At 61.8% G+C, this 56,074-nt stretch carries 56 protein-coding genes and 1 pseudogene (1 of these 57 cut by a window edge); 26 read left to right on the forward strand and 31 right to left on the reverse strand.

The window, feature by feature from the left end:
- Positions 1–330: 330 nt before the first annotated feature.
- The gene (locus NKI73_RS24735) at positions 331–777 is read left to right on the forward strand and encodes a hypothetical protein (protein ID WP_352633430.1); all 447 of its coding nucleotides are present in this window, start codon (positions 331–333) and stop codon (positions 775–777) included.
- 373 nt (positions 778–1,150) lie between these two features.
- Here NKI73_RS24735 and NKI73_RS24740 read toward each other — a convergent pair whose 3' ends face one another.
- The 3 genes from NKI73_RS24740 to NKI73_RS24750 all read right to left on the reverse strand — a co-directional run bounded on the left by NKI73_RS24740 (position 1,151) and on the right by NKI73_RS24750 (position 2,873).
- Complete coding sequence (locus NKI73_RS24740) at positions 1,151–1,432, reverse strand: hypothetical protein (RefSeq protein ID WP_352633432.1); 282 nt, start codon at positions 1,430–1,432, stop codon at positions 1,151–1,153.
- 133 nt (positions 1,433–1,565) lie between these two features.
- The gene (locus NKI73_RS24745) at positions 1,566–2,132 is read right to left on the reverse strand and encodes a DUF2569 family protein (protein ID WP_352633434.1); all 567 of its coding nucleotides are present in this window, start codon (positions 2,130–2,132) and stop codon (positions 1,566–1,568) included.
- 126 nt (positions 2,133–2,258) lie between these two features.
- On the reverse strand, positions 2,259–2,873 hold the full coding sequence (locus NKI73_RS24750; protein ID WP_352633436.1) for a TetR/AcrR family transcriptional regulator: 615 nt from the start codon (positions 2,871–2,873) through the stop codon (positions 2,259–2,261).
- Positions 2,874–2,964: 91 nt separating this feature from the next.
- Here NKI73_RS24750 and NKI73_RS24755 point away from each other — a divergent pair.
- The 5 genes and pseudogenes from NKI73_RS24755 to NKI73_RS24775 all read left to right on the forward strand — a co-directional run bounded on the left by NKI73_RS24755 (position 2,965) and on the right by NKI73_RS24775 (position 7,538).
- A pseudogene (locus tag NKI73_RS24755) lies at positions 2,965–4,055 on the forward strand (polyamine ABC transporter substrate-binding protein).
- Between the two features lie 13 nt (positions 4,056–4,068).
- Entirely contained in the window at positions 4,069–4,929 is an 861-nt protein-coding gene (locus NKI73_RS24760) for an ABC transporter permease (protein ID WP_352633438.1), read from the forward strand.
- A 1-nt stretch (position 4,930) separates the two neighbouring features.
- Positions 4,931–5,713 (forward strand): ABC transporter permease, encoded by a 783-nt coding sequence (locus tag NKI73_RS24765; protein ID WP_352633440.1) that lies wholly within the window; start codon positions 4,931–4,933, stop codon positions 5,711–5,713.
- Positions 5,710–6,774 (forward strand): ABC transporter ATP-binding protein, encoded by a 1,065-nt coding sequence (locus tag NKI73_RS24770; RefSeq protein WP_352633442.1) that lies wholly within the window; start codon positions 5,710–5,712, stop codon positions 6,772–6,774. The genes NKI73_RS24765 and NKI73_RS24770 overlap by 4 nt, the downstream gene beginning before the upstream one ends.
- 2 nt (positions 6,775–6,776) lie before the next feature.
- A complete protein-coding gene (locus NKI73_RS24775; RefSeq protein WP_352633444.1) occupies positions 6,777–7,538 on the forward strand; it encodes an MBL fold metallo-hydrolase in 762 nt (253 codons plus the stop codon).
- Between the two features lie 6 nt (positions 7,539–7,544).
- On the opposite strand, the gene NKI73_RS24780 is transcribed toward NKI73_RS24775, so the two are convergent.
- From NKI73_RS24780 to NKI73_RS24805, 6 genes are all read right to left on the reverse strand, one after another.
- On the reverse strand, positions 7,545–8,249 hold the full coding sequence (locus NKI73_RS24780) for a TetR/AcrR family transcriptional regulator (RefSeq protein ID WP_352633446.1): 705 nt from the start codon (positions 8,247–8,249) through the stop codon (positions 7,545–7,547).
- A gap of 136 nt (positions 8,250–8,385) precedes the next feature.
- A complete protein-coding gene (locus NKI73_RS24785) occupies positions 8,386–9,813 on the reverse strand; it encodes an amidase (RefSeq protein ID WP_352633449.1) in 1,428 nt (475 codons plus the stop codon).
- A gap of 84 nt (positions 9,814–9,897) precedes the next feature.
- Complete coding sequence (locus NKI73_RS24790; protein ID WP_352633451.1) at positions 9,898–10,932, reverse strand: extracellular solute-binding protein; 1,035 nt, start codon at positions 10,930–10,932, stop codon at positions 9,898–9,900.
- 40 nt (positions 10,933–10,972) lie between these two features.
- Complete coding sequence (locus NKI73_RS24795; protein ID WP_352633453.1) at positions 10,973–11,773, reverse strand: ABC transporter permease; 801 nt, start codon at positions 11,771–11,773, stop codon at positions 10,973–10,975.
- Positions 11,766–12,686: an ABC transporter permease gene (locus tag NKI73_RS24800; protein ID WP_352633455.1), complete on the reverse strand. Its 921-nt coding sequence runs from the start codon at positions 12,684–12,686 to the stop codon at positions 11,766–11,768. Before NKI73_RS24800 ends, NKI73_RS24795 begins: the two co-directional genes overlap by 8 nt.
- 4 nt (positions 12,687–12,690) lie before the next feature.
- Positions 12,691–13,773 carry an ABC transporter ATP-binding protein gene (locus tag NKI73_RS24805; RefSeq protein WP_352633570.1) on the reverse strand — a complete coding sequence of 361 codons (1,083 nt, stop codon included), beginning with the start codon at positions 13,771–13,773 and terminating at the stop codon, positions 12,691–12,693.
- A 780-nt stretch (positions 13,774–14,553) separates the two neighbouring features.
- On the opposite strand from NKI73_RS24805, the gene NKI73_RS24810 reads away from it, so the two are divergent.
- Together NKI73_RS24810 and NKI73_RS24815 are read left to right on the forward strand one after the other, a co-directional pair.
- Positions 14,554–15,327: an NAD kinase gene (locus NKI73_RS24810; protein ID WP_352633457.1), complete on the forward strand. Its 774-nt coding sequence runs from the start codon at positions 14,554–14,556 to the stop codon at positions 15,325–15,327.
- Between the two features lie 202 nt (positions 15,328–15,529).
- Positions 15,530–17,128 carry a DEAD/DEAH box helicase gene (locus NKI73_RS24815; protein WP_352633459.1) on the forward strand — a complete coding sequence of 533 codons (1,599 nt, stop codon included), beginning with the start codon at positions 15,530–15,532 and terminating at the stop codon, positions 17,126–17,128.
- Between the two features lie 68 nt (positions 17,129–17,196).
- Here NKI73_RS24815 and NKI73_RS24820 read toward each other — a convergent pair whose 3' ends face one another.
- Entirely contained in the window at positions 17,197–18,090 is an 894-nt protein-coding gene (locus NKI73_RS24820; RefSeq protein WP_352633461.1) for a LysR family transcriptional regulator, read from the reverse strand.
- Positions 18,091–18,207: 117 nt separating this feature from the next.
- Here NKI73_RS24820 and NKI73_RS24825 point away from each other — a divergent pair, with 117 nt between their 5' ends.
- Both NKI73_RS24825 and NKI73_RS24830 read left to right on the forward strand, forming a co-directional pair.
- Positions 18,208–19,092 carry an NmrA/HSCARG family protein gene (locus NKI73_RS24825; RefSeq protein WP_352633463.1) on the forward strand — a complete coding sequence of 295 codons (885 nt, stop codon included), beginning with the start codon at positions 18,208–18,210 and terminating at the stop codon, positions 19,090–19,092.
- A 48-nt stretch (positions 19,093–19,140) separates the two neighbouring features.
- Positions 19,141–19,407: a DUF2798 domain-containing protein gene (locus NKI73_RS24830; RefSeq protein WP_352633465.1), complete on the forward strand. Its 267-nt coding sequence runs from the start codon at positions 19,141–19,143 to the stop codon at positions 19,405–19,407.
- 103 nt (positions 19,408–19,510) lie between these two features.
- Here NKI73_RS24830 and NKI73_RS24835 read toward each other — a convergent pair whose 3' ends face one another.
- From NKI73_RS24835 to NKI73_RS24875, 9 genes are all read right to left on the reverse strand, one after another.
- Complete coding sequence (locus tag NKI73_RS24835; protein WP_352633467.1) at positions 19,511–20,416, reverse strand: ankyrin repeat domain-containing protein; 906 nt, start codon at positions 20,414–20,416, stop codon at positions 19,511–19,513.
- Positions 20,417–20,612: 196 nt separating this feature from the next.
- On the reverse strand, positions 20,613–21,218 hold the full coding sequence (locus NKI73_RS24840; protein ID WP_352633469.1) for a hypothetical protein: 606 nt from the start codon (positions 21,216–21,218) through the stop codon (positions 20,613–20,615).
- Between the two features lie 245 nt (positions 21,219–21,463).
- Entirely contained in the window at positions 21,464–22,114 is a 651-nt protein-coding gene (locus NKI73_RS24845) for a YiaD family glycine zipper/OmpA-like lipoprotein (protein ID WP_352633471.1), read from the reverse strand.
- A gap of 174 nt (positions 22,115–22,288) precedes the next feature.
- Positions 22,289–22,657, reverse strand: coding sequence for a GFA family protein (locus NKI73_RS24850; protein WP_352633473.1), 369 nt, complete (start codon positions 22,655–22,657; stop codon positions 22,289–22,291).
- 120 nt (positions 22,658–22,777) lie between these two features.
- On the reverse strand, positions 22,778–23,155 hold the full coding sequence (locus tag NKI73_RS24855; RefSeq protein WP_352633475.1) for a hypothetical protein: 378 nt from the start codon (positions 23,153–23,155) through the stop codon (positions 22,778–22,780).
- A 288-nt stretch (positions 23,156–23,443) separates the two neighbouring features.
- Positions 23,444–23,857 carry a GFA family protein gene (locus NKI73_RS24860; protein ID WP_352633477.1) on the reverse strand — a complete coding sequence of 138 codons (414 nt, stop codon included), beginning with the start codon at positions 23,855–23,857 and terminating at the stop codon, positions 23,444–23,446.
- A 169-nt stretch (positions 23,858–24,026) separates the two neighbouring features.
- A protein-coding gene (prfB, locus tag NKI73_RS24865; protein WP_352633479.1) for a peptide chain release factor 2 occupies positions 24,027–25,158 on the reverse strand; the annotation gives its coding sequence in 2 pieces (ribosomal slippage) (positions 24,027–25,091 and positions 25,093–25,158; 1,131 coding nt in all).
- 115 nt (positions 25,159–25,273) lie between these two features.
- Positions 25,274–27,730 carry a penicillin-binding protein 1A gene (locus NKI73_RS24870; protein WP_352633481.1) on the reverse strand — a complete coding sequence of 819 codons (2,457 nt, stop codon included), beginning with the start codon at positions 27,728–27,730 and terminating at the stop codon, positions 25,274–25,276.
- Between the two features lie 213 nt (positions 27,731–27,943).
- On the reverse strand, positions 27,944–29,206 hold the full coding sequence (locus tag NKI73_RS24875) for an N-acetylmuramoyl-L-alanine amidase (RefSeq protein ID WP_352633483.1): 1,263 nt from the start codon (positions 29,204–29,206) through the stop codon (positions 27,944–27,946).
- A gap of 655 nt (positions 29,207–29,861) precedes the next feature.
- On the opposite strand from NKI73_RS24875, the gene NKI73_RS24880 reads away from it, so the two are divergent.
- A complete protein-coding gene (locus tag NKI73_RS24880; RefSeq protein WP_352633485.1) occupies positions 29,862–32,801 on the forward strand; it encodes an Rne/Rng family ribonuclease in 2,940 nt (979 codons plus the stop codon).
- Positions 32,802–32,917: 116 nt separating this feature from the next.
- Here the strand turns inward: NKI73_RS24880 and NKI73_RS24885 are convergent, their stop codons facing one another.
- The 3 genes from NKI73_RS24885 to NKI73_RS24895 all read right to left on the reverse strand — a co-directional run bounded on the left by NKI73_RS24885 (position 32,918) and on the right by NKI73_RS24895 (position 35,662).
- Entirely contained in the window at positions 32,918–33,196 is a 279-nt protein-coding gene (locus NKI73_RS24885) for a hypothetical protein (protein ID WP_352633487.1), read from the reverse strand.
- Between the two features lie 383 nt (positions 33,197–33,579).
- Complete coding sequence (locus NKI73_RS24890) at positions 33,580–34,509, reverse strand: glutaminase (RefSeq protein ID WP_352633489.1); 930 nt, start codon at positions 34,507–34,509, stop codon at positions 33,580–33,582.
- A 4-nt stretch (positions 34,510–34,513) separates the two neighbouring features.
- A complete protein-coding gene (locus tag NKI73_RS24895) occupies positions 34,514–35,662 on the reverse strand; it encodes a pyridoxal phosphate-dependent aminotransferase (RefSeq protein WP_352633491.1) in 1,149 nt (382 codons plus the stop codon).
- 146 nt (positions 35,663–35,808) lie between these two features.
- Between NKI73_RS24895 and NKI73_RS24900 the strand changes: the two genes are divergently transcribed.
- From NKI73_RS24900 to aat, 6 genes are all read left to right on the forward strand, one after another.
- Entirely contained in the window at positions 35,809–37,203 is a 1,395-nt protein-coding gene (locus NKI73_RS24900) for a M48 family metalloprotease (protein ID WP_352633493.1), read from the forward strand.
- Positions 37,204–37,263: 60 nt separating this feature from the next.
- Positions 37,264–38,067: a DsbA family protein gene (locus NKI73_RS24905; protein ID WP_352633495.1), complete on the forward strand. Its 804-nt coding sequence runs from the start codon at positions 37,264–37,266 to the stop codon at positions 38,065–38,067.
- 150 nt (positions 38,068–38,217) lie between these two features.
- Positions 38,218–38,652: a type II 3-dehydroquinate dehydratase gene (gene aroQ, locus NKI73_RS24910; RefSeq protein WP_292186858.1), complete on the forward strand. Its 435-nt coding sequence runs from the start codon at positions 38,218–38,220 to the stop codon at positions 38,650–38,652.
- Positions 38,653–38,678: 26 nt separating this feature from the next.
- Positions 38,679–39,137 carry an acetyl-CoA carboxylase biotin carboxyl carrier protein gene (gene accB / locus NKI73_RS24915; RefSeq protein ID WP_352633499.1) on the forward strand — a complete coding sequence of 153 codons (459 nt, stop codon included), beginning with the start codon at positions 38,679–38,681 and terminating at the stop codon, positions 39,135–39,137.
- Positions 39,138–39,146: 9 nt separating this feature from the next.
- Positions 39,147–40,490, forward strand: coding sequence for an acetyl-CoA carboxylase biotin carboxylase subunit (gene accC, locus NKI73_RS24920; protein WP_352633501.1), 1,344 nt, complete (start codon positions 39,147–39,149; stop codon positions 40,488–40,490).
- 12 nt (positions 40,491–40,502) lie between these two features.
- A complete protein-coding gene (aat, locus tag NKI73_RS24925; protein ID WP_352633503.1) occupies positions 40,503–41,120 on the forward strand; it encodes a leucyl/phenylalanyl-tRNA--protein transferase in 618 nt (205 codons plus the stop codon).
- A gap of 12 nt (positions 41,121–41,132) precedes the next feature.
- On the opposite strand, the gene NKI73_RS24930 is transcribed toward aat, so the two are convergent.
- The 3 genes from NKI73_RS24930 to NKI73_RS24940 form a co-directional block, all read right to left on the reverse strand.
- Entirely contained in the window at positions 41,133–41,519 is a 387-nt protein-coding gene (locus tag NKI73_RS24930) for a hypothetical protein (protein WP_352633505.1), read from the reverse strand.
- A gap of 75 nt (positions 41,520–41,594) precedes the next feature.
- Positions 41,595–42,176: a DUF2155 domain-containing protein gene (locus tag NKI73_RS24935; RefSeq protein ID WP_352633507.1), complete on the reverse strand. Its 582-nt coding sequence runs from the start codon at positions 42,174–42,176 to the stop codon at positions 41,595–41,597.
- Positions 42,177–42,299: 123 nt separating this feature from the next.
- Complete coding sequence (locus NKI73_RS24940; RefSeq protein WP_352633509.1) at positions 42,300–42,698, reverse strand: NADH:ubiquinone oxidoreductase subunit NDUFA12; 399 nt, start codon at positions 42,696–42,698, stop codon at positions 42,300–42,302.
- Positions 42,699–42,928: 230 nt separating this feature from the next.
- Between NKI73_RS24940 and panB the strand changes: the two genes are divergently transcribed.
- Together panB and panC are read left to right on the forward strand one after the other, a co-directional pair.
- Entirely contained in the window at positions 42,929–43,771 is an 843-nt protein-coding gene (gene panB / locus NKI73_RS24945; protein WP_352633511.1) for a 3-methyl-2-oxobutanoate hydroxymethyltransferase, read from the forward strand.
- Positions 43,768–44,619 (forward strand): pantoate--beta-alanine ligase, encoded by an 852-nt coding sequence (gene panC, locus NKI73_RS24950; RefSeq protein WP_352633513.1) that lies wholly within the window; start codon positions 43,768–43,770, stop codon positions 44,617–44,619. The genes panB and panC overlap by 4 nt, the downstream gene beginning before the upstream one ends.
- Before the next feature lie 53 nt (positions 44,620–44,672).
- On the opposite strand, the gene NKI73_RS24955 is transcribed toward panC, so the two are convergent.
- From NKI73_RS24955 to gatB, 3 genes are all read right to left on the reverse strand, one after another.
- A complete protein-coding gene (locus tag NKI73_RS24955; protein ID WP_352633515.1) occupies positions 44,673–45,017 on the reverse strand; it encodes a VanZ family protein in 345 nt (114 codons plus the stop codon).
- A 96-nt stretch (positions 45,018–45,113) separates the two neighbouring features.
- Positions 45,114–45,602, reverse strand: a complete 489-nt coding sequence (locus NKI73_RS24960; protein WP_352633517.1) for a GNAT family N-acetyltransferase — start codon at positions 45,600–45,602, stop codon at positions 45,114–45,116.
- A gap of 4 nt (positions 45,603–45,606) precedes the next feature.
- Positions 45,607–47,106, reverse strand: coding sequence for an Asp-tRNA(Asn)/Glu-tRNA(Gln) amidotransferase subunit GatB (gatB, locus tag NKI73_RS24965; RefSeq protein ID WP_352633519.1), 1,500 nt, complete (start codon positions 47,104–47,106; stop codon positions 45,607–45,609).
- A gap of 279 nt (positions 47,107–47,385) precedes the next feature.
- Here gatB and NKI73_RS24970 point away from each other — a divergent pair, with 279 nt between their 5' ends.
- Positions 47,386–47,643: a YjhX family toxin gene (locus NKI73_RS24970; protein ID WP_023759402.1), complete on the forward strand. Its 258-nt coding sequence runs from the start codon at positions 47,386–47,388 to the stop codon at positions 47,641–47,643.
- A 48-nt stretch (positions 47,644–47,691) separates the two neighbouring features.
- Here NKI73_RS24970 and NKI73_RS24975 read toward each other — a convergent pair whose 3' ends face one another.
- Both NKI73_RS24975 and NKI73_RS24980 read right to left on the reverse strand, forming a co-directional pair.
- Entirely contained in the window at positions 47,692–48,123 is a 432-nt protein-coding gene (locus NKI73_RS24975) for a CBS domain-containing protein (protein ID WP_023759403.1), read from the reverse strand.
- An 88-nt stretch (positions 48,124–48,211) separates the two neighbouring features.
- On the reverse strand, positions 48,212–48,964 hold the full coding sequence (locus NKI73_RS24980; RefSeq protein ID WP_352633521.1) for a rhomboid family intramembrane serine protease: 753 nt from the start codon (positions 48,962–48,964) through the stop codon (positions 48,212–48,214).
- A gap of 229 nt (positions 48,965–49,193) precedes the next feature.
- Here NKI73_RS24980 and NKI73_RS24985 point away from each other — a divergent pair, with 229 nt between their 5' ends.
- The 4 genes from NKI73_RS24985 (at position 49,194) to NKI73_RS25000 (ending at position 54,247) form a co-directional block, all read left to right on the forward strand.
- Complete coding sequence (locus NKI73_RS24985) at positions 49,194–50,234, forward strand: substrate-binding domain-containing protein (RefSeq protein ID WP_352633524.1); 1,041 nt, start codon at positions 49,194–49,196, stop codon at positions 50,232–50,234.
- Positions 50,235–50,375: 141 nt separating this feature from the next.
- Positions 50,376–51,632: an LVIVD repeat-containing protein gene (locus NKI73_RS24990; protein ID WP_352633526.1), complete on the forward strand. Its 1,257-nt coding sequence runs from the start codon at positions 50,376–50,378 to the stop codon at positions 51,630–51,632.
- Between the two features lie 72 nt (positions 51,633–51,704).
- The gene (locus NKI73_RS24995; protein WP_352633528.1) at positions 51,705–53,234 is read left to right on the forward strand and encodes a sugar ABC transporter ATP-binding protein; all 1,530 of its coding nucleotides are present in this window, start codon (positions 51,705–51,707) and stop codon (positions 53,232–53,234) included.
- Positions 53,231–54,247 carry an ABC transporter permease gene (locus NKI73_RS25000; RefSeq protein WP_352633530.1) on the forward strand — a complete coding sequence of 339 codons (1,017 nt, stop codon included), beginning with the start codon at positions 53,231–53,233 and terminating at the stop codon, positions 54,245–54,247. Before NKI73_RS24995 ends, NKI73_RS25000 begins: the two co-directional genes overlap by 4 nt.
- 62 nt (positions 54,248–54,309) lie before the next feature.
- Here NKI73_RS25000 and NKI73_RS25005 read toward each other — a convergent pair whose 3' ends face one another.
- A complete protein-coding gene (locus tag NKI73_RS25005; protein WP_352633532.1) occupies positions 54,310–55,353 on the reverse strand; it encodes a substrate-binding domain-containing protein in 1,044 nt (347 codons plus the stop codon).
- Positions 55,354–55,504: 151 nt separating this feature from the next.
- On the opposite strand from NKI73_RS25005, the gene NKI73_RS25010 reads away from it, so the two are divergent.
- Together NKI73_RS25010 and NKI73_RS25015 are read left to right on the forward strand one after the other, a co-directional pair.
- Complete coding sequence (locus tag NKI73_RS25010) at positions 55,505–55,693, forward strand: hypothetical protein (RefSeq protein ID WP_352633534.1); 189 nt, start codon at positions 55,505–55,507, stop codon at positions 55,691–55,693.
- Positions 55,694–55,925: 232 nt separating this feature from the next.
- Positions 55,926–56,074 carry the beginning of a PAS domain-containing protein gene (locus NKI73_RS25015; protein WP_352633536.1) on the forward strand. 484 nt of this gene lie beyond the right edge of the window, so 149 of the gene's 633 nt are visible here — the first part of the coding sequence; the start codon lies at positions 55,926–55,928; its stop codon lies off the right edge, out of view.

Genomic DNA, 56,074 nt, shown 5'->3' on the forward strand with positions numbered 1-56,074 from the left:
AGCCGTGGCACGCTGATCAGCCCGGCCCCATGCCGGAGAGCGCGGCGACCAAGCCGTCAGCTACACCACGCAGCGGGACACGATCTCTCGAACGCAGCGTAGAAAAGGTACTTTGGATCGCTCTGCTGCAAGCAGCTTTCTGCTCGTTTGATATAAGCACAAGCCGACATCCCGTAGCTCATGGGAACTCCCCTTGTTTGGCACGCCCACTTGTAGCTGACCGTAATTAAAACGTCACCTTTTGCTGCGGACGCTTAAAGCATCATCGCTTGCGAATGCGGTTCTAGTCGTGACAAGTTGCCTTCCGGGGAAATCGGCGGGAGGCGACAGGTGCGAACCATTCTATCACTGATAACAGTGACGATAGCTACATCAGCCGTAGCGGGGCAGGCAGACCCTCGCGCGCTAGAAGCATGTCAGAAAACGTCTAAGGTATTTACCAAGATCGCCCAATGTCTTCCCGATGCGGATGTAGCCATCAAGACACTGGATGCTTTTTCAGCCATCTACCCAGCCGAAGCGTCTCCTCTCAAGGATAAATGCTTGGAACTGAACGGCGACAACCTTGCCGGTGCAGCAGCATGTGTGACCAACGCAATCAAAGATGGCATTAGTCTACGAAAGTCACTGCCTGCCGGAAGTGACTTGAGCGATCCGATTTTCGCCGCCGTGGCTGACGATAGCCGACGGTCAAAGCTTGAATCTGCAATAACGAGTGCGCGAGCAGCCTACCCGGACAACATCGGGGGATTAACGACGTACCAGCCTTATCGCTGACATTGCAAAATGCGGTCATTTGCGATCCGCTCGCTTTGGGGCCAGCATGCGAATTTCGGACGATGACTATTACACTTTGGGCCATTTTATCTCCGCAGTCCTAACAAGGGTGCGAGACGGCCACTGTTCTGCCGGCGAAGGTCGCTCCGCAATTATGCACACGTTGACAGCGTGGGATCGCGAGAACTGGCAAGAATTCGGGCCGTGGATGACGATGATGATGGAACAATGGAAATCCGACGATGCCAACCGGACCTAAAAGCCAGAAGCACCCAACGCCGTCGACAACTGTGGCCGCTGAGAGAAGCTTGCCTGAGACGGAAGTCTAGGGAAATCAGAGCCAGATCTGCATAGCTATTGATTCTTTGCTCCATCAAACCCCAATCGCCGCCACCAGTATCCGGTTCTGCCTGCGGATCGCCACGCGCACCTCCGGTATCCTCGCTGTGTCGCGCTTCACGAACTCGATGAACATCATGTTCATGTTGTTGAAGATCGGTTCGCCGAGTGCCGCCCCGTCTATGTCCTGCCGCACCAGGCCGAGCACCTGCAACCGGGCGATCGGCGCGCGGATTTGTTCGGTCAGTGAGCGGTCGAGCGCGGTGTAGGCCTGGCCGAACGGTGGCATCGCGCTCTGCGAAAACAGGACGGGCATCCTGTTATCCGGCGACATCATCTCTGACGGCCCGCTGATCATCGACGTCTATATCACTCGGACATCCCGACCAGATGGCGACACTCACGCGCCTGCGCGACCTTGATGTCCGACCGCCCCCGATATTCCCCTATCAGGCACTCGCAATTTGGGTAGATACGCTCGCCTTGGTGAACGTATTTCTCACCCTCACCGACTTATAGACGTAGGCGACCCAGAGCCCTGTCAGCACAAACGAGACTATGGGGGCCACCAGCGCATCGCCAGCGAGCAGCTGGCTCACCGGAACGCCCAGAACTGACGCAACCCAGATCGTGTCCAGCACAAAAACGACAGGAATCGCGAGCCACTGGAGCAGAAACAATTGCGGAAAGCGGCGGCTTCGCCGCAGCATCGAAACGAGCACAACCAGCTGAAGCGCCAGAAATGCCAGATTGAGAGCAACCTCGCCATACACCGCAAGGGGCCCATTCGAGAGGGTCATGAGTTGCTGGTAGCCGTCGGCCGAATTGGCGAAGTCGGCGAGTGTGCGCAGCGGTGACAATGCCTGGCCGATCGCCAGCAGCATCAGCCAGCCGCCGATGCCTACAAGAGCCGCAGGATTCTGTGACGGCTTCGTGGCTGATCGAACAGCAAAGAAAACAGGCACGCCGATCAACAGCAGCACGATCGCCCAATGCCAGATGGAAAACGCCCCCATATACCCCTCCCCCTTTTAATGCCCCTCTAAGTTGTACCAGATTTCAAATTCAACTCAAGAGGCGAGCCCTAATGTGAAATGACAATATGCCGAGCGGACGATTTCTCCTGTCTGCTTCTGACTCCCTCAAACCCCAATCGCCGCCACCAGGATCCTGTTCTGCCGGCGTATCGCCGCCCGCAGTTCCGGTATCCTCGCCGCGTCGCGCTTCACGAACTCGATGAACATCATGTTCATGTTGTTGAAGAGCAGTTCGCCGAGCGCTGCCCCGTCGATGTCCTGGCGCACCAGGCCGAGCGCCTGCAGCCGGGCGATCAGCGCGCGGATCTGTTCGGTCAGCGTGCGATCGAGCGCGGTGTAGGCTTGGCCGAACGGGCTGTCGGGCAGTTGCGTCGAGATCGCCATCGCCTGCCGCCACATCTCCTTGCTGAGATAGTGCAGCGAGTGCTCGATGTAGATGCCGATCAGCGTGTCCAGCGCATCGCCGACATTGGCCGGCGGCCTGGCGACGACGCCCTGCCCGGCATTGAGCACCTCGTTGACCTCCAGCGAGACGATAGCGCCGAGGATGTCGCCCTTGTTCTGGTAGTAGTTGTAGATCGTGCCGACCGAGACCTCGGCCTGGGCGGCGATCGCCTCGATCTTGGCGCCCTCGTAGCCGGCCTCGCGAAACAGTTCCGCCGCCGCCTCGATGATGCGCCTGTGCCGATCCGCCTTTTGCCGTGCCCGCAATCCGCTCATATCAGCCTCTTGCCATAAAAACAGAATTGACTCAATTTTAGAATTGGTTCAATTTTTTGCAAGAAGCCACAAAGGCAAGGGAGAACACTCGATGTCCGCTAAACCTACATCCAGGAATCCGCTTTCCATCCTGAAGAGCCATCTGCATGCGGCGTGCGCCGCCACCGCGCTGCTGCTCGGCGCCGGCAGTGCTGCCCAGGCCGCCGACCTCAACGCGCTGATCTGGTGCGATCATGCCGATCCGGCATTGCTGCAGCCCTTCGAGGAGGCCAACAACGTCAAGGTCAACATCAAGGAATTCGAGGGCACCGGCGCCGGCCTGGCCATCGTCGAACAGTCGCAGCCGGGCGACTGGGACGTGATGGTGATCGATAGCATCGACGTGCCGCGCGGCGTCGAAAAGGGTCTGTTCGAGCCGCTGCCGGAAGACAAGCTGCCGCTGGCCGACCTGTTCCCGCAGGTGAAGATGGACGGCTCCACGGTGGTCGGCGGCAAGCGCTACGGCATCACCGAAAAGTTCGGCTACAACACGATCGGCTACAACAAGACCAAGGTCGATCCGGCCGACATGCAGTCAATGGCGGCGCTGACCGGCGACAAATACAAGGGCAAGGTCGCCATCTACGACTATTATCTGCCGGTCATCGGCATGGCCGCACTCGCCATCGGCAAGAAGACGGCCGAGCTGACCGAAGCCGACCTGCCCGCCCTCAAGGACGAGCTTCTCAAGATGAAGGCGAACGCCAAGCTGGTCGGCGAAGTGACCGCCAGCCAGACGGCGCTGGCGACCGGCGAGGTCGACATATTGGTCGGCGGCGGCGAATGGGTGACGGCGGGGTGGCCAAGGAAAACCCGGCGCTGGACTTCTCAATCCCGAAGGAGGGCGCGGTTCTGTGGTCGCAGTCACTGGCCATGTTCAAGGATTCCAAGAACAAGGACATGGCGCTGAAATTCATCCAGTACATTATGAGCCCGGAGGGCCAGGCGCGCCTTGCCACCTCGTCCTGCTACTGGGGCATGCCGGCGAACACCAAGGCGACTTTGACCGACGACCAGAAGAAGGTCCTGCGCTTCGACGAGCAGCCGGGCTTCCTGGCGCGCGCCCAGGCCTATCCGGCGCCGAACGCCGATCTCGACAAGAAGATGCAGGACATGTGGACCGAAATGCTGCAGGCAAAATGAGCAGATACCGCTCATGAACCCGGCAGGAAACAACCGGCGTGCCCTGCCCCGGGCGGCCCTGCCCTGGGCGCTGGTCACGCCGGCGCTCGGCTGGACGCTGCTGTTCTTCGTGCTGCCCTTCATCGCCATGGGGTTTTCCAGCCTGACGGCGCATGAGGGCGGCGGCTTCACGCTGTCCAACTACAGCCAGTTCTTCACCAACCCCTCCTACTGGCAGGCGATGGTGAACTCGCTGCAGGTCACGGCGATCGTCACCGTGATCTCGGTCCTGCTCGCCTACCCCTTTGCCTGGATCCTGGCCGAACAGGTGCCGGAACGCTGGCAGCGGCTGGCGCTGATGCTGGCCGTGCTGCCGTTCTGGACCTCCTATGTCGTGCGCTCTTACTCCTGGCTGCTGGTGCTGGCGCAGAACGGCGTGGTCAACCGTGCGCTGACCGGCTCCGGCCTGTTCAGCGAGCCGCTGCAACTCGCCAACACCCGGTTCGCCACCGTGACCGGCTTCGTGCACTTCTTCGTCATGCTTCTGACGCTGACGATCTTCGCCAACCTGAAGCAGCTCAGCCCAAGCTACCGCAAGGCCGCCGCCGATCTCGGCGCCGGGCCGGTGCGCACCTTCCTGCATGTCGTGCTGCCGCTGACCTTGCCCGGCATCATGGTCGGCGCCTTCCTGACCTTCGTGCTGTGCATCGGCGACTACATCACGCCGCAAATCCTGGGCGGCAACAACGAGCTTCTGATGCCGCAGTTGGTGATGATGCAGATCGGCCGGCGCGGCGATTTTCCGCTGGCCTCGGCGCTGTCGATCATCCTGATGGCGGTGGTCACCGTAGCCTACCTCGCCTGCGCGCGCTGGCTGAAGATCGAGCGGGCCTGAGATGGGCAGGATCGTCCGCATCGCCTCGTGGCTCTACGCCGTCTTGATCTGCGGCTTCATCTTCCTGCCGGTCGTCGTGCTGGTGCTGTTTTCGCTGCAGGCGACGTCGTTCCCGATCCCGCCCTTCACCGGCCCGTCATTGCGCTGGTACGACGCGGTTCTCTCTGACGTCAGGCTGACCTCGGCGCTGTTCAATTCGCTGCTGGTCGCGTCCATCTCGTCGCTCGCCGCCGTCACGCTCGGCTTCCTCTCCGCCTGGGGCTTTGCCCGCTTCGTCCTGCCGGGCTCCGGCCTGCTGCGCGGGCTGATCACGCTGCCGCTGACGGTCAGCTATCTCATCATCGGCATGGGGCTGCTGGTGCTGTTCAACTGGGCCGGCGTGCCGAAATCGCTGCTTGCCGCCGGCATCGGCCATGTCGTGATCAACCTGCCGCTGTGCTTTGCCATCATCTACAGCCAGATGGGCGACCACCAGATCAACATCGAACGCGCCGCACGCGACCTCGGCGCGCCGGAATGGAAGGTGCTGCTGTTGATCACCGTGCCGGTCATGGCGCCTGCCATCTTCGCCGGCTTCTTCCTGTCGATGACCTTCTCCTGGGACGAGTTCGTGATCTCCTTCCTGCTGACCCGCTTCGACACCACGCTGCCGGTCGAAATCTGGAACCTCTTGCGTTCCGGCCTCAACCCGAAGACCAACGCCGTCGGCTCGCTGGTCTTCGCCGTCTCCATCGTGCTGGTCGTGCTGTTCGAACTGACGTTGTTGAGGAGGAGAAAGGCATGACCGCGCCGCTGGTCGATATAAGCTCCGTCTCGCACCGCTTCGGCCAGCACACGGTGCTGAAGAACGTTTCGCTTCAGATCGAGCCCGGCAGCTACACGATCCTGCTCGGACCCTCGGGATCCGGCAAGACGACGCTGCTGTCCATTCTGGGCGGCTTCGTCACGCCCAGCGAAGGCAAGGTGTTCATCCGTGGCGAGGACTGCACGTCGGTGCCGCCGGCCAAGCGGCCGACGACGACGGTGTTCCAGGATTATGCGCTGTTCCCGCATATGAGCGTCGGCGGCAATGTCGGCTTCGGCCTGCGCATGCAGGGCGTCGACGGTGCGACACGGGCAGCAAAGGCGCGCGAGGCACTGGCGCTTGTTGGACTGGCCGCAGCCTTCGACAAGAAGCCGCACCAGCTCTCCGGCGGCCAGCGGCAGCGCGTGGCGCTGGCGCGGGCTCTGGTGATCGAGCCGGCGGTGCTTTTGCTCGACGAGCCGCTCGGCGCGCTCGACCTCAAATTGCGCCGCCAGATGCAGGACGAATTGAAGGCAATCCAGAAGCGCGTCGGCACCGCCTTCATCCATGTCACCCACGACCAGGAAGAGGCGATGGCGCTCGCCGACCATTGCGTGGTGATGAATGACGGGCGCATCGAGGACGAAGGCCCGCCCGAGCGCGTCTATGCGCGGCCGGCGACGCGCTTTTCCGCCACCTTCATGGGCGAAAGCACGATCCTTGCCGGCACGGTCACGGAGGCCGGGAACCGGACAAGCACCGTCGCGACGCCGGTCGGGCCGGTTTCGCTGCCCGGCACGCTGCCGTTGGGCGCTGCCGTTGTGCTGGCCATACGGCCGGAGCATCTTGTCCTCGGCGCGGCCGCTGGCACCGTAAAGTTGGGAACGGCTGAGGTGAGCGACGTCGTCTTCCAGGGCAGTTTCAAGCGCGTGCTCGCCGTTTCCGCCCAAGACCCCTCGCTTCACTTCATCGCCAGGCTGCCGGCGACGGCCGCCGTCCGGCCGCGCGACACGGTCGCGATTTCCTGCGATACCGACCAGATCATCCTGCTGACGGACTGAGCATGGGCACGCTTGCGGTCATCGACGCTCCAGACTGGTACGAGACCATCCGCATGAGCGATGGCGTGACGCTGATCCATGAGCCGTGGATCAAGCCGTTCTTCCGCTGCAACATGTGGCATGTGCGCGGCCGCGACCGCGATCTTCTGTTCGACACCGGGCTTGGCCATTTCAGCCTCCGGCGTCACGTGCCGCTGGTGAGCGAGCGCAAGCTCATTTGCGTCGCCAGCCACACGCATTTCGACCATATCGGCTGCCACCACGAATTTCCCGACCGCTGCGTGCACGCGGCCGAGGCTCACATCCTCGCCGATCCGCGCAACGAATGGACGGCCGCCGGCACCTATGCGACGGACGAGATGTTCGATGGCATGCCGCAAGGCTGGGACACGGCGCGCTACGGCATTCTGCCCGCACCCGCCGGCCGCCTGCTCGCGCAGGGCGATGTCGTCGATCTCGGCGACCGCGCCTTCGAGGTGATCCACACGCCCGGCCACTCACCCGGCGGCATCGCACTCTACGAGAACAGGACGGGCATCCTGTTATCCGGCGACATCATCTATGACGGCCCGCTGATCGACGATGTCTACCACTCGGACATATCAGACTACATGGCGACCCTCATGCGCCTGCGCGACCTCGATGTCTCGGTCGTGCATGGCGGCCATTTTCCGAGCTTCGGCAAGGTGCGCTACCGCCAGCTTGTCGACGAGTATCTGGCGCAGAAGCGGCAGGCCGGCTGCCATCTGCGGCAAAGCCCTTAAGTGGGATCAAGGCATCAGTTCGAAATGCCGCGGAAACGCCTGATGCAGCAGGAGCAGCATGGTCTTGCGCAGCACGTTGGTATTACGGCCGCGAGGGTTCAGGTGATCCCAATACCAGGCGCCATGAACCAGATAATTCAAGCTCTCCGACAGGGTGTCTATGTCGACGTCGGTATAGCCGCCGCTGCGCGAAATCTCGATCAGCAGCTCGCGCGCCTCGGCGGTGTAGGCAAGGTCGCTCGGCAGGCCGATCTCGTTGTAGATCTGCATGCTCTTGCGGTCGCTGGAGAATACGACAAAGACCGAAACCCATTTCGGATGCTGCCGGGCGAAGTTTTGCGCGCAGTTGACCGCGCCGAGCAGGCGCTCAACCGGCGACAGGCCGGGCGCTCGCACCAGAGACACCCACAGTTCGTCATACTGGTCGCTGAGATACTGCAGGACGGCCCGGAACAAATTCTCCTTGCTGCCAAAATGGAAAACAACCAGCGCGTTGGAGGAACCGACATGCTGGGCGATGCGCTGCATGGTGACGCTCGCCAAGCCCTCCTCCGCGATCAGCTCGATGGTGGCGTCGATGATGCGCTGCACGCTCGCTTCGCCGCGCTCGCGGCGGCGGTCTTTGGGAGCCGTTTCTATGTTCGAGCCCCGACCCGCAGTGACGGCAACCTTGCGTGTCTCGGGTGCCACTATAGCCTTGCGTTGCGCCATCTTCGTCAGTTCCTTTCGAACCATGCGGCGGCGATCGCCAGCCCACCTGAGGTTCGGGCATCGAGTGTCCAGCGTCGGCTCACCACAACCGAAGCCGGAGATCAAGCACCATCGCGGCAAGGGCCTCATCGCCCGGTCAGAGCGACGGGCGTGTTTCGGTGTTCGTGTACCATTGGCCCTGCGCCGTTTCATAGGCCAGTGCGGCTCGGAAGACATCGGCGTCGCAATAGCTGCGTCCGACAATCTGGATGCCTGTCGGCACGCCGCTTGCCGCGCGGCCCGAAGGGATCGATAGAACCGGACAGCGGCTCATCATATTGAACGGCGTTGTCATCACCCAGCCAAGCGACGGGTTCACCTCTCTCCCTTTGATCTCGACCGTACCCTTGGTCTGATCGAACTCCGCCGGCACAGAGGGAAGCGCGTTGGTCGGGCAGATCAGCACATCGTACTTTTCCAGCAGCGGGCCCAGCGTCTGGTACATCCTGGCCGCCACGTCCAGGGTCGCGACAAAGTCCGTGGCCTTGGACTTTTGCCCGTCCTCGGCGAACTGCCGTGCATAGGTCGTCATGTCCTTGCCGTGCTCCTTGAGCAGTTGCGCAAGCGAGGCACCGAAGAGATGCTCCAGATAGGCCATGCCGGCTTTGAGCACGTCGTCGCCCCAGCCAAGGTCGACTTCCTCGACCATAGCGCCAAGCGAGCGGAACACCTCGCAGGCGGCAAGCGTGTTCTTGCGCACGTCCGGGTCGATTTCAAAGGAGCCAAGGTCCATCGAGAAAGCGATTTTCCAGCCCTTGATCGGCTTGTAGTCGAGCGGCAGGCGCAGTTTTGGGCGCAGCGTGGCGATGTCGAGCGGGCTCGGTCCAGCCATGACATTCTGCAGCACGATCGCATCCCTGACGTTTCGCGCCAGCGGTCCGGTGTGGCAGTAGAAGTCGAGGTTGAATGGCGGCTCGTCCGGATTGCGGCCGTAAGGCGGCTTGAAGCCGACGAGACCGCAGGCCGATGCGGGAATGCGGATCGATCCGGCAATGTCCGAACCGGTGGCGATCGACGATGTGCCGGAAGCCAGCGTCGCCGCCGCACCGCCGGACGAACCGCCCGGCGTAAAATCCGGATTCCACGGATTGCGCGTCACACCCCAGCGCCTCGACCAGGTATAGCCGGCGCAGCTGAATTCAGGAGTCGCCGTGCGGGCATGCACGATGCCGCCGGCCTTGATGATGCGTTCGTTCATCGTCGAGGTATGACCGCCGATGGCATCCTTGGACAGCAGCGAGCCATGCGATGTCGGCTTGCCCTTGATATAGCTCTCATCCTTGATGCCGATGGGCAGCCCCTCGAGCGCCCCGGTGCGGGCGCCCTTGGCGTATTTGGCCTCGGCCTTCCCAGCCAGATCCATCGCCTCGTCGAAATGCGTGAAGGTGAAGCAGTTGATCGTCGGCCTGGTGGCTTCGGCGCGTCGGATGGTGGCCTGCATCAGGTCGACAGGCGAAAGTTTCTTGGCCTTGAACAGCCGCAGCGCCTCGCTGGCCGGCATGTAGCAAAGGTCGAGATCGGTCATGGGAAGTCTCCTGCGATCGCCGGATCGCGTTTGGCAACGGGAGGTGGCCGCGCCGCGTGTCGCGGGGCGGAGAACCGGGTCAGGTTATTTCTGGAGGTCGGTCCAGATTTTCGTGTAGAGCGCCTGGACGTCCGGCGGGCAGGCCTGCATGAACTGGCCCTTGGCGGCGAATTGCGCGGGAACATCGACTTCCGGCGCACCTTTCATGTCCGCGGGCATGAAGGCTTCCGAGCCCTTGATGCCGTTGGCATAGCGGGCAAAAGCCGAGATCATCGCGGCATTTTGCGGATCCATGACGAAGTTCTGGAAGAGCTTGGCATTTTCGACGTTTTTGGCGTCCTTCAGCACCGCGACATTGTCCATCCAGATCGGGTAGCCTTCTTTGGGATAGCCGTAGACGATCTTGTCGTTCTGCATCCGCTGGCGTAGCGAAATGCCGTTCCAGTTGACGCCGGCCGCGATGTCGCCCTTGCCCAGGCCGTCGACGGCGCCATAGTCGAAGGACAGCCATTTCGCCTTGGCCTCGACCAGCTTGTCGCGCACCTTCTTCAGCAGCACCTTGTCGTCGGTGCAGTACTGGCCGCCTTCATAGGCGATGGCGAGGAACATGATGTCACCCATTTCGGGGACGACATTGATCTTGCCGACGAGTTCGGGCGGCGGGTCGAGGAAGATCGCGGACGTGTTGATGTCGCCGGAGTAGACCGACTTGTTGACCGACACGCCTGTCGTGCCCCACTGCCACGGAACGGTGTATTTGCGGCCCGGATCGAATGGTACGTCGACCCATTTCGGGTCCATATTCTTGAAATTCTCCATCTTGTTGGGATCGGTCTCCAGCAGCAGGTCTTCGCTGATCCAGATCGGAACGACGCTGGCCGAAGGCACGACGATGTCGAAACCGGCGCCGCCCTGGCGGATCTTGGCAAGTGCGGTGTCGTTGGAATCGAAGTCGGTGACGGTGACCTTGACCTTGTAGGTCTCCTCGAACTTCTTGATCAGATCGGGGCTGGTGTAGTTGCCCCAATTGTAGATGTTGAGTTCGCCGTCGGCGCGGGCCACGCCCGTAGCGGCCAGCATCGACAGCCCGATGGCCGTCGCGGTCAGTTTCCAGTTCATGCTGCTTTCTCCCATTGTTGGGACCGGCGGCAAAGCTGCCTCAGGTCCGTTTCCTGCTGACGAAAAAGAAGGCGGTGACGATGCCGATCGACAGCACCAGGAACGCCGTCGAGATTGCGTTGATCTCGGGCGTAACGCCGCGGCGAATCTGGCCGAGCATGTAGGTGGGCAGCGTGTCCTGGCCGCCGGATTTGACGAATTCGGTGATGACGACGTCATCCAGCGAGACGACAAAGGCGAGCATCAGCCCGGCCAGAATGCCCGGCCAAAGCAGCGGCAAGGTCACGTGCAGAAAAGTCTTCCACTTCGTCGCGTAGAGGTCGGCCGCCGCGGTCTCGAGCGACAGGTCCATGCTTTCGAGCCGCGCCCGGATCGGCAGATAGGCGAACGGAATGCAGAAAGCGGTGTGCGCGGCGATGAGGTAGCCGAGGCCGGAATAGCCGGTCCAGATCTTGATGCGCGAAAACACGATCAGCAACGCCACCGCGGTGACGATCTCCGGCACCATCAGCGGCTGGTTGATGAAGGCGTATTTGAAGGTCAATCCGCGATAGGGTTTGGTCCGGGTCGTCGCCAGCGCCGCCATGGTCGCCGAGACCGTCGCCAGCAACGCAGTGACGGCCGCGATCTGGAACGAGCGGAGCGACGATTCGATCACCAGCCCGTTGTTCCAGGCCACATGGAACCAGCGCAGCGAGAAGCCCTTCCAGATCGCCAGGGAATCGTTGTCGTTGAAGGCGTAGACCACCAGCGTGGCGATCGGCAGATAAAGCAGGAAGAAACACAGTATCGCCAAGCTGACGAAGCCGTTCTGCCGTCGGACGTCGAAGCGCTTAGGCATGGGCGCCATCCGATCTGGTCGTGTTGCTGACATAAAACAGCAGCGCCACCATGACGATCGCCATCAAGGTGATCGACAGCGCCGCGCCAAGCGGCCAGTTTCGGCCCTGGCCGAATTGCAGCTCGATCAGATTGCCGATCATCAGATTGGTGCCGCCGCCCAGCACGCGCGGCGTCACATAGGCGCCAAGCGAGGGAATGAAGACCAGGATCGAGCCGGCGACGATGCCCGGCGTGACCAGCGGGACGATGATGCGCCTCAACACCTCGAGCCGCGTCGCGTAGAGATCATAGCCGGCCTCGACAAGGCGGAAATCGATCTTCTCCATGCTGGCGTAGAGCGGCAGCACCATCAGCGGCAGGAAGACGTAGACCATGCCGGCCAGCACGGCGAAATTGGTGTACATGAGCTGGATCGGATGGTCGGTGATGCCAAGCGCTTGCAGCGCCGAATTCATGATGCCGTCATTGCGCAGCACTTCCTGCATGGCAAAGGTGCGGATCAGAAGGTTCGTCCAGAACGGTATGGTAATCAGGAACAGCCAGATGTCGCGCCGGTGATCCGGCCGCGTGGCGATGAAATAGGCGGTGGGAAAACCGAGGATCAGGGTCAGCACAGTGGTTGCCAGCGACAGCGACACCGAGCGCCAGAAGATCGACAGATAGGCGGTGGCGAAGGACAGCGTGTCGTCGAAGACATCGCGCTCGAACAGCACGCTCACCCAGGCGTCGGTCGAAAACTGCCACTTCACATCGCCGTAATTGCCCGGCGTCAGGAAGGAGTAGACGATCACGATCAGCAGCGGCCCAAGCGCCGCGAGGAAGACGATCAGCAGCGCCGGGGCGGAAAGCAGCCAGCGCGACCTGATATCGTCACGTTCGGCCTTTTCGGCGACCTCTCTCGCGGTTGCCATCGCCCTAGTCCTTCAGCAACTGGGCGGCGTCATTGCCGATGGAAATACCGACCCTGGTGCCGTTTTCGAAACCGCAGCCGGCGCTGCGCGAATTCTGCTGGCGCACCATGAAGACATCGCCTTCGTCCAGCCGGACATGGATATGCGTGTCGGTGCCGAAATAGACGATGTTCTCGATCGTGCCGCCGAGATCGCCGCGGCCTTTGACGAGCTTCGCATGTTCGGGCCGGACCATCAGCGTTGCGTTGCCGCCGGCGCGGAAGTCCACGGCGGCGGTCGCGCGAATCTTCGCACCCGAGCGCAAGGCGACCTGCGCCTGGCCATCGCCTGCACTTTCGACCATGCCGGTCAGGAAGTTCGTCTCGCCAATGAAGTCGGCGACGAACCGCTCCGCCGGATGGTCATAAATTTCCCAGGGCGAACCGACCTGCAGGATATTGCCCGACGACATGACGGCGATGCGGTCCGACATGGTCAGGGCCTCTTCCTGATCGTGGGTGACGAAGATGAAGGTGATGCCGGTTTCGTGCTGCAGCCGCTTCAGCTCGATCTGCATTTCCTTGCGCAGCTTGTAGTCGAGCGCCGACAGCGGCTCGTCGAGCAAAAGCACTTTCGGCTGCGGTGCGAGCGCCCGGGCGAGCGCCACGCGCTGCTGCTGGCCGCCGGAGATCTGGCTGGTGCGCCGGTTCTTCAATTCCTGCATGTGGACGAGTTTCAGCATCGCGTCGACACGTGCAGCGATTTCGGCCTTCGGCCTGCCCATCATCTTCAGGCCAAAGCCGATGTTGTCGGCAACCGTCATGTGCGGAAACAGCGCGTACGACTGGAAGACGGTGTTGACCGGCCGCTTGAACGGCGGCAGCGGCGCGATGTCCTGACCATAGAGCAGGATCTCGCCGTCGGTCGGAAAGTCGAAGCCGGCGATCAGCCGTAGCAGCGTCGTCTTTCCGCAGCCGGATGGCCCCAGCAGCGTGAAGAATTCATTTTCGCGGATCGCGACGGAGACATTGTCGAGCGCTCTGACCGCATCCTGGCCGGTTCCCCGGAAGACCCTGGTGACGCCCTTCGCCTCAACGGCGGGCCGCATGGCTGTCAAGATATTCCCCTCTCCTCCGTGACCATTCACCGGCACACCGGCTGGCCATCCTGGACGCCACGAATAACTATGACTAAACATACAGTCAATATCTTTTTGCCGAAACATACGGCACCGACCGGCGATGATATGGCCGATGCGCCGGTGAACCGTCATGATATGGTCAAGGCGAGACCGTTGATGAATCGGGACGAGTTGTGGCGTGAACCTGCAAATGGTTGGCGCAGTGAACAGGCGTCCGTCGCGTCAGATCCTCGACTGCGCAGAACCCGTGCCGCTGGTCACCAGGCCGACGATCCGTATGCCTTCGTGACTACAGCGCCCTTTGTGGGCATGGAGCCCCGGCGGCATCACCGCAGCGCGACGCTGTTGGCTGAGGTCGGAAGCTCGTCTCTTCGGACTGGCGCACCAGTTGGGCAAAGAGAAGCGCGAAGCTTCCCAGCATCAGAAAGACGATGATCAGGCGTGTTACCGGCAATATGTCGGCCTCGACTGGCTAGCCCCCACGCCACCCATCCACTGCCGGCTAACATGACCGGTCCGGCTTTACGAGAGTTTAAAGCCGATCTTAACCATCACATTCGGGTAGCCTTTGACATGATGCGCGAACGGCAAGGCCGCATCCCGCCTTTTTATGCCGCCTTGCAGCCCGGGACGGGCCTTGCCATCCGGGATGGTGCTGCCATGGCTCCCTTTGCAGACATGCCCTGCCCATGCTACCCCGGCGCTGGCGCGGCCCAGCCGCTGCCAACCGGTCGTCATTGGGGAGCCATGAGCAAAGCCGCCAGCCGCATCGCCTTCGTCTCGTCCGACACTGCTGACGCCAAGACGGCGCTGGAAAGCCTGTCGGCGCGCTATGGACAATCCTCCGTCGAGGAAGCCGAAACCGTCGTCGCGCTTGGGGGTGACGGTTTTCTGCTGCAGACCCTGCGCGACACGATGGGGACCGGCAAGAAGGTCTACGGCATGAACCGTGGCACCATCGGGTTCCTGATGAACGAGTACCGCTCCGGTGGGCTTACCGAGCGTCTCGCGGCCGCCGTTGCCGAAACGATACGCCCGCTGGAGATGCTGGCCATGACCTCGGAAGGCGAAACGCTTTCGGCGCTGGCGATCAACGAAGTGGCGCTGTGGCGGCAATCCTATCAGACGGCCAAGATACGGATCACCGTCGACGATCAGGTACGGCTCGAGGAACTGAGCTGCGACGGCGTCATGATCGCCACGCCGGCCGGCTCCACCGCCTACAATCTTTCCGCGCATGGGCCGATCCTGCCGCTCGACGCGCCACTGCTGGCGCTGACCCCGGTCAGCCCGTTTCGCCCGCGCCGTTGGCGCGGCGCGCTGCTCTCCAACAAGGCGACCGTGCGCTTCGACATACTCGAGCCGGAAAAGCGGCCGGTGAACGCCGCCGCCGACCATACGGAAGTCAAGGCGGTAACCTCGGTCACGGTCAGGGAATCGCCCACTGCGACGGCGACGTTGCTGTTCGATCCCAACCATTCCTGGAACGAACGCATTCTCGCCGAACAGTTCCGCTATTGAGCCGGGGCCGCGACCAGCACCTCGATTAAGCATCCCGATTAAGGTTACAACTTCACAATCGCGCCAATCACGGCCGTTTCTGTTGACAAATCGAGGGCTTGCTCCTAATTGCAATACCAATCTTGCAGGCGCGTGGCGCTTGCCGCGACAGATGTCGTTAGACGCCGTTGCGCTTCCCCGAACCAGCCAAAGACAACAACAATTGTCCTCAGACACCACGACCGCTCCAGAAGCGTTGACCTTTTCAGACCTCGGCCTGTCGCCGAAGGTTCTTTCCGCAGTCACCGATGCCGGCTACACGCAGCCGACGCCGATCCAGGCCGGCGCCATTCCGCACGCGCTTCTCGGCAAGGACGTGCTGGGCATTGCCCAGACCGGCACCGGCAAAACGGCATCCTTCGTGCTGCCGATGCTCACAAGACTGGAAAAGGGCCGTGCCCGCGCCCGCATGCCGCGCACGCTCATTCTCGAGCCGACGCGTGAGCTTGCCGCGCAGGTCGAGGAAAACTTCGTCAAATACGGCAAGAACCACAAGCTCAACATCGCGCTGTTGATCGGCGGCGTATCCTTCGACGAACAGGACAAGAAGCTGGAACGCGGCGCCGACGTGCTGATCGCGACGCCCGGCCGCCTGCTCGATCACCGCGAGCGCGGCAAGCTGTTGCTCAACGGCGTCGAGATCCTCGTCATCGACGAAGCGGACCGCATGCTCGACATGGGCTTCATCCCCGACATCGAGCGCATCTGCGAGATGATCCCGTTCACCAGGCAGACGCTGTTCTTCTCGGCGACGATGCCGCCGGAAATCACCAAGCTCACCGAAAAGTTCCTGCACGCGCCGGTGCGCGTCGAGGTCTCGAAGGCCGCATCGGCCGCGACCAACATCATCCAGCGCCTGGTCAAGTCCGGCTCCAAGCCATGGGACAAGCGCGAGACCTTGCGCAATTTGATCAAGGCCGAGGATGCGGAACTGAAGAACGCCATCATCTTCTGCAACCGCAAGGTCGAGGTGTCGGAGCTGTTCCGCTCGCTGCTGAAGTATGATTTCGACGCCGGTGCGCTGCATGGCGACATGGACCAGCGCGCGCGCATGCAGATGCTGGCCAATTTCCGCGACGGCAAGCTGCGCTACCTCGTCGCCTCCGACGTCGCCGCGCGCGGTCTCGACATCCCCGATGTCAGCCACGTCTTCAATTACGACGTGCCGATCCATGCCGAGGACTACGTTCACCGCATCGGCCGCACCGGACGCGCCGGGCGCTCTGGAAAATCCTTCACTATCGCGACCAAGTCGGACACCAAGTACATCGACGCCATCGAGCGGCTGATCGGCAACAAGATCGAGTGGCATGACGGCGACCTGTCGACAGTGGTCGCCAGCGAAGGCGAGGACGATGCTCCGCGCCGCGGCAAGGGCGCGCCGCGCCGTGCCGGCCGCAAGGACGATGACCGCAAGGACCATGATCGCAGGGAAAAGGGCGGCGAGCGCAAACCACGCGAACGCCACGCCAGGCACGGCGAGGAAGCGGCACCGGAAACGGTGCGCGAGGATCAGCCGGGGGCCGAGGCCGCAGTCGCCGACATCGGCGAACGGCGCTCGCGCAAGGAAGCGATCCGTTCGGAAAACACCGAGCGCAAATCATCCGATCGCAACGAACCGCGCGCACCGGAACGCGGCGACACGAGGCCGCAGCGCGACAGCAACCGCCCTGCCCGCCAACGCCACCAGGAAGACAACGACTCCACCGTCGGCTTCGGCGATGACATGCCGGCCTTCATGAAGATCGTCGCCAAGGTCTGATACGACAGCGCTGCGCGTCCTTTTGGACGCGCAAAGCCAGCCACCTGCGAAAATGACCAGCCGGCTGGCTAAAGGTTTTTGAGTTGCAGGCGGGACGCCAACATATCCAGAAACGTGCGAAGCTTGGCGGAAGACGATCTGCCTTCTGGCCACAAGGCGTGTATCGGCACCGGCGCCGGCTCGAATTCCGTTAAAACCAGCTCGAGGCGACCCTCATCCACCAAATGCCTTATCTGCCAAAGGGGTGAGTAGCCCAGGCCCAATCCGTGGATTGCCGCGGCATAGATGGGCGTCATCAAATTGGACCGAAAAGCGCCGGCGACTTTGACCGCTCGAGGCTTGCCTTCAATCTGAAACATCCATTCACCCGGACGCTCGTCAACGGTTCGAACGATGCAGCTATGCGCATTCAGTTCAAAGGGATGAGCCGGGCGGCCGCGGTGTGCAAAGTAGGAAGGTGCGCCGAATACGACGCGCCGCAATGCGCCCAGGCGTTTCGCTTGCAAGCTGGAATCCGGCAGATTGCCGATTCGTATCGCCAGATCGAGGCCCTCGGCACCGAGATCGACAAATCCATCGGAAAGCTGGAGGTCAACCTCGACCCGAGGATAGGTCCGCATGTAATCGGCGATGACAGGCACGAGGAAATCCGGACCGAACAGAACTGGTGCGCTCACACGCAAGATGCCTGACGGCTCCGATCGCTGGTTGGCCGCTTGCAGTCGGGCTTCATTTATTTCCTCGATGGCTGGTTTGATGCGGTGGAAAAAGCCCGCTCCGGCTTCGCTCGGTGTCGATCGGCGTGTTGTTCTGTGGACGAGCTCGACCCCGACGGAGTCTTCCAGTGTCGCCAAGGACCGGCTGATTGACTGCAGTGAGCGGTTCAGTCGGCGTGCGGCAGCCGTCAGACTTCCCAGTTCGATGACTGCAATGAAAGCTTCAAAATCATCTATCCGGTTCATGGACTCTCCCGAAAATCGATAGAAACTATCGCAACGCCGGACAATTGTAACGCGGTTCGCGACATTTTATTTTCCTGCAAGAAAGTCCGAAAGGACGGCTTGATGGAAGGAAATGTCATGCGAGCACCCAATCCAACCGTCCTGGTTGTCGGCGCCACAGGCCGATTTGCCGGACTTGTCGTGCCTGAACTTGTCCGCCGCAATGCCAATGTTCGAGCGCTTGTTCGCGACCATCCCGCGAACATCGAAAAGGCCGGGAAGCTCGGAGCATCCGAGGTCGTGACTGGAGATTTGCGCAGCCATCGGAGCCTGGAAAGCGCTGTCGAAGGCGTCGACGGCGTCTTTCACATCGGGCCCGCTTTTGCCCCCGATGAAGCCGCGATGGGTGTCGCCATGGTTGAAGCGGCGAGCCGGGCGGGTGTTCGAAAATTCGTCTTCTCGTCGGTGATCCAGCCCACCAATACGAGGCTGGAAAACCACGCGAGCAAGGTGCCGGTCGAAGCTGCTCTTTATTCGACTGATATGGAATACACCATTCTGCACCCTGCCAATTTCATGCAGAACATCGGAGCGGCTTGGCCGTCCATTGTCGAGCGTGGCGTCTTCTCGGAACCGTTTCCAAAGACAGCAAAGGTGGCGCGTGTCGACTACCGCGATGTCGCCGAAGTGGCTGCGATCGCCTTGACCGAAACGCGACTGTCCTATGCGACGCTGGAACTTTGCGCCGGTATGCACAGCCGCGACGAGATCGTTTCAATGATGGGTGAGGAACTTGGCCGCCCGATCTCCGCTGGCGAGCCGACATTTGCGGAATGGGCAGCAAAAGCCCGTCTTTCCTACAGCGACGGCCAGATGCAATTGCTGGCCAAGGTATTTGACCACTACGCTCAATATGGTGTCGGCGGAAACAGCCTGACGTTGCGTGCCGCCCTTGGGCGCGAGCCACGCTCTTTACAAAGCTTCATTCGCGAACTGGCCATGCGAACGGCACACGCCGCCTGATCGCACTCACAACGGGTCCACTCACATTTTTAGACAAGGAGATTTTTCATGGCACGCGACAGGGTTTTGAAATTGAGAAAACTACCGCCTTCCTACAGCGCGGTGATGATGCCGTTCGTTCTTTCGATCCTCATGTCCTGCATTGTCTCGGCGGTTTCGACGGCAATCGGCACGGGCTGGGCGAGCGGTTTCGTGGCGACCTGGTCGTATGCATGGGGAGCATCATGGCTTGTCGCGTTTCCGAGCCTGCTGATTGTCCTTCCGATCGTGCGGCGGATCGTTGCAGTGATCGTCGATCAGCCAGCCCGGTCCTAGGCCACGTTCTATCCGCGTGTGTTTTTAATCTTGGGGTGGGCTCGATTCCGCTCGCGCCGCTGCAAGTTAATTTGCGGATCACGGTACCACCAGACAGGAGCTATCAATCGGGAAGCGGCGGCGGTGTGTCACTCAAGGTCCGCAGGTAAGCGATGACGTCTGCTCGCTGCTTCTCGTCCTGCAGGCCCGGGAAAATCATATCTGTTCCAGGCAAAGTGAGTGCGGGGTTTGAGATAAAAAAATTGAGTTCCTCGAAGGTCCAATCGCCACCAGCGTCCTTTAAACTTGACGAATACTCGACATCGCCTTGCGAAGCCTTACGCCGCCCTACGATGCCCCATAGATTGGCCTTTTTGGAAATCTTGACCCCCGGCGCTGCAAGATGACAAACCCCGCACGTTCTGCCGAAAATTTCTTTGCCCGATTCAGCGTTTGCCGATGCAAGTCGTGCCGAAATCGGCGCAAGGGCCGGTCGTCCGGCGCCATGACTGCGCAAGTAGGCCACGACGTCCTCGTGACCACTGAGCTTGGCCAAATGTATGGGCGGATTTCCATTCGATGTCAGTGCGTTGACCTCTGCCCCGGCGTCCACAAGATGAATGACGCACTGAAGACAGCCATTTTCGGCAGCCACGTGCAGCGGCGTCTGCGCTTTCGCCACCTGATTTGGATCGGCCCCATTGTCGAGCAACAGCTTCACGATCTCGGCGTGCCCAGCCTTGTTGGCGGCGTAGAGTGGCGTTCTTTGCCAGCTGACGGGCAGGTTGACGTCCGCGCCACGATTGATCAGAAGTTTGGCTAACTCGACATTTCCGCCTTCGCAGGCGATGTAGAGCGCCGTAACGCCGTCAAGTTCGTCAACAGCGACGCCTTTGTCCAAGGCGAAAGCCACTGCCGCGACGTCGCCATTCCTGACAAGATCACCTAAGCTGCTCGCCTGGGCGGGCAGTGTAAAAAGGCAAAGGACGCACGAAGCCATTGTCACCCACATGCGTCCTCGCTTGATCATTGCATCCTCCCTGAAGAGAGTTCCATGACGGGTTTGTCCTAGACAAGCTGGCGACAACGCCCGAGCCGGCGGAAGAGATTTTAAGATGCCTGGTCAATGACCGCTCTGGCCCTCTGCGACATGGCGACAGGAGCCGAAACGGGCGCTTTCGCCTTGGAAGCGCCATTTATGAGTTCACGCCAGCCTGTCTCGCCCGTTACATCGGCCCGGGCATCATCTTGGTCGGCTTTTCCAGCATCGGAAACTCGGCCTTGCTGCATTTCACGTTCGGGTTCGTCGGACTGAACATGCCGTTCGGGTTGTCGCCGAGCCAGGCATGAAGGTCGTAGTGCACGAACTCCCTCGGGATGAGCGGATAGTGCCCCTCCATCGGTCCCATGAATGTTTGGCCAAAGAGCTTCGGGGGTTCCTTGGTGTCTGGCGTCAGAGGCATCAGCCATTCCACGCCCACCAGACGCAAGCCCTTCTTGGTCGGTTCGTAGATCAGGACATTGGGGTGCATCGGGTCGAGTTTTTGGCCGATACTCGGGACATTGACGAAATGGATACCCATGGCGCCCTTCGGGTAATCCATCGCACCCGCTATCTTTTCTCCGCTGTAGTAGACGCAGCCGACTGTCGACAGATAGAGGTCGCGGACGGCTGCGGTGTAGTCCTCATATTTGGCGAGTGACTTTTTCAAGGCATCGATGTCGGCCTTGTTGGCGTCCTCGGCCCGAGCCGTAGCGACGCCCAACCATGCGCTTGCGAGACCTGTTAAAATGAGGACGCCGCAGCGCCCGAGGCTGGCTGTTCTTGGCATGCATTCCTCCCAGATTTTCTGATCTGGCCGTGCAAGACCGAGGCGGAAAAATGCTGATTGCGCGGCCAGTTGTACCGCCTCATCCCCTCCGGAACAGCAACGATGCTATTCCCTTCCATGGCTGCGGGAAAGCAATTATTTTAGCAATAGCTAATTCTATGATGCGCCAATCTGAAGAGCATCGACATCAGTTCAAACAAAAACGGCCCCATGTGGGGCCGTTTCGCATTCGCTTGCCGAACAGATCAGGTGAGCGGCGAGAGCTGGATCTCGACGCGGCGGTTCTGAGCGCGGCCTTCGGCCGTGGCGTTGGATGCGACCGGGCGCGTCTTGCCGAAACCGGTGACGGCGAAGCGGCGCTGATCGACGCCCTGACCGGACAGATAGTTGGCGACCGCCAGAGCGCGGCGCTGCGACAGATCGAAATTATGCTGCTCGCCGCCGGTCGAATCGGTATGACCGAAAACGTCGACCGTGGTCTGCTTGAACTTCTTCAGCACCAGCGCGACCGAGTTCAGCACCTGGTAGAAGCCAGGCTTCACCGCGTCCTGATCGACGTTGAAGGTGATGTCGGATGGCATGTTGAGGATGATCTGGTCACCGCTGCGGGTGACGCTGACACCGGTACCCTCAAGCTGTCGGCGCAGTTCGGCCTCGTTCTGGTCCATTGTGGCGCCGATGGCGCCACCGGCGAGCGCGCCGATGCCGGCACCAATCAGCGCGTTGCGGCGGTCATTGCCGCCGGCAAGCAGGCCAAGACTGGCACCTGCCAGAGCACCGAGGCCTGCTCCGGCCGCCGTATTGGAAATCTTCTGGTCGCCTGTATACGGATCAGTGGTGGTGCAGGCGCTCACGAGCACAGCCGTCGCCACGACGACGAGCACAGTCTTTTTCATAGATGGTCCCTCTCCAAGTCACGCCTTGCGGTGGCGCCAAATCAGCCCTTCCGGCGACTTGTACCATGAATTGCGGCGAAAAGCGGAACGGCAAAAGCACCGCCCATGGCTTTTCCCGGGGACCATGCCCCGGCGAACGCGCCGCATCGCCGCGCTGGGATGACCAGAACCAGGCTACCAGAGATTCTTGCCGTCGATGACCACCACTTCGACCTTGTCTAGATCGAAATCATCGAACAGCCGCGAGTTGACGCTGATCTTGGGATTATCGAAATCCGGCTCGCCGGTCGACCAATCCGGTGTTTCCGTGAAGGTGCCGCAGCCGCAGGTGGCGCAAAACCCATGCTTTACGGTTTTCGATCCCCATTGGTAGAAAGAAACGTTCTCTATCGGACTGGTGAGCTTGAATTGCGATGGAATGTAGTAGGCCCAGAGCGAGCCGCGTTTCGAGCAGAACGAACAGGTGCATTGCGTCACCGTCTGCGGTGCCTGCGAAACCTCGAACGTCGTCGCCTTGCAATGACAGCTTGCCTTGATGGTCATCAGCGAATTCCTCTCCATTGCCCGCCACCTGTGAGGCAAGGCAACATAAAGAAGTGCTCCTGACAACCATCCGTCAGCAGGCTTGCCCGCTAAGAAAAGTGTCGACCGCCGACGCCCTCGTCAGTAAGAGCGCGGCGGCACGAACAGGCAGATCGTCTTGCCGGCGTCGAGACCGGCCTGATGCGCGCACCAGTGGAACTCACCATCCGGGCTGTCCTTGACGCGCTTGTCGCTCATGGGAACAACCTCACCCGTGCCGGCGATGACATAGCCCTCGGGTTTTTCCAACACTTCGCCGGTATGAGCCGTACGACAATCATAGTTGGCGCAGCATGCGAATGGGTAACTCCAGCCTAGTGGCTTTGCCGCTGTCGGTGTGGCGTCATGCGCAAAGGCAGGTGCCGTCAGCATTGCGATTGCGCCAATTGCGAACAGGGAAAACAAGAGTCGGCCGACCGGTTCAGCGGCATGGGCCGATCTGGATGTGGCAGCAGACATGGAAGCGTTCCTTTCAAACGAGCATCAAGCACTTTGCTTGCCCGTTCCCGGAACGTGTCTTCCCAGCGGCCAGATCGTCAGCTTGCAGATATGCCGCGCCCGGCCATAAATGCTTTTTGTCTCCCCTCGATGCCGTGATGGTGAGCGCAAATGTGAGTCGGCGCAAGAAATTGCTGCGTTCACGAGTGCCGCGGCGCATGCCAACCAACCATCCGCTACCGACCGCTGAAATCAACTTCCCGGCAAACAGGTGTCGAATAAACGGGATTGGTGCGGTGTGGTTCCAGCCTATGGCTGGTTGGCGATCACATGCTCTTGATATTGAGGCAGGCCGTCGGCGATGTTGAACCAGCTGGCCTTCGAGCCGACGAAGATGTGCGCGGTCGGGCGGATGGCCGGATCGTCGACAAGTGTTCCCATGGCAACGTGGACGAAAGCGCCCTCGCGGACGAGCGAATAGAGCAATGAGCCGCACCGGCCGCAATGCGCGTCATGGCCGCTTTCGTCGCCGAAGATCAGGAGCTTGTTATGCCCCGCGGTGAGAGCAAACTTCTCGCGCTCGATACCGGCGAAAGGCTTGAAGGCCGAACCGGTGGTGCGGCGGCAGTTCGAGCAATGGCAATTCGCGGCATAGATGAATTCGTCCGCGACTTCGTAGTGAACCGCGCCGCAAAAGCACTTTCCGGTGAGCTTGCTAGTCACTCTCTCCTCCGTCGCCAAGGTGCGAAGGGTATGTTCAGATTCAGGTCAGGCCGAGTCAAAAATGGTGGGTTCCGAGAACCGGAGCGGAGCGGACATTCGGGTCCGTGAGCACCGGAAACGCAGGAAGCCGCCATTTGCAGGCCGGCCTCACCTGAATATGAGCATAGCCTTAGTCCAGGTCCGCCACGGCTTCACCCGCACCACCTTCGATGCGCTGCGACAACGAGGCTTCCATGAAATCGTCGAGGTCGCCATCGAGTACGCTCGACGGGCTGGTGCTCTCGACGCCGGTGCGAAGATCCTTCACCAGCTGGTAGGGCTGCAGCACATAGGAGCGGATCTGGTGACCCCAGCCGATATCGCTCTTCGACGCTTCGGTGGCGTTCGCAACCGCCTCGCGCTTCTTCAGCTCTTCCTCGTAGAGGCGCGAGCGCAGCATCTCCCAAGCCTTGGCCTTGTTCTTGTGCTGTGAACGTTCGGCCTGGCAGGCGACAGCGATACCGGTCGCAAGGTGGGTGATACGCACCGCCGAATCGGTGGTGTTGACGTGCTGGCCGCCGGAGCCGGACGAGCGATAGGTGTCGATACGGACATCGGATTCGGAAACGTCGATCTCGATCGTGTCGTCGATGACCGGATAGACCCAGACGCTGGCGAAGGACGTATGGCGGCGCGCATTGCTGTCATAGGGCGAAATACGCACCAGGCGATGAACGCCCGATTCCGTCTTCATCCAGCCATAGGCATTGTGGCCCTTGATCATCAACGTGGCGGACTTGATGCCGGCCTCTTCGCCGTCATGCACTTCCAGGATCTCGACCTTGAAGCGGCGCCGCTCGGCCCAGCGCGTGTACATGCGCAGCAGCATCGAGGCCCAATCCTGGCTTTCGGTGCCGCCGGCGCCGGCATGGATTTCGAGATAGGTGTCGTTGGCGTCGGCTTCGCCCGACAGCAGCGTCTCGACCTGACGGGCCTTCGCTTCGCCCTGCATCGAGCGGATCGCGGCTTCGGCTTCGGCAATGACGCCCTCGTCGCGTTCTTCCTCGCCGAGTTCGATCAGGCCGATATTGTCTTCCAGCGCCTGCGTCAGGCCTCTCACCGAGGCGATGCCTTCTTCAAGGCCCTGGCGTTCGCGCATCAGCTTCTGCGCTTCCAGCGGTTCATTCCAGAGGCTGGCGTCCTCGGCGCGCACATTGAGGTATTCAAGCCGCTTTATGGCCTGATCCCAGTCAAAGATGCCTCCTCAGCAGGGTGATCGCCTGCCTGATCTCGTCGACAATATTCTGCGTTTCCGCGCGCATGGCTGGCTGTTCTGTCCTGTTTGCCGAATTTGGTCGGCGATACATAGGGAGGCCGCCGCCGGCTGTAAAGCAAAATGGGCCGGCGCAAGGCCAGCCCATCCGCTCATGAAAATCGTCAGTAGAGGCCGCCGCCGCCGGACTGGATGGCTTGATTGGCCTGCGGCGACAGCGCGCCACCGGTGGCATTGGAGCCATCGGCGCCCATGCCGATCACCCAATAGCTGTCGGCGGGGCCGGTACCCGGCTTGAAGGCCTCGATGATGGTGCCGGGATCGCCCGAGGCGGCACGCATGCCGGTCTTGCGATTGATGGCGACCAGGTTCATGCCGTCCGGAACCTTGAAGTCGACATTGGGCGTGCCGTCCAGCGCCACCCGCATGAAGTCCTTGAAGATAGGTGCCGCGAGACCACCGCCGGTGGCGCCATGGCCAAGGCCGCGCGGGGTGTCGTAGCCCATGTAGAGGCCGACGACGAGGTTGGGCGTGTAACCGATGAACCAGGCATCCTTTTCATCGTTCGTCGTTCCGGTCTTGCCGGCGATGTGGCGGCCCAGTTCGCCGATGGTGGCGCCGGTGCCGCGCTGCACGACACCTTCCATCATCGAGGTGATCTGGTAGGCGGTCATCGGATCGAGCACCTGCTCGGAATTGTCGACCAGTTCCGGCTCAGGCTGGTTCTGCCATTCGGGCGCATTGCAGCCCTGGCAGCCACGTTCGTCCTGCTTGAACACGGTCTTGCCGTAGCGGTCCTGGATGCGGTCGATCAGCGATGGTTTGATCGACTTGCCGCCATTGGCCATGATCGAATAGGCCGACACCATACGCATCACGGTCGTTTCCCCGGAGCCCAGAGCCATCGGCAGATACGGCGCCAGATGATCGTAGACACCAAAGCGCTCGGCATATTCGACGACCAGCTTCATGCCCATGTCGTTGGCAAGCCGCACCGTCATCAGGTTGCGCGACTTCTCGATGCCGGAGCGCAGGGTTGCCGGACCAGCGACGGTGCCGTCGTAGTTCTTCGGCGTCCAGGTCGTATTGCCGCTCTGGATGGTGATCGGCCCATCCATGATCACCGAGGCCGGCGTATAGCCATTGTCGAGAGCCGCCGAATAGACGATCGGCTTGAACGAGGAACCCGGCTGGCGCATGGCTTGCGTCGCGCGGTTGAATTCGGACTGCGCGTAGGAGAAGCCGCCGACCATGGCCAGCACGCGGCCGGTATGCGGATCCATGGCGATCAGGCCGCCCTCAACCTCTGGAACCTGGCGCAGGCTGTAGGCGCCATCGGAGCCATCGTTCTTCTGCACGAAGATGACGTCGCCCGGCTTCAACACCTCCGCCGGCGACTTGGCCTTGACGGTCTTGCCGTCGACCACATGGCGCATGGCAAAACCCATGTCCTCCTTGCTGACGGTGCCTTCGACGCGTTCCTTGACGATTTCGCCCGATGCCTGGCGCGCGGGCTGCAGACCGATCGACAGGCCGGTCGCCGAACTGTCGAGCACGACGGCTAGCGACCATTCGGGAACGTCCTCCAGCCCTTTGACGGCGCCCAGCGGCACGCCCCAGTCGCCCGACACGTCGATGGATTTCACCGGCCCGCGATAACCGCGCAGGGTGTCGTATTTCATCAACCCGTTCTGCATCGACTTGCGGGCAATGAGCTGGATCTTCGGATCGAGTGTGGTGCGGACGGAAAGGCCGCCTTCGTAAAGCGCATTCTCGCCGTAACGGGCGATGATCTGGCGGCGCACCTCTTCGGTGAAGTACTCGCCGGCAAACAGATAGTTGCCGTTGCGGCGCGGCGTCACGCCCAGCGGCTCAGCCTTGGCCTTGTTGCCTTCCTCACGCGTGACGTAGCCATTCTCGACCATCTGGTCGATGACCCAGTTGCGGCGCTCCAGCGCGCGATCGGCATGCTTGAAGGGGTGGTAGTTGTTCGGCCCCTTCGGCAGGGAGGCCAGATAGGCGGCCTCGGCCACGCTCAGCTCGTTGACCGACTTGTCGAAATAGGTCAGCGCCGCGCCGGCGACGCCATAGGCGCCGAAGCCGAAGAAGATTTCGTTGAGATAGAGCTCGAGAATACGGTCCTTGGGATAGGCCTGCTCGATGCGGAAGGCGAGGATCATCTCCTTGATCTTGCGCTCGTAGGTCTGGTCCGAGGACAACAGGAAGTTCTTCGCCACCTGCTGGGTGATCGTCGAGGCGCCCACCTGACGCCTGCCCGAGCCGAGATTCTGCAGGTTGACGATGATGGCGCGGCCGAGGCCGGTCACGTCGATGCCAGGGTGGTTGTAGAAGTTCTTGTCTTCCGCCGACAGGAAGGCCGCCTTGACGCGGTCCGGTATGGCCTGGATCGGCAAGTACAGGCGCCGTTCGCGCGCATATTCGGCCATCAACGCGCCATCCGATGAATGGATGCGGGTGGTCACCGGCGGCTCGTATTTAGCCAGCACCTCGTAGTCGGGCAGATCCTTCGATAAATGGCCTATGTAGATCGCAACGCCCGCCGCGACCAGAAGGGCCAGCGTCGTGCCGATGCCGAAAAAATAGCCAATGAGACGAATCATACCCGCTCCAGTCCTTGGTTCGGGAATTTCCTAAACGAAGCCGCCTTTCGCGCAAGCTTTCGAGCCGGTCCCAATCCGTAATCGAAGACCCTTGTCGCCACCATGTGGACAAAATACGGCAACGCAGGATTTCGCGGTCGCGAGCCGAAAATAAAAGCACCGTGTGTTGTCGCCGAGCAACGCTGCCTCTGGTTGCAGGCGCCGCCGGGCATATCAGCCTCCGGTTCCCGGTTCCGCCTTGGCCGAAGCGAAAAGCGCGACGGCATTGGTTATGCTCTGGGCCGCCTTGCCCCGCCAGTCGGCGTTGAGCAGCTGCGCCTCGTCCTTGGCGTTCGAGAGGTAACCGAGTTCGACCAGTACGGATGGCACATCTGGTGCTTTCAGCACCTTGAAGCCCGCCGAACGCTGCGGATTGTTGATCAAGCCGACGCTGGTTGACAACTGGCCGACCAGCGTGTGGGCGAAACTCATCGAGAAATTGTGCGTTTCACGGCGGATCAGGTCGATCAGGATGTCGGTGACTTCCTTGCTGTCGTTCTTGATTTCCATGCCGGCGAACTGGTCGGAGAGGTTTTCCCGGTCGGCAAGCGCCTGCGCCTCGGGATCCGAAGCCTTGTCGGAAACCGTGTAGACGGTGGCGCCGCGAATGCCCTTGACGCTGATTGTGTCGGCATGGATGGAAATGAGCAGGTCGGCCTCATGCTGCCGGGCAATGCGCACGCGGTCGTCCAGACGCAGGAATTCGTCGGTGTTGCGCGTCATGAACACATCGTAATTGCCGACGGCGGCCAGTTTGTCGCGCAGCTCCGTGGCGAAGGCGAGCGTGACGTTCTTCTCGATGGTGCCGTTCAGGCCCTCGGCCCCGCCGTCGATGCCACCATGGCCTGGGTCGATGACGACGGTGAAGCGATGGCCCGGATTGGAGACCGGTCCGGTGCCGACCCGCTCTCCCTTGTCGGTCGAAACCGTCGATCCGGTGGTCAGCGCCTGATTGGCAAGTGCGGCATCGAACTCGCGTGCGGACGCCGCCGACATGTCGATGGCAATGCGGTAGCCGTTTCCGTCCTCATTCTTCAGCACATCGAGCTTGTCGACGGCGAAGGGTCCCTTGCCGGTGATGATCAGCCGCGAAACGCCCTCGCCGAGCTGGCCCAGGCGTACGCCCTTGACCAGGCCGCGCGCCTTCAAATCCTTGGCGTCAATGGCGAATCTCGTATTCGCGAGATCGAGGACAAGCCGGTTGGGACCGCGCAGCAGGAACCATTTGATATCGGGCTCGCGGTCGAAATCCATGACGATGCGCGTCTTGGTGGCATCGCCGGCCATCTTGTAGCCTTTTGCCACAAGTGGAGCGTCGGCGGCATTGGCGACAGAGGAAAAGGCAGACGAGATCGCCAGCAGCAGCAAGAAGCAGAAAGCGGCCAGAATCCGGCCGCCAACACGACATCCCTTGTCTGTGAAGTCTGCCAGTCCCATCTCTCTTCCAGTCGCTCCCGGTTTGGCGCCAGGCGCCTGGTCGTTTCGTCGAAGTGCCGGTTAGGCCGCGAACTCGATTAACGATTGGTATCCAGAGAAGGTTAACCAAGCCTTTTCATGCAAGGGTCGGTAGCTGTACTTACGTTACGGAACTGCTTTTTGCCGGCATCGGAAATCGGGGTTGCCTTCCACCCTGCCAAATCATAAAAGCGATGGTGGATCACTGCAATCCTGGAACCGCCCTCCTCCGCAGCTTCCTGCTACAGGGTCAGATGAAAAAGGCGGCTCCTTTCGCTTCACGCGAAAAGGGTTCAGGTGATCGCGACGAATTTCGCAGGTGTGCGCCCGTGGCGGGGGAATCGCCTGCGTGAGGAAAACGGCCGGGTTTGTTCCCGCGCCGGCTCTGTATGAGCAAACAAGCTGGTCCGGTTCGTCCGGGCTTTGGTTCAAAAGGTTCTGCTGGTGACGATGGCTTCAAGCGCAATCATGGAAAGGTCCGCATCAAACCGCGCCAGTATGGCTGCGGGCGGCACCGCCATGGCGCTCAAGCGGCGGCCGGCGGACATCCAGATATCCGGCACCCACATTCCAGACACGCAGCAGCAGGCTTTGCCTCGCAAGCTGCGGCTGACGGCTGCCGGGAGGAAACGAAATAATGCCCAACAAAATGCTAATAGACGCCTCCCACCCGGAGGAAACACGCGTTGTCGTCGTTCGCGGTAATCGTATTGAAGAATTCGACTTTGAATCCCAGGACAAGAAGCAGCTCAAAGGAAACATCTACCTAGCCCGCGTAACGCGCGTAGAGCCCTCCCTTCAGGCAGCCTTTGTCGAATATGGCGGCAACCGTCACGGTTTTCTCGCCTTCAGTGAAATTCACCCCGACTACTACCAGATTCCGGTCGCCGATCGTCAGGCACTGCTGCGCGCGGAAGCGCAAGAGGCAGAAGACGAGGAGAACGAGGACGGCGACGGCGATGATCGCCAAAGCCGCGATCGTGGACGGCGCGGCCGCCGGCGCGGCGGCAAGCCCCGCGACCGCGGTGAGCACAAGCGCGATGCAGCCGATTCCGGCGAGGCAAGCGATGCTGCCGACGAGACAAGCGACAATGGCGACGATGCTGTTGCCGATGACATCTCCCACACGTCCGAGATCATCGAACATGCGGCCGATACGTCGGAACATGCCGATGCCTCCGCGCATGGCGAGGATTCCGCCGATCAGGACGAAGGCGAAACCCGCGAAGGCGGTCCGACGTCGATCGCAGCCTCGGTCGAAGCCGATGTGATTTCCGAACCCGTCCCGCAGGCCGAACAGGGCAGCGAAGCGACGTCAGGCGACAATGATCGCGGCATGCTCGAGGAGGTTCAGTCCTCGCATCCGGATGATCACGAGGTCGAATCGGTCGGCGCCGAGGATGCGCTGGAAGAAGTGCGCAACCGCCGCAAGCCGGTGCGCCGCCAGTACAAGATCCAGGAAGTGATCAAGCGCCGACAGATCCTGCTGGTGCAGGTCGTCAAGGAAGAGCGCGGCAACAAGGGTGCGGCGCTGACCACCTATCTGTCGCTTGCCGGTCGCTATTCGGTGCTGATGCCGAACACGGCCCGCGGCGGCGGCATTTCGCGCAAGATCACCAGCGCGGTCGACCGCAAGCGCCTGAAGGAGGTCGTTGCCGATCTCGAAGTGCCGCAAGGCATGGGCGTTATCCTGCGCACCGCTGGCGAGAGCCGCACCAAGGCGGAGATCAAGCGCGATTACGAATATCTGATGCGGCTTTGGGAAAATGTCCGCAGTCTCACCTTGCAGTCCACGGCCCCTGCCCTGGTCTATGAGGAAGGCAGCCTGATCAAGCGTTCGGTGCGCGACCTCTACAACAAGGATATCGACGAGATTCTTGTCTCCGGCGAGGAAGGCTATCGCGAGGCCAAGGACTTCATGCGCATGCTGATGCCGAGCCACGCCAAGGTGGTTCAGCCGTTCCGCGACACGACGCCGATCTTCGTGCGCAACGGCATCGAAGCGCAGCTCGACCGCATGCTGCAGCCGCAAGTGACGCTGAAGAGCGGCGGCTACATCATCATCAACCAGACCGAGGCGCTGGTTGCCATCGACGTCAATTCGGGCCGCTCCACCAAGGAGCACTCGATCGAGGACACCGCGCTCCACACCAATCTGGAAGCGGCCGAGGAAGTCGCGCGTCAGCTCAGGCTGCGCGATCTCGCCGGCCTGATCGTCATCGACTTCATCGACATGGAGGAGAACCGCAACAACCGCTCCGTCGAGAAGCGGCTGAAGGATCACCTCAAGAACGATCGTGCGCGCATCCAGGTCGGCCGTATCTCGCATTTCGGCCTGATGGAGATGTCACGCCAGCGCATCCGCGCCAGCGTGCTGGAATCTACCATGAAGCCCTGCCCGCATTGCGGCGGCACCGGCCACGTGCGATCCGATTCGTCGGTCGCGCTGCTGGTGGTGCGGGCGATCGAGGAATTCCTGCTCAAGGATTCGCGCAGCCACATCACCGTGCGGACGCCGGCGGCGACCGCGCTCTATGTGCTCAACCACAAGCGCGGCACGCTGGTGGAACTCGAAAGCCGCTTTGGGCTGACGATCACCGTCGAGGCCGACGATTCGGTCGGTGCGCAGCATTATGCGATCTTCCGCGGCGCGCTGGCTGAAAAGCCGGAAGGCTTTGTCGAGTTGCGCAGCCTGCCTGCCTATGTCGAGCCGGAAGAGCCCGAAGACGAGATTGTCGTCATCGAGGAAGACGACGAGGCGCCGGTGCAGGCCGAACAGCCACGCCAGCAGCCGCAGCAACAACCCCGGCCTGCTGCCGCTGGCGAAGAAGGTGAAGGCCGCGACCGCAAGCGTCGCAAGCGTCGCAGACGTCGCGGCGGCAAGGATCGCGACCGCGAACATGGCGCGCCAACGGACGGTGCTTCCGTCTCGACGCCTGCCAATGAGTTCTCCGACTCGGCCGCTAGCGATAGTGACGCGGAAGCGGACGAGGACGCCGCTGTTGGTGTTGCCGAAACCTCCGAAACGGTTGAGGCTTCGGACGAAAGCCAGGGCACTTCGGATGAAGGCCCGGGCAAGAAGCGCCGGCGCGGCAAGCGCGGCGGCAAACGCAATCGCCGTGAAGATGGCGAAGGCGAAGCCGAGGCAAGCGCCGGCGAGACAGCCGACGCGTCTGAAGGCGAAGTCTCCGCAACCGAGGTGATCGCCAGCGAGCCAGTAGTTGCCGCACCGATCGAAGAGCCGGTGGCGCTTGCTCCGGCCAACGACGACACGCCGAGCACCGAGAAGCCGAAGAAGCCACGCCGTGTCGCCAAGCCGAAGAAGGCCACGGCCGAGGTCGCCGCCGAGGCGCCGGCCGCCGAGGTGGAAGCACCGGTCGAGACGCCGGCCACTGCGTCCGACGAGGCAGCGGCTGTCGAGAAGGCACCGAAGGCCCGCCCGTCGCGACGCAAGGCGGCGGCCGCGGATGCGCCAGTCGCCCCGGTTGTGTCTTCGACCGTTGCGGAAGAGTCCGCAGCCAAGACCGAAGACAAGCCGAAGCGCGCCGGCTGGTGGCAGCGGAAGGGCTTTTTCTAAGCCTTTTAGTCACTTGAAGTGATTTTCTGACAAATAAATCCCGCGCTGTTTTGAAAGACGGCGCGGGATTTTTGGTAGCGAGGGGCGGGTTTCCCCGCCCCTGGTTCCTCATTGGCCTATCTGTTCTTGCCCGGCAGGTCCGACGTGGTCGTCGTCGAGCAGTTGTTACAATCGGTCTCGCCCTGCTTCACCTGACCATGTGGCCCTGAAGTCGTGGTGGTCGTTGTCGTCGTGCCACTGTTATCCGGGTTGGCGCTGTCATTTGTTTTTCCGCCATTTCCCTGTCCGGATGTAGTTGACGTATCGCTGTCAAATCCATTCTTCACGGCAGACGCGGGAGCGGACGCTGCGAGTGCGAGTGCCAAAGCCGCCGCGAACGTAAGGAGCGTTTTCATCTATTCCTCCACTGAGAAGCCCAAAAGCGACCCATCTTTTTGAGAGGCCGCATCTTTTTTTGAGAGGCAGAGGCACGTGAGAGGCAGAGGCACGGCCTGATGCCGCAAAGAACCATGAGACTCTTCCAGCGAGGACGGGTCCATTCTCTATTCGATAGTATTATGGTTAATGGCCCGGAACTGATCGAACGATATATGTCGTTCGGGTTAGGCGGTGCCGCGGCAGGCGCTGTGGGCATTCGCCGGCAATCTAAGATTCCAAACTGACCCACTACCGTTTTTTCACATCTGGCGTTCCGATCCGCCGCGAGATGCTAAAGCGCTTCTTTTATTCTACGCATGTCGTTGCCCCAAAACCGCTGCGCACTTTTGGGCGACATGCATCAAGGCGCGAAGATCGACCAGTTCATCATCCTGGCCAGCTTTTCCAGTGCGATCGACCCCAGCTTGGAATTGCCGTTGGCGTTGAGGCCTGGCGACCAGACGGCAAGCGACGCCACGCCCGGCACGATACCCAATATGCCGCCGCCGACGCCGCTCTTGCCGGGGATGCCGACGCGGAAGGCGAAATCGCCTGAGCCGTCATAATGGCCGCAGGTCAGCATCATGGCGCCGATGCGGCGTGCCCGCTCGGCCGACACCACGGAATGCCCGGTCGCCGGGTTCTTGCCGCCATTGGCGAGGAAGCGGCCCGCGAGCGCCAGTTGCCGGCAACTCATGGCGATGGCGCAGTGATGGAAATAGACGCCCAGCGCCAGCTCCGGCGCATGGTGGAGATTGCCGAAAGATTTCATGTAGTTGGCAAGCGCGAAGTTGCGATAGCCGGTGGCCCGTTCGGACGCCGCGACCTCGCGATCGATAATGATCGTCTCGTCATCGGCGAGGAACTGGATGAAGCGCAGGATTTCGCCGATCGCCTCGCGTGGCTGGTGGCCAGCAAGCAGGATGTCGGAAATAACGATGGCGCCGGCATTGATGAACGGATTGCGCGGAATGCCGTTCTCATGCTCGAGCTGTACGATCGAGTTGAACGGATTGCCTGACGGTTCGCGCCCGACCCGCTGCCACAGCGCGTCGCCGACATTGCCGAGCGCCAGCGTCAAGGTGAACACCTTGGAGATGCTCTGGATCGAAAAGGCCTGCTCGGCGTCGCCCGCCATCAGCACGCGGCCGTCATTGGTGACAGCGGCGATGCCGAATTTCTTGGGGTCGACCTTGCCCAACTGAGGAATGTAGGTGGCAACGTCGCCGCGATCGCTGCGTTCGGCCATTTCGGCGGCGACTTCGCCCAGCGCCTGCTCAAGTTCCGGCATAGCGCTACCTCAACCAGCGTTCAATGCGCGCAATTGCCTCGACCATGTCGTCGTGGCTGCCGGCATAGGAAAACCGCATCATCCGGTGCCCCGCCTGGGTGTCGAAGTCGCGGCCGGGCGTTGCCGCGACATGCGCCTCAGCCAGCATCTTTCGTGCAAAGGCCATGCTGTCGTTGGTGTGCCGGGTGACATCGCAAAAGGCGTAGAAGGCGCCGTCCATCGGTGCCGCCAGCGGAAAGCCGAGTTCCGGCAGGCGTTTCATCAGAAGTTCGCGATTCCGGGCGTAGCGGCCTTTTACCGCTTCCAGTTCCTCGGTTGCCTTGAACGCCTCGATGGCGGCGATCTGCGACAGTTCCGGCGGCGAGATGTAGAGGCTCTGGGCGACGCGCTCGACCGGCCGCACCAGCTCTTCGGGCAGCACCATCCAGCCGATGCGCCAGCCGGTCATGCAGTAGTATTTCGAGAAGGAATTGATCACCGTCACGTCGCCTCCGTAGGCAAGCGCCGTGGTGTCGGGAGCGGAATAAGCCAGCCGGTGGTAGATCTCGTCCGAGATGACGGCGATGCCGAGTTCTTGTGCCGTCCTCACCAGGGCCGCCAGTTCATCGGCCGGTATGACCGCGCCGGTTGGATTGGCCGGACTGGCGAACAGAACGCCCTTCAGCGGGTTCTCGCGATGCGCGGTTTCCAGATGGCCGGCATGCAGATAGGCGGCGTCGCCGAGTTCGATCTCGACCACCTCGATGCCGAGTGCGGCCATGATGTTGCGATAGGCAGGATAGCCGGGTGCAGCAATGGCGACGCGGTCGCCTGGATCGAACATCGCCAGGAAGGCGAGATTGAAGGCGGCCGACGATCCGGTGGTCACAGCGATCCGGCCGGGCTCGATATCAAGCCCATAGTGATCAGCGTAGTGTTCGGCGATCGCCTTGCGCAAACCTGCCAGTCCCAGCGTATCGGTGTAACCGATGCGACCGTCCTGCAAGGCCTTGGTCGCCGCCGCGCGAACCAGAACCGGTGCGGGATCGGAGGGCTGGCCGACGGCCATGGAAATGACCGGCACGCCTTGCGCCTTCAGCCGGTTTGCCTCGGCCAGAATGTCCATGGCATGGAAGGGCTCGACATTGCCGCGGCGTGAGAGCGAAACAACCATTTTATCCCTATTCCCGACGATCAAGCGCGCCAAGCCCCTGATGCATACGCCGCACAAATGCCCGATTGATGTGAGGATCACAAGTTGAGGAAGTTTCCGGCGCCGACTTTTCATCTTTCGCCCGCTCGTCTACCAGTGGACCCATCATGTTGAGCCGACCCAGATCGACGATTGCCCAGGCTGCGCGCGTCTTCGCGACGCTTTCGCTCGGCGTTGCCGTCGCAGTGGCAAGTTCGGCCAGCGCCTTCGCCCAGAACGTGCCGGTGGTACGCGACGCCGAGATCGAGGCGCTGGTGCGCGATTATGCGCGGCCGATCTTCAGGGCGGCGGGCCTGGCAAATGACGGCATAGACATCGTTCTTGTCAACGACCAGAGTTTCAACGCCTTCGTCACCGGGCGCCGGCTGTTCATCAACACCGGCGCGCTGATGACGGCCGAAACGCCCAACGAGATCATCGGCGTCATTGCCCACGAAGCCGGCCATATCGCCGGCGGCCATCAGCAGAAACTGCGCGATCAGCTCGAACGCGCCAAGACGATGGCAATCATCGCGACATTGCTTGGCGCCGGCGCCATCGTCGCCGGTGCGACCACCAACAGTCGCGGCCTTGCCGGTGCGGGCATGGGCGTGGCGGCCGGCAGCGGCGAGATGGCACAGCGCAGCATCCTCGCCTACCAGCGTACCGAAGAGATGACGGCCGACCGTTCGGCGATCACCTATCTCAACGCCACCGGCCAGTCCGGCATGGGCATGCTGAAGACCTTCCACCGTTTCCAGACGGCGCTGTCGCTTTCGGGCGCCCAGGTCGATCCCTACCGGATCAGCCACCCAATGCCGCAGGATCGCATCGCCAATCTCGACGTGCTGGTGAAACAGAGCCCCAATATCGACAGGCTGGACCCTCCCGCGTTGCAGCAGCGTCATGACATGATGCGGGTGAAGATCGCCGTCTACATGAATGGCCAGGCCGCTGCGTCGCGGCTGATGCGAAAGATGCAGGGAACCTTGGCCGCGCAGTATGGCGATGCCCAGTCGACCTACCTGTTCGGCAACATTGCCGCCGCGCTCGCCAAGACCAATGCACTGATCAAGGCGCAGCCGAAGAACGCCTATTTCCAGGAACTGCGCGGCGATATCCTAATGAAGGCAAACAAACCCAAGGAAGCGGCGGACGCCTATGCCAAGGCGGTCAGCCTCGATCCGGCACGGTCCGGCTTGCTGCCGGTGTCCATGGGCCAGGCGCTGATGGCCGTCGGCACACCGGAATCCTTGAAAAAGGCCGTGGTGCAGATCAACAACGGCCTCGGGCGCGACAAGGAAAATTCGGCCGGGTATCGCTATCTGGCGCAGGCCTATGGCGAGTTGGGTGACATACCGGGCGCCGAACTTGCCACCGCCGAAGGCCATTTCTATTCCGGCAACTACAAGGATGCGAAGATTTTCGCCATGCGGGCACAGCAAGAGATGAAGCGCGGCGAGCCGCGCTGGCTTCGCGCCCAGGATATCATAAACTACAGGCCATCAACCAAGATCAAGTGAACCTTCCGGCCGCGCGCCACGACACAGCCAGACCGGAAAACAGGTAGAAGGAACGGAACGATGAAAAAGGCACTGCTGCTGGGCACCACGGGGGTTGCGGTCGCTCTTGCCATGCTGGCTTTCGGATTCGTGGCAGGGAACCCGCAGATTGCCAAGGCAGGTACCGCGCAGCCGGTCGAGACGGCGGCGGCCGACACCAAGATCGACCGCACCGAGGTCGAAGGCATTATCCGCGACTATCTGCTCAAGAACCCGGAAGTCCTTCTGGAGGTCCAGGACGCGCTTGAAGCCAAGCAGAAGGAAGAGCAGCGTATCGCCCATCTCGGCGTCATCAAGAACGCCAAGGACCAGATCTTCAACTCCGCCTTCGACGGCGTCGTCGGCAATCCGAACGGCAAGGTCACCATCGTCGAGTTCTACGACTACAATTGCGGCTTCTGCAAACGTGCCATCGACGACATGAAGGCGCTGACCAAGACCGATCCGGATTTGCGCTTCGTCCTCAAGGAATTCCCCATCCTCGGACCGGATTCGCAAAAGGCGAGCGTCGTCTCGATGGCCTTTCACCTGATGCACCCGGAAAAATACGGCGAGTTCCACAATGCGCTGCTCGGCGGCCAGGGGCGCGCCACGGAGGCAGCGGCCATCAAGGTCGCGCTGTCGCTCGGTGCCGACGAAGCAGCGCTGCGCGAGAAGATGAAGGATCCCTCGATCACCGAGACCTTCTCCAAGACCTTCGATCTTGCCAACAAGCTGGCGATCACCGGAACGCCATCCTATGTCGTCGGCAACGAGGTCGTGTTTGGTGCGCTTGGGCAGGAAGTGCTGGCTGAAAAGATCGAGGCGGCGAAGGCCGCGCTCTGATCTTGCTCGCGAGCATATTTCTCACGGGCACATTTCCGCCTGTTGTGGACAGTGAAAGAACGCACTTGCGCTCTTTCCGCGGGCGTCTATGCCCATTATAGAGGGCCCAGCGCGCCGGCTTGATGTCGGCGCCGGGAAAGGTCGGCTTTTTTGAAAACGGTTTTCGTCCTGAACGGTCCCAATCTCAACGCGCTCGGCAAGCGCGAGCCGGGCATCTATGGCGGCAAGACACTTGCCGCCATCGCCGACGACTGCAAGCAGGCCGGCACGGCACTTGGGCTTGAGATAGATTTCCGCCAGTCGAACCATGAGGGCGACCTTGTCGACTGGATCCAGGAAGCCGGCGACAAGGCTGTCGGCATCGTCATCAATCCTGGCGCCTACAGCCACACATCGATCGCCATCCACGACGCCATCCGCGCTGTCGCGCCATTGCCGGTGGCCGAAGTCCATCTTTCCAACATCCATGCGCGGGAACCATTCCGCCACGTCTCCATGGTCGCGCCGGTCGCCGTCGGCATGATCTGTGGCTTTGGGCCGCTCGGCTACACGCTGGCATTGCAGGCGCTGGCAGCACGCCTATGACCGGCCAACAAACAGAAGGCTCGAAAATGTCGATAAAGAAGAACGGTGTTGACCAGCAGCTGATCCGCGATCTGGCGGGCATACTGAACGACACCAACCTCACCGAGATAGAGGTTGAACTGGGTGACCTGAAGGTGCGCGTCTCGCGCCAGGCGCCGGCCGTTCACGCGATCGCAGCGCCGCAGCAGGCCTACGCGCCAGCAGCAGCGCAAGCTGCCGCCGTTGCCATGCCCGTCGTAGCGGACCTTTCCAAGAATGCGGTCACCTCGCCGATGGTGGGCACCGCCTATCTGGCGCCGTCGCCCGACGCCAAGGCGTTCATCGAGGTCGGCCAGAAGGTTAAGGAAGGCCAGACGCTGCTCATCATCGAGGCGATGAAGACGATGAACCAGATCCCCTCGCCGCGCACCGGCACGGTGACGGCGATCCTGTTCGAGGATTCGCAGCCCGTCGAATACGGCATGCCGCTTGTCGTGATCGAGTAGAGCGGCCGGATGTTCCAGAAGATCCTCATCGCCAATCGCGGCGAAATCGCCCTCCGGGTCCTGCGCGCCTGCAAGGAACTCGGCATCCAGACGGTGGTGGTGCATTCGACCGCCGACGCCGACGCCATGCATGTGCGGCTCGCCGACGAGAGCGTCTGCATCGGCCCGCCGCCATCGCGCGACAGCTACCTCAACATCCATCAGATCGTCGCGGCCTGCGAAATCACCGGCGCCGATGCCGTGCATCCGGGCTACGGCTTCCTGTCGGAGAACGCCAAGTTCGCCGACATCCTGGCTGCGCACAACATCACCTTCATCGGCCCGACCGGCGACCACATTCGCATCATGGGCGACAAGATCGAGGCCAAGCGCACTGCAAAGCGCCTCGGCATTCCGGTAGTGCCCGGTTCGGACGGCGCGGTTACCGATCAAAAGGAAGCCAGGCGCATTGCCGCCGCGATCGGCTATCCCGTGATCATCAAGGCATCTGCGGGCGGTGGCGGGCGCGGCATGAAGGTAGCCCTTACCGAGGCCGACCTCGAGGTCGCCTTGCAGACCGCGAGCACCGAAGCTGGTGCGGCCTTCGGCGACGATGCCGTCTATATCGAGAAATACCTGGAAAAGCCGCGCCATATCGAGGTGCAGGTGTTCGGCGACGGCTTTGGCCACGGCGTCCATTTCGGCGAGCGCGACTGCTCCTTGCAGCGCCGCCACCAGAAGGTCTGGGAAGAAGCTCCCTCGCCGGCCCTCAATGCCGAAGAGCGCGCCCGCATCGGCGGCATCTGCGCCAAGGCCATCGCGGACCTCGGCTATTCCGGCGCCGGCACGATCGAATTCCTCTACGAGAATGGCGAGTTCTATTTCATCGAGATGAACACACGCCTGCAGGTCGAGCATCCGGTGACGGAAGCGATCACCGGCATCGACCTCGTGCACGAGCAGATCCGCGTCGCCTCCGGCGGTGGCCTCTCGGTGAAACAGGAGGACATCAAGTTCAACGGCCACGCCATCGAATGCCGTATCAACGCCGAGGATCCGCGCACTTTCACGCCCTCGCCCGGCACGATCACCCACTTCCACACACCGGGCGGCCTGGGCATCCGCGTCGATTCCGGCGTCTATTCCGGCTATAAGATCCCGCCCTACTACGACAGCCTGATCGGCAAGCTGATCGTGCATGGGCGCAACCGGGTCGAGTGCATGATGCGCCTGCGCCGCGCCTTGGACGAATTCGTCGTTGATGGTATCAAGACGACATTGCCGCTGTTTCGCGATCTCGTCGGCAATGCCGACATCGCCAATGGCGATTACGACATCCACTGGCTGGAAAAATATCTGGCCAAGGAAGAGTAGCGCGGAGTCGCGATGACCCGTCCCTACGCGCCCGGCTATCGCATCCCCACCGACCTTCTGCTCAAGGCCTATGCCTCGGGCGTCTTCCCTATGGCCGAAAGTGCCGGCGACCCGGAGGTATTCTGGGTGCGGCCGGAGACGCGCGGCATCATTCCGCTCGACGATTTTCACACACCGAAGAGCCTCAGGAAAACGATCAAGAAGCATCCTTTCGACATCCGTTTCGATTTCGATTTCGAAGCGACGATCGACGGCTGCGCCGAAAAGCGCGCGGAGCGCCGGTCGACCTGGATCAATGCGCCGATCCGCGAAGCCTATGTGCAACTGCATCGGATAGGGCACTGTCATTCGGTCGAGGCATGGCGCGAGGACCGGCTGGTCGGCGGCCTCTATGGCGTGTCGCTTGGCCGGGTGTTTTTTGGCGAGAGCATGTTCGCCAGGGAGACGGACGCCTCCAAGACCTGCCTTTTTTACCTCGTCGAGCGGTTGAAGGCACGAGGCTTCGCGCTGCTTGATACGCAGTTCACCACCGAGCACCTGAAGCGCTTCGGCGCGGTCGACGTGCCGCGCGGCAAATATGAGAAGATGCTGGCCGAAGCGCTGAAGGGCGAGGCCATATTCTATCCCTGACGATGGAGCCTCTTACCTCCCGGCCGCGGCGTCCAGCGGCGTCTGCGCATGGAACATCATCTTCCAGCCATTGACGCGATGGACGTAGCCGGTGCTGACCAGGGCCGCGTAGGGTTCGCCGTTCTCGCGTGTCGCATGCGCCTCGTAGGTCAGCATGACGATGTCGCTGCCCGGCTCGATAATACCCTTGAGGTCGATCTTCAGGTCCCGCCAGCGGTTGGGCTTGGTTGCAGTCTTGGCGAGATCGGCATTGTCCATCGCCTTGGCCATCTGCGGAAATGCCACCAGGCATTCGGTGTCGGCATTGGCGGCGTAATAGGCCGCGTCGCCGGTCCAAAACCCCTTTTCGAGTTCGAGCAATTCTGCCTTGCCGGCAGTGATCCGCTTGCTGTCTGACATCGGAAAATCCTCCGTGCGCATAAATGCGCGATCGTCCGTGGTCCAACGCATGGTCGCCAGGACGGTTCCGAAGGATCAGTTGGGGTCGGTCGTCGTATCGGGTTCCGTGGCATCCGGCTGTGCCACATCCGGAGTGGCAGCAGGCTTCGGCTTGGCCGCGGCGGGCTTTGAAGCATCGGCTTTGGTCGCGTCAGCCTTGGTGCCGTCGGGTGCCGGCACATCCGACTTCTGTTTGCATTCCTTCAGCCAGACGTCATAGACGGCATGTTCGACGGCGTTGAGGCCGGGGCTTTCGGCAAACATCCAGCCAGTGAAGATGCGGCGGATCTTGCGGTCGAGCGTGATCTCGTCGACCTCGACGAAGGAATCCGTCTTTGGCTCTTCGCTCTGCGGCCGCGAATAGCAGACGCGTGGCGTCACCTGCAAAGCGCCGAATTGCACCGTCTCGTCGATATAGACATCGAAGGTGATGATGCGGCCGGTGATCTTGTCGATGCCGGCAAACTCGGCGACAGGATTGGTGATCCGCTCCGATCCCGCGGGCGGTGCCGGCGCCGGTGCGGCGGGTTCAGGCGAAGCGGCAAACGCCGCGGTGCCGACGGCAAGACCGGCGGCTAGCGTCAGGCTGGCCATCGATGTCAGGTTGAAAAAGCTCATATAGGGATACCGGTGGTTCGCGCCCGGGTGATTCTGTCGACCACCAAGGCTAGTCGCCGTTTTCTGATCAGCAAGCAGCTAAACACCAATTGTGGCGATAAAGGACCGGCCTGCACCCTGTCGCTACGACCCGGGCGTCCAGGCGTCGTAGTCGCCGGTGACCTGCGGACGATGCTGATTGGTCAGCACCGAGCCCTTCGGGCGATAGGCCGCCGGCGTGCCGGTCAAATTGGGCTGATGCGACTTCTGCCAGTCGCGCGGCTTGTAGTCCTCGCTCGCCGGTGCGACGTCGACCCGATGATGGATCCAGCCGTGCCAACCAGGCGGTATGGCGGAGGCTTCCGAATAGTTGCGGTAGATGACCCAGCGGCGCGTGCGGCCTTCCGAATCAATGCCGCCCTCGTAGTAGACATTGCCGGTTTCGTCCTGACCGACTTTCTTGCCATGCCGCCAGGTGTGCAGGCGCGTTCCCAGCGTCTGGCTGTTCCACCAGGTGAAAAACTGAGTCAGGAAAGTCTTCATCGTTGGAACCCTCGCGCCGGCAGCGCCCGTTTCCTGCTTATGGCGTCAGGCCTTGCCGAAGGCAAGGCTTTTGCCACGGCCAACGCACAAATGGCTTGCCGGAAACTCGACACAAGCCCGTGATCCTCTCCGTCGCAGGATGCGCGCTTGCCAAGCCTTTGTGGTCTTTCTAAAGCTCTGCGCGCGCCATGCTTGCATCCAACCCGGCAGCAGGCCGAAGGAGGTGACGATTGGCCACAAAATTGCCGACCACCGACATCCGCATCAGCGCCGATACGATTCGCCGCCGCAAGGGCGGCACGCCGATCGTCTGCCTGACCGCCTATACCTACCCAGTGGCCCGCTTGCTCGATGAGCATGTCGACCTGCTTCTGGTCGGCGACAGTGTCGCCATGGTCCTGCACGGCCACAAGACGACGCTCGGAGCCTCGCTTGAGATGATGATCGCGCATGGGCAAGCGGTGATGCGCGGCTCGGCCAGGGCCTGCATCGTCGTCGACCTGCCGGCCGGCACCTATGAGGCTTCGGCAACGCAAGCCGTAGCCTCGGCGCGGCGCGTTGCCGACGAAACCGGCTGCCAGGCGGTGAAACTCGAAGGCGGCGTCGACATGATCAGGCAGATCGCGGCCATCGTCGCCGCCGGCATTCCGGTCATGGGACACATCGGCCTGCAGCCGCAATCGGTCGAAAAGGACGGTGGCTACAAGATCAAGGGCCGCACCGAGGAGGCTGTTGCGGCTTTGCTTGACGATGCGCTTGCGGTCGAAAGCGCCGGCGCATTCTCGGTGGTCATCGAAGGCACGGTCGAGACGGTCGCCGCCGATATCACCCGGCGCATCGCCATTCCAACCATCGGCATCGGCGCCAGCGGCGACTGCGACGGCCAGATCCTGGTCATCGACGACATGGTCGGGCTGACCGTCGACCGCGTGCCGAAATTCGTCAAGGAATACGCCGATCTGCGCAGCGTGATCTCGCATGCCGCCGAAACCTATGCAGCGGAGGTGCGGAGCCGGACATTCCCTGGTCCCGGCCACGTCTTTTCGGCGACAAACAGCAGGGATGACGCATGAGCCGGCCGGTGGTCGTCGACAGCGTTACCGCACTTCGCGCGCAAATCCATGCCTGGCGGCGCGATGGCCTTCGTGTCGCCATGGTGCCGACCATGGGCGCGCTGCATGACGGGCACATCTCGTTGGTCAGAATCGCGCTCGAAAAGGCCGATCGCTGCGTCGTGTCGATCTTCGTCAACCCGACACAGTTCGCGCCGACCGAAGACCTCGACAAATACCCGCGCCAGCTCGCCCGCGACCTCGACCGACTGGGATTGGCAAAGGCCGACCTTGCCTTCACACCGACGGTTGGCGAGATGTATCCTGCCGGCTTCGCCACGAAAATCTCGGTCGGCGGCCCCTCCGCCGGGCTCGAATCGGACTTTCGGCAGACCTTTTTCGACGGCGTCGCCACCGTGGTGGCAAAGCTCTTGCTGCAGGCAACGCCCGACTGCGCGATCTTCGGCGAGAAGGACTACCAGCAGCTTTGCGTCGTCAGGCAGCTCTGTCGCGACCTCGACCTGCCTGTCGAGATCATCGGCGCACCGACGATCCGCGACACGCATGGTCTCGCCATGTCGTCACGCAACGCCTATCTCGACGAAACCGAACTGAAGATCGCCCGCCAGCTCAATGTGATATTGCGCAACACGGCAGTGGCCCTGACGGCAGGCGCCGACCCGAGCGACGCAACCGAAGGGGCCCACCGCGCTCTCATCGCCGCCGGTTTCCAAAAAGTCGACTATATCGAGGCACGCGAAAGCCTGACGCTCGCGCCGTGGCGTCGCGACCACGAGGGGCGCCTGCTCGCGGCGGCCTGGCTCGGCAAGACCAGGCTGATCGACAATGTGGACGTTTTCTCGGCGTAGCTAAGCTCGAGGCGAAGTCTTGTCCCGTCGGCGCGGCGGTTTTCTGCCCGCGCCTACCGCTCTCCTATTCGTCCGCTGCTCCTGACGAACAATTGCCCCACAAGGATCCCGACAATACCAGCGCAGGCTTTCACGAGTGCATCGGCAAAGTGCGCGTGGCGACCGGGATCAATGATCTGAAGCAGTTCCAGTATGCCAGCGGTCACAGTCACAAAGATCACGGCTTGATACAGTCGGTTGGGGAAGCCGAGTGCCAGGGCGAAGCCCAACAGGACATAGGCCAGGGCGCGTTCAACATTCGCTTCGGCGAGGTGCGGCCGCATCTGGATCGGCGACAAGGTTGCGAAAATGATGATGGCGAGCAGCGCCAACGCTACGGTGCGGGACAGTTTGGTCATGTCCTTGCATATCCGTCGTGAGCCGGCACGGCAAATGCCGGGATGACGCATGGCCGGATCGCTGCCGCCATGGCGCCGAAGAAGCCCGGCGGCAGCCTATCCGAGCGGCTTCTCGAAACTCAGCGTCGTCGACCTTGAGGCCTCTCGGGAATCTGCGGCGGTGCTGACGGGCAAAAACCCCTTCGATCGGTAGAAGGCGATGGCGCTGCCATTGACCTCCTCGACCTCGACGCGCAGCACTCGCGCTTCCGGGAAACTGGCCTCGACCTCGTCGAGCAGTGCTTGCCCGATCCCGCGCCTCTGGCAGTCCGGATGGACGTAGAGCTGGTTCAACAGGATGACCTTCGCATCCGCGGTGGCGGCGGCGAATGCCATGCCGCCGATCCGCTTGCCGTCATCGGCCACCAGGAACTCCGAGTTCGGCCGCGTCAACCGCGAACGGAGCGAGGCTATCGAGTGCCATTCATCGGTGATCTCGGTCACCTTGGCAGCGCCATAAAGGGCGTCATAGGTCGCATGCCAGGTCTCGACCAGCAGCATCCGCACTGCGGCAAGGTCGCGCTCTCCGGCGGTGCGGACGAACACGGCCCTACTCGATGCCCAGCTTGGCCTTGACGAGGTCGTTGACCGCTTGCGGATTGGCCTTGCCGCCGGTCGCCTTCATCACCTGGCCAACGAACCAGCCCGCCATGCTCGGCTTGGCGCGCGCCTGTTCGACCTTGTCGGGGTTGGCAGCGATTACCTCATCGACAGCCTTCTCGATGGCGCCGGTGTCGGTGACCTGCTTCATGCCACGGCTCTCGACCAGCTGGCGCGGATCGCCGCCCTCGTTCCAGACGATCTCGAACAGGTCCTTGGCGATCTTGCCGGAGATGGTGCCATCCTTGATCAGATCGATGACCGCGCCGAGCTGATCAGGCGAAATCGGAGCGTTTTCAATGTCCTTGCCGGCCTTGTTCAATTGCCCGAGCAGATCGTTGATGACCCAGTTGGCGGCGAGCTTGCCGTCACGGCCGGCGGCGACCTTCTCGAAATAGTCGGCGATCGGCTTTTCCGAAATCAGGATCGAAGCGTCATAGGTCGACAGGCCGAGCGACGAGATCAGCCGCGTCTTCTTGTCGTCGGGCAGTTCCGGCAATTCCTTCGCCAGCACGTCGACATAGGCCTGGTCGAACTCCAGCGGCAGAAGATCCGGATCGGGGAAGTAGCGGTAATCGTGCGCCTCTTCCTTGGAGCGCATCGAGCGCGTCTCGCCCTTGACGGCATCGAACAGCCGCGTTTCCTGGTCGATCTTGCCGCCATCCTCGAGAATGGCGATCTGCCGGCGCGCCTCATAATCGATGGCCTGGCCTATGAAGCGGATCGAGTTGACGTTCTTGATCTCGCAGCGCGTGCCGAACTCGCCGCCGGGCTTGCGCACCGAGACGTTGACGTCGGCGCGCATCGAGCCTTCGTCCATGTTGCCGTCGCAGGTGCCGAGATAGCGCACTATGGTGCGCAGCTTGGTGACATAGGCTTTGGCTTCGTCAGCCGAGCGCATGTCCGGCTTTGAGACGATCTCCATCAGCGCCACGCCGGAGCGGTTGAGGTCGACATAGGACATGGTCGGATGCTGGTCGTGCATCGACTTGCCGGCATCCTGCTCCAGATGCAGCCGCTCGATGCCGACCTCGATGTCCTCGAATTCGCCCTGGCGGTCGGGACCGACCGAGACGATCACCGTGCCCTCGCCGACGATAGGCTGCTTGAACTGCGAGATCTGGTAGCCCTGCGGCAGGTCGGGATAGAAGTAGTTTTTCCGATCGAAGACCGACTTGTGGTTGATCTGCGCCTTCAACCCAAGGCCGGTGCGGATCGCCTGTTTGACGCATTCCTCGTTGATGACGGGCAGCATGCCCGGCATGGCCGCGTCGACCAGGCTGACATTGGCGTTGGGCGCGGCACCGAAGGCGGTCGAGGCGCCCGAAAACAGCTTTGCTTCCGAAGTGACCTGCGCGTGGACCTCGAGACCGATGATGATCTCCCAGTCGCCGGTCGCGCCGGAAACAAGGCGCTTTGCGTCGGGCGTGCGGGTGTCGATGAGGGACATTGTGGCCTGCGTATTGGAACTACGGATTATGCGTCTACGCATATTTTGGTGTGCAACTTCGCTAGTGCAAACCGTTCAACGAGACAAGCGCAAAGCCACGGACTGGCCTTTTCAGCCGCTTTCGCCTATAGGACGTCCATTCCAATGGAGAGTGGATGTCCACTTACGCTCAGTCCCGGTAAGGCCCTGACCTCCTAGCGAGGCAGGGCAGAAGACCTGAAACCCCGTGCCGCGAAGCTTCGCGGCGGCGGCATTTTCTGTTTTCCCGGAAACTCTCCCATGGATATTTCGCGCATTGAACAGCGCATCCTGCACCTGCTCGCGCAGGGCGGACGCATTGAAATCGAAAAGAACGAGAAAAAGCGGATCGCCTCCGTCAAATGCCTGACCCGTGACGGCTGGCATTATCCGGGCGTCGATCTCGACATGTTTCGAAAGCTGAAGCGGAAGAAGGCCGTTTCTTCGTCGGGCGGTGGACCCTACCGCATCACCCGGCGCGGACTGGAACTCGTCCGTTCCGAACTCGACAACAGGTAGATACGGCTCCGCCGGTCGGTTCTCCGGCCGGCGGCTCCTTGTCACCGCTCAGGCGGTGGCGATATAGGCCCTGATCTCTTCGGCCTCGCGCTCGACGTCCTCGATGCGGCGCTTGACCACGTCGCCGATAGACACGATGCCATCGAGCATGCCGTCCTTTTCCACCGGGAGATGGCGGAAACGGCCTCGGGTCATGATTTCCATCACCTCGTTGACGGTGTGGTTTTCGTTGCAGATCTTCACCTTCGGCGTCATTGCCGAACGCACGGCGATATCGAGCGCGGCACCGCCTTCTTTAGCCAGAACCCGCACAATGTCGCGCTCGGAAAGAATGCCGACGATCTTGTGATCGCCATTGGTGATGACCAGCGCGCCGATCCTGTGTTCGGACAGGATGCGAATGGCTTCGCTCAGCTTTTCGTTCGGCCCGAGCGTCAACACGTCATGGCCTTTTTTCTCGAGAATTGCCTTCACCGTCATGGCGTCCTCCTCTGCTTTTGCCTGCCGGTTCCTGGCCTGACCGGCCTTCACATAAGAGTGAACATCGTGCGCCGTGATCGGTTGCATTTCAAGTGTCGGTGGTCTCCCATTCGGACGCCTGCCACCGTCTGTCGAACCAGCGCAGGCCAAAGAAGCCGGCGACAAAGCCGCCAATATGGGCCTCCCAGGCGATCTGGCCGTCTACTCCCGGGGCAAAGCCGAGAAGGCCGGTGGCGAGGTTGATGATCATCCACACGGCGAGAAAGATCACGACGCCGCGCAAGCGCAATACGAATGTGATTGGCAGCAAAGGGCCGGCGAAGGCTGCCTTTCCGGCAGAGCGGTCGGTGCGGAAGCCAAATCGCGCTGCAGCCCCCATCATGCCTGATATGGCTCCTGAGGCACCGACCAGCGGCGCCTCTCCATACGGATGCACCGCCCAGAAAAGCGCGACCGAGGCCAGTCCGGTCACGGCGAAGAACAGCGCGAACCGGAGCGCGCCCAGACGATTAGCCAATGGCGAACCAAAGGCGGCGAGCCAGACCATGTTGATGGCAATATGGGCAAAGCCGCCATGCATCAAGGCATAGGTGAACGGCCGGGAAAAGAGGAACCAGTCGAAGCCGTATTGCCCGGTATACAGGACAGGGATGAAGGCCCCGTCGTACAGCAATGTCATCTGCTGTGCGTCGTTCAGCACATATTGCTGCAGCAAATAGACTGCGACGCAGATACCGATCACCGCCAGCACGATGGGCGGCAGGTTGAACACCGGCTCGCGCCGTCGTGGCGGCGTGTCGTCCATCTGTTCCGTTTCGGAAGGGTCTGCCGGTTCGCTCATGCGCATCTGGTCCAGAATTCGATGCGCGTCCTTTAGAGCAAGGATGCCCGCGTTGGAACAATTCTGTTTCTCAAACAGCGAACGCCCGGCACAGCATCGCCTTCATTTGCTACGAAACCGAAAGGAAGCGAAGCGGAAATGCTCCGGGATTTGAAAAACTCGCAATCAGCGTTCTCGGAAGCGATCGGCCCCCTCCCTAGAATGCAGCCGATTTCAAAGGGGTCTCCACATGATCAAGCATATTCTTTCGCTGGCGGCAGCGGCCGGCATAGCCAGTCTTGCCACCGCTGCTTCGGCGCAGGGCATATCCGGCGCGCCGGCACCCTTCGACAAGGGCGGCGTCAAGATCGCTGTCGTCAGCTTCCTCGGCTCCGGTGACTGGCTCCAGGCATTCGAGGCCGGCGTGAAGCGCCAGGCCGATGCGCTCGGCATCGAGGCCAACATCTCGCAGGCGCGCAACGACATCAACACCGAGCGGCAGTTGATCCAGCAGGCCATCAATCTCGGCGTGCAAGGCATCATCATCAACAACGGCCAGCCTGAAGCCATCAAGGACGTCGCACAGGCAGCGCTTGACGCCGGGATTCCGGTGGTGGCCTACGACACCAACCTCGACAACCCCAAGATCCCGCAGGTCGAGCAGTCCGATGCCGACATGGCGCGCCTCGTGCTCGACCAGGCGGTCAAGGACCAGGGCGAGAAATTCGATGGCGGCGTCCTCTATGTCGCCGGCTTCGCACCGCTCGACCGCCGCTACGCGGTGTGGAAGGATTTCGGCAAGAAGTACCCAGGCATCAAGGAAGTCGCCACCTGGGGCGTGGTCAATGACACCGTTGCCGCTTCGGTTGCCGACCAGACCAAGGCCGTGCTCACTGCCAACCCGACGCTTTCGGTCGTCTTTGCCCCATGGGACGAGTTCGCCCGTGGTGTGGAACTCGCCATCGATGAGCTTGGCGTCGCCGACAAGGTGAAGATCTACGGCGTCGACATCTCGACATCGGACATCCAGGCCATTCTCGAACCGAACAGCCCTTGGGTGGCGACGGCGGCAACCAACCCGGCCGTGGTCGGCGAGGCTTCGGTGCGCGCATTGGCTCAGCTGATCGCCGGCCAGGATCCCGGCCATTCGGTGCTGATCCAGCCGACGCTCGTCACCAGAAAGGACCTCGTCGACAACAATATCAAGACGATCGAGGACCTGCAGGCAAAATTCCCGGCCTTCAAGGACAGCGATGCCGCAAAGGCACCGTGGATCCCGGCGACGAATTGAGAGTTCCAGCGCCTTCTTTCACAAAATCAGCGATCCAAACAATCATCCCCCGGCCTGACCGGGGGATGATTGTGCCGGCATCTGCGACGCCACCTGTTGCGACAGGCAAAGTGCGCCGGCCCGACCTTTCGAAAGACGATTATGAGTTCTGTCCCTACCCCCGACTATTCCAGGAACATGCGCCTGATCGGTCATTCCGACCAGGGCGGGCGGCCGGACGGATTGCAAGTAATGGTGCATCGCGGCTTCGCCTATGTCGCGCATCCCTGGTCTCAAGGCTTTTCCATCATCGATGTGCGCGATCCCAAAAATCCGGGTGGGACGGCGTTCGTGCCTGCGCCGCCGAATACCTGGACGATCCATCTGCAGACGCATGAGGATCTGCTGCTGGTCGTCCATGCGCGCGATCTGTTCGCCGACGCCGCTTTCGCCTTCGACGAGAAGGTCTACTACACCAAGTCGATCGGCGAGACGATCGGCACCGCATCCGGTCCGGGCGCGGCGCGGACATGGTCGGCCGGCATGGCCATCTACGACATCTCGAAGCCGACGCAGCCTCGCCAGATCGGTTTCTTCCGGGTCGACGGCATCGGCATTCACCGCATCTGGTATGTCGGCGGGCGCTACGCCTATGTATCGGCGCTTCTCGATGGCTACAGCGACTACATCCTGCTCACGGTGGATCTTCAGGACCCGACACGACCCGTCGAGGCTGGTCGCTGGTGGATTCCAGGCATGCATCTCGCCGGCGGCGAGACACCCGGCTGGCCTAGTGGCCGCCGCTATGCGTTGCATCATGCGGTCGTCGAGGGCGATACCGCCTATGCCTGCTGGCGCGACGGCGGGTTGACCATCCTTGATGTCGCAGACCCTGCCCTGCCGAGGCTGATCAGCCACAGGAACTGGTCGCCGCCCTATGGTGGTGGCACACATTCGGCGCTGCCGCTGCCGAAACGCGGCTTGCTCGTCGTCGCCGACGAGGCCGTACTCGACCACGAGGAGGATGGGCGCAAGCTCACCTGGATCTTTGATGTACGCGATCCCGCGAACCCGGTTTCGATCTCGACCCTGCCGACCCCGGACGAAGCCGACTACACCGCCAAAGGCGGACATTTCGGTCCGCACAATCTGCACGAGAATCGGCCGGGCAGTTTTGTGTCCGACACGCTGATCTTTGCAACCTACCAGAATGCAGGGGTGCGCGTTTTCGACATCTCCGACCCCTATCGGCCGAAGGAGACAGGAGCGCTGGTACCGCCGGCGCCCAGCCGTATGGTCGACAAGCGTCCGAACCGGCCACGAGTGATCCAGTCGACCGATGTGTTCGTCGACGCCAATGGCATCATCTATTCGCCCGATTACAATGCCGGGCTGGCAATCATTGAATATGGCGGTTGACAGACACGACCGTGCCCCGTTGGCTTGCCTGCCTTTCCCAGTTCACACCCAATCCTTAACCGGCTGAACCACTTGTCCCTCACCCCCGCCCCCATTGCCGTCGCCGTCGCCGGCATCGAAAAATCCTTTGGCCCGACGCGTGCGCTCGCCAGAGCCGATCTTGCCGTGGCAGCCGGGGAGGTAGTGGCGCTGATGGGCGCCAATGGCGCCGGCAAATCGACGCTGGTGAAAATCCTTTCAGGCTCGCATGTACCCGACGCCGGAACGATCACGCTGGGCGACAGGATCGTCGCCTTCGCCTCACCCAGCGCCGCCAAGGCTGCCGGCATAGCGACCGTTCATCAAGCGACGGATCAGGCGGGGGCTGCCGGAATGACGGTCGCCGAGAATCTCCTGCTCGATGAACTTTGCCAGCCAGGCGGCCGCTTCTTCGTCTCGGCCCGGTCGATCCGCAGGCGCGCACGCGCCATCGCGGCGCTGATCGATCTCGACCTGCCGCTCGACCGTGACTTCGTCGACCTGCGGCCGGCGGAACGGCAATTGATCGCCATTGCCCGCGCCGTCGTGGCCAAGGCCTCCGTCCTCATCCTCGACGAGCCGACATCCAGCCTCTCGGCCACGGAGGCGGACCGCCTTTTCGCCATCATCCGGCGGCTGCGCGCGGACGGCATGGCAATCCTCTATATCTCGCACAGGCTTGGCGACCTTGCCGCAATCGCCGACCGCGCCGTCGTCATGCGCGGCGGTCGTATCGTCGGCGCCTTTGCCAGGCCGATCGATTTCCCGGCTGCCGTTGCAGCCATGATCGGCCGGACCCTGGAAGCCGCCACCCATGACCGCAAGATGTCGGCGGCCCCAATTATCGCTTCCATCAAGGGCGCGCGGCTGATTCCCGGTGCGAGGCCTTTCGATCTCGATCTGCACTCAGGCGAGGTCGTGGCGCTGACCGGCACGCTTGGCTCGGGCAAGAGCCGATTGCTGCGCGCGCTTTTTGGTTTGGAAACACTGGCGCAGGGCAGCTTCGTGCTCGATGGAAAACCGTGGCTTTCCAACGGACCCGCGCGATCGATCGAAAACGGCGTCTTCATGGTCGCCGAAGATCGCTGGGCATCGTCGCTTCTGCCACCCGAGGTCCCCGGCGCCTCGATTGCCGGCACGATCGCCCTGCCGCATCTGAGGCGCTGGTTTCCGGGCGGCCTGCTGCGGGTCGCGCGCGAGCGCAAAGTCGCCGCAGAGGCGATCGCCCGGCTCGGTATCAAGGCGCGCGGACCCGACGACACGCTCGATGAACTTTCCGGCGGCAACCAGCAGAAGGTCGTGCTCGCCCGCTGGCAAGCGGCACCTTGCCGGCTGCTGTTGCTCGACGAGCCTTTCCAGGGCGTCGACGTCGGCGCGCGTGCCGACCTGATCGCCGCGATCCGCAACAGCCAGAGCGATTCCGCCACGCTGATCGCTACAAGCGACACCGAAGAGGCGCTGGAGGTTGCCGACCGCATCCTCGTCATGCGCGATCACTCCCTTCACGAGGCCGGCGACGGCCATGGCTCGCTGACCGACCAGATCGGCAAGGTCGAGAGCAAAAAGGCCGGAGATCATCGATGACGAACCCGACGACAGTCCAGCAGGCCGCCCCGCGCACATCGCTTTTCCGCGAAACGCGCCGCTACGCGCTCTTCGTGCTGCTGGCACTGATGGTGATTGGCTTCTGGTATGCGCAGCCCGCCTTCATCCGCTCGGCCAACCTGTTTTCTATCCTGCAGGCGGTTTCGGTCGTGGCGATCCTCGGCGTTGGGGTCTCGATCACGATGTCGGCCGATGGCTTCGATCTCTCCGTGGGCAGCATCGCCGCCTCGTCGGTGATGGCGGCAAGCTATGCCATGGTCGTCTGGCAACTGGATGCGGTCCAGACCATGGGTCTGGTCTTGCTGATGGGCGCTTTCATCGGCCTCCTGAACGGACTGCTGATTGTCCGCGTCGGCGTCCCCGATCTTCTCGCCACGCTGGCGACGATGTTCCTGCTCGCCGGCCTGCAGCTGATCCCGACAGGCGGCCGCTCGATCACCGCCGGCATGGTGCTGCCCGACGGGTCGTCCGTTCCCGGTGCTTACGATCCGGCTTTCCTGATCCTCGGCCGGTCGCGGCTGTTCGACACCGTACCTCTGTCTGTCGTGGTCATGGCGGTCGTCGCCCTGCTCGCCTGGTTCCTGATGGAGCGCACGCGCTGGGGGCGCGTCTTTTATGCGATCGGCGGCAACGAAACGGCCGCGCATCTTTCCGGCGCGCCGACCAAGGCATATCGGCTCTGGGCCTATATCCTGTCCGGCACGCTGGCTTCGTTGGGAGGGCTGATCGTCGCTTCGCGTGTTGGCCGCGGCGACGTCTCGGCCGGCAACTCGCTCCTGCTCGATGCGGTGGCGGCCTCGCTGATCGGGTATGCCGTGCTCGACAAGCGTCGCCCGCATGTGATCGGCACTGTGGCCGGCGCGATCTTCGTCGGCGTCCTCCTGAACGGCCTCACCATGCTGAACGCGCCCTATTACACGCAGGATTTCGTCAAGGGCGTCGTGCTGGTTGGCGCTCTGGCGCTGACCTTCGGCCTGGGAAAGAAACGATAGTCCACACCGGCACAGGCGTTATCTCCCCTCCTTCGCGGCGAAACGAGGGAGGGGAGAAAAGGTCAGTTGGTGGGGATCCAGCTTGCGGTCGCTGCGTCGCTCTGACCAAAAGCGGGCAGCTTGGCGTCGAGATCCTCGATCGTCTTGATGCCGTTCTTGCGCAACTCCTCCTGTGTCAGCAAGACCGGCTTGACGACGATGTTGTGCCCCGGATCCTCCCCCGCGATCAGCTTTGCCGCCGCGCGAACCGAAACCGCGCCGACGACAGCCGGATTGGTGGCCGCGGTGGCGACCCATGGGCTTCCTTCCGCCGTGATTTCGGTGATATCGGCCGTCGACACATCGGCCGAATAGATCTTCACCTTGTTCGAGATGCCGAGTTCGTCGGTGGCGAGTTTCACCCCGCGCGCGAACTCGTCATAAGGGGCAAAGACGACACTGATGTCGGGATTGGCCTGGAACGCCGCCTTGGTCTGGTCGGCTGTAGACACAGCGGTCGTGTCGTTGACAGTTCCCCAGCGTGCTTTCTCGACAACGCCGGGATTGGCCTTCTTGGTCTCCTCCCAGATTTCGTTGCGGCGGTCGAGCGGCGCGAAACCGGCAACGTAGACATAGCCGGCCTGAAACGTGGTGCCGTTATCCTTGAGTGCCTGGCCAAGGGAGGCTTTGGCAAGCTCGTGATCCGACTGCTCGACCTGCGGGATTTTCGGGTTGCCGAGATCGACGTCGAACGCGACGACCTTGATGCCCGCGTCGAGTGCCTTCTGCGCGACATCCTTCAACGCTTCCGGCTGGCCATGATCGATGATGATCGCCTGCACGCCGAGATTGATCGCCTGTTCGATCTGGTCACGCTGTGCTGCCGCATCCTGCCGACCGGAAAAGACGGTGAGACCGATATCGAGCGCTTTCGCCTGTTTTGTGGCGCCGGCCTGATAGGCCTGGAAGAAATCGCCGGCGGAGATGAAGGTGACGAGTGCCACTTTCACGCCGCCCTTGTCGAAAGGCGCGGGAGCGCCCGCAATTCCGGCAGCTTGAGCCAACCCGGCCGGAATGGTGCAGGCGAGCAGGCTGGCGGTGATCAGTCCAAGAATGGAAGTCTTCATGAAGGTCCCCAGAAAAAACGCGCCAGCAAGACACGTCTCCGGACCGCGGAACCGCCGCCGTCGCGTCTTGAGGAACGAATTCGCGAGAGTACAGCGGCAACGGAACCATTCGGAACGCAGATTTTTCTCTTTCGAAGCGCGTCGTTGGCAAATGTTGCCGCTGGGCCTCGCGATCGGCGATGCCGTGTTGTCGACTATCGGGATGATTGCCGGCACTGCCGGCAAGCAGAAATGCCCGCCCGCCATTAACCCCGAATCGCCAGGCGCGAATCAAAAAAATAAGCCGTTCAAAGTTTCCCTTGAACGGCCGGTCGAGCCCCCTGCTCCCCTAAAACTCTGACTGAAGTGCTGCCGATCGTCGCGAAACGACCGCTTCTGGAGTGGTTTTTGTGTGCCACGGGGCTCACCTCGATGCAACGTAAACCACTTGTTAACCTTAACGGCCCCGACCCGTGAACAAGTGTTAACGACGCTGGCACGCTTCCTGCTCCGCAACGCATGTAGGTCATCGGAGGGCGCCCTTCTGTTCACCGATGGGACATCAGACGACAGATTGCGCGGAGCAGCATAGCATGAACCAGAATGGATCGATCACGCTGTTCCACTATTGGAATCGCCTGCGTGACGGACGCCCTGCCCCGAAGCGTTCGGAGGTCGAGCCGGCCGACATCAAGTCGCTGCTGGCCGACACGTTTATCCTGGAACGGGACACGCGCGGGCA

Source organism: Mesorhizobium sp. M0496 (assembly GCF_040321205.1).
Lineage (GTDB): Bacteria > Pseudomonadota > Alphaproteobacteria > Rhizobiales > Rhizobiaceae > Mesorhizobium.

Bases quoted from the DNA above. Each gene is read 5' to 3' on its own strand.
- NKI73_RS24790 (WP_352633451.1), bottom strand. From the start codon at position 10,932: ATGAACTGGAAACTGACCGCGACGGCCATCGGGCTGTCGATGCTGGCC.
- NKI73_RS24895 (WP_352633491.1), bottom strand. From the start codon at position 35,662: ATGGTTGTTTCGCTCTCACGCCGCGGCAATGTCGAGCCCTTCCATGCC.
- NKI73_RS24840 (WP_352633469.1), bottom strand. From the start codon at position 21,218: ATGCCAAGAACAGCCAGCCTCGGGCGCTGCGGCGTCCTCATTTTAACA.
- NKI73_RS24940 (WP_352633509.1), bottom strand. From the start codon at position 42,698: ATGAAGACTTTCCTGACTCAGTTTTTCACCTGGTGGAACAGCCAGACG.
- NKI73_RS24900 (WP_352633493.1), top strand. From the start codon at position 35,809: ATGTTGAGCCGACCCAGATCGACGATTGCCCAGGCTGCGCGCGTCTTC.
- NKI73_RS24820 (WP_352633461.1), bottom strand. From the start codon at position 18,090: ATGAACCGGATAGATGATTTTGAAGCTTTCATTGCAGTCATCGAACTG.
- NKI73_RS25010 (WP_352633534.1), top strand. From the start codon at position 55,505: ATGTTGCCGCTGGGCCTCGCGATCGGCGATGCCGTGTTGTCGACTATC.
- NKI73_RS24745 (WP_352633434.1), bottom strand. From the start codon at position 2,132: ATGGGGGCGTTTTCCATCTGGCATTGGGCGATCGTGCTGCTGTTGATC.
- NKI73_RS24740 (WP_352633432.1), bottom strand. From the start codon at position 1,432: ATGCCCGTCCTGTTTTCGCAGAGCGCGATGCCACCGTTCGGCCAGGCC.
- NKI73_RS24990 (WP_352633526.1), top strand. From the start codon at position 50,376: ATGAGTTCTGTCCCTACCCCCGACTATTCCAGGAACATGCGCCTGATC.
- NKI73_RS24970 (WP_023759402.1), top strand. From the start codon at position 47,386: ATGGATATTTCGCGCATTGAACAGCGCATCCTGCACCTGCTCGCGCAG.
- aat (WP_352633503.1), top strand. From the start codon at position 40,503: ATGACCCGTCCCTACGCGCCCGGCTATCGCATCCCCACCGACCTTCTG.
- NKI73_RS24855 (WP_352633475.1), bottom strand. From the start codon at position 23,155: ATGTCTGCTGCCACATCCAGATCGGCCCATGCCGCTGAACCGGTCGGC.
- NKI73_RS24800 (WP_352633455.1), bottom strand. From the start codon at position 12,686: ATGGCAACCGCGAGAGAGGTCGCCGAAAAGGCCGAACGTGACGATATC.
- NKI73_RS24830 (WP_352633465.1), top strand. From the start codon at position 19,141: ATGGCACGCGACAGGGTTTTGAAATTGAGAAAACTACCGCCTTCCTAC.
- NKI73_RS24930 (WP_352633505.1), bottom strand. From the start codon at position 41,519: ATGTCAGACAGCAAGCGGATCACTGCCGGCAAGGCAGAATTGCTCGAA.
- NKI73_RS24890 (WP_352633489.1), bottom strand. From the start codon at position 34,509: ATGCCGGAACTTGAGCAGGCGCTGGGCGAAGTCGCCGCCGAAATGGCC.
- NKI73_RS24875 (WP_352633483.1), bottom strand. From the start codon at position 29,206: ATGGGACTGGCAGACTTCACAGACAAGGGATGTCGTGTTGGCGGCCGG.
- accB (WP_352633499.1), top strand. From the start codon at position 38,679: ATGTCGATAAAGAAGAACGGTGTTGACCAGCAGCTGATCCGCGATCTG.
- NKI73_RS24935 (WP_352633507.1), bottom strand. From the start codon at position 42,176: ATGAGCTTTTTCAACCTGACATCGATGGCCAGCCTGACGCTAGCCGCC.
- NKI73_RS24870 (WP_352633481.1), bottom strand. From the start codon at position 27,730: ATGATTCGTCTCATTGGCTATTTTTTCGGCATCGGCACGACGCTGGCC.
- NKI73_RS24835 (WP_352633467.1), bottom strand. From the start codon at position 20,416: ATGATCAAGCGAGGACGCATGTGGGTGACAATGGCTTCGTGCGTCCTT.
- NKI73_RS24760 (WP_352633438.1), top strand. From the start codon at position 4,069: ATGAACCCGGCAGGAAACAACCGGCGTGCCCTGCCCCGGGCGGCCCTG.
- NKI73_RS24850 (WP_352633473.1), bottom strand. From the start codon at position 22,657: ATGACCATCAAGGCAAGCTGTCATTGCAAGGCGACGACGTTCGAGGTT.
- accC (WP_352633501.1), top strand. From the start codon at position 39,147: ATGTTCCAGAAGATCCTCATCGCCAATCGCGGCGAAATCGCCCTCCGG.
- NKI73_RS24805 (WP_352633570.1), bottom strand. From the start codon at position 13,773: ATGCGGCCCGCCGTTGAGGCGAAGGGCGTCACCAGGGTCTTCCGGGGA.
- NKI73_RS24775 (WP_352633444.1), top strand. From the start codon at position 6,777: ATGGGCACGCTTGCGGTCATCGACGCTCCAGACTGGTACGAGACCATC.
- NKI73_RS24905 (WP_352633495.1), top strand. From the start codon at position 37,264: ATGAAAAAGGCACTGCTGCTGGGCACCACGGGGGTTGCGGTCGCTCTT.
- NKI73_RS24810 (WP_352633457.1), top strand. From the start codon at position 14,554: ATGAGCAAAGCCGCCAGCCGCATCGCCTTCGTCTCGTCCGACACTGCT.
- NKI73_RS24880 (WP_352633485.1), top strand. From the start codon at position 29,862: ATGCCCAACAAAATGCTAATAGACGCCTCCCACCCGGAGGAAACACGC.
- NKI73_RS24955 (WP_352633515.1), bottom strand. From the start codon at position 45,017: ATGACCAAACTGTCCCGCACCGTAGCGTTGGCGCTGCTCGCCATCATC.
- NKI73_RS25000 (WP_352633530.1), top strand. From the start codon at position 53,231: ATGACGAACCCGACGACAGTCCAGCAGGCCGCCCCGCGCACATCGCTT.
- gatB (WP_352633519.1), bottom strand. From the start codon at position 47,106: ATGTCCCTCATCGACACCCGCACGCCCGACGCAAAGCGCCTTGTTTCC.
- NKI73_RS24845 (WP_352633471.1), bottom strand. From the start codon at position 22,114: ATGAAAAAGACTGTGCTCGTCGTCGTGGCGACGGCTGTGCTCGTGAGC.
- NKI73_RS24770 (WP_352633442.1), top strand. From the start codon at position 5,710: ATGACCGCGCCGCTGGTCGATATAAGCTCCGTCTCGCACCGCTTCGGC.
- NKI73_RS25005 (WP_352633532.1), bottom strand. From the start codon at position 55,353: ATGAAGACTTCCATTCTTGGACTGATCACCGCCAGCCTGCTCGCCTGC.
- NKI73_RS24980 (WP_352633521.1), bottom strand. From the start codon at position 48,964: ATGAGCGAACCGGCAGACCCTTCCGAAACGGAACAGATGGACGACACG.
- NKI73_RS24975 (WP_023759403.1), bottom strand. From the start codon at position 48,123: ATGACGGTGAAGGCAATTCTCGAGAAAAAAGGCCATGACGTGTTGACG.
- NKI73_RS24765 (WP_352633440.1), top strand. From the start codon at position 4,931: ATGGGCAGGATCGTCCGCATCGCCTCGTGGCTCTACGCCGTCTTGATC.
- panC (WP_352633513.1), top strand. From the start codon at position 43,768: ATGAGCCGGCCGGTGGTCGTCGACAGCGTTACCGCACTTCGCGCGCAA.
- NKI73_RS24825 (WP_352633463.1), top strand. From the start codon at position 18,208: ATGCGAGCACCCAATCCAACCGTCCTGGTTGTCGGCGCCACAGGCCGA.
- NKI73_RS24750 (WP_352633436.1), bottom strand. From the start codon at position 2,873: ATGAGCGGATTGCGGGCACGGCAAAAGGCGGATCGGCACAGGCGCATC.
- NKI73_RS24885 (WP_352633487.1), bottom strand. From the start codon at position 33,196: ATGAAAACGCTCCTTACGTTCGCGGCGGCTTTGGCACTCGCACTCGCA.
- NKI73_RS24785 (WP_352633449.1), bottom strand. From the start codon at position 9,813: ATGACCGATCTCGACCTTTGCTACATGCCGGCCAGCGAGGCGCTGCGG.
- NKI73_RS24780 (WP_352633446.1), bottom strand. From the start codon at position 8,249: ATGGCGCAACGCAAGGCTATAGTGGCACCCGAGACACGCAAGGTTGCC.
- NKI73_RS24985 (WP_352633524.1), top strand. From the start codon at position 49,194: ATGATCAAGCATATTCTTTCGCTGGCGGCAGCGGCCGGCATAGCCAGT.
- NKI73_RS24795 (WP_352633453.1), bottom strand. From the start codon at position 11,773: ATGCCTAAGCGCTTCGACGTCCGACGGCAGAACGGCTTCGTCAGCTTG.